32 protein-coding genes are annotated in these 44,293 nt (G+C 72.3%); 12 read left to right on the top strand and 20 right to left on the bottom strand.

What is annotated here, in order from left to right:
• The first annotated feature begins 464 nt into the window (after positions 1-464).
• Entirely contained in the window at positions 465-1,409 is a 945-nt protein-coding gene (locus tag IG64_RS32965) for an NADP-dependent oxidoreductase (protein ID WP_037863062.1), read from the top strand.
• Positions 1,410-1,879: 470 nt separating this feature from the next.
• Here IG64_RS32965 and IG64_RS32960 read toward each other — a convergent pair whose 3' ends face one another.
• The 6 genes from IG64_RS32960 to IG64_RS41335 form a co-directional block, all read right to left on the bottom strand.
• Complete coding sequence (locus tag IG64_RS32960) at positions 1,880-3,379, bottom strand: FAD-dependent monooxygenase (protein WP_037863060.1); 1,500 nt, start codon at positions 3,377-3,379, stop codon at positions 1,880-1,882.
• 936 nt (positions 3,380-4,315) lie between these two features.
• Positions 4,316-5,311 (bottom strand): hypothetical protein, encoded by a 996-nt coding sequence (locus IG64_RS32950; RefSeq protein ID WP_063758859.1) that lies wholly within the window; start codon positions 5,309-5,311, stop codon positions 4,316-4,318.
• Between the two features lie 581 nt (positions 5,312-5,892).
• Positions 5,893-7,026: a glycosyltransferase gene (locus tag IG64_RS32945; protein ID WP_037863057.1), complete on the bottom strand. Its 1,134-nt coding sequence runs from the start codon at positions 7,024-7,026 to the stop codon at positions 5,893-5,895.
• 53 nt (positions 7,027-7,079) lie between these two features.
• Entirely contained in the window at positions 7,080-7,664 is a 585-nt protein-coding gene (locus IG64_RS37760) for a TetR/AcrR family transcriptional regulator (RefSeq protein WP_051813600.1), read from the bottom strand.
• 95 nt (positions 7,665-7,759) lie between these two features.
• On the bottom strand, positions 7,760-7,906 hold the full coding sequence (locus IG64_RS41340) for a hypothetical protein (protein ID WP_158771712.1): 147 nt from the start codon (positions 7,904-7,906) through the stop codon (positions 7,760-7,762).
• 283 nt (positions 7,907-8,189) lie between these two features.
• Positions 8,190-8,603: a hypothetical protein gene (locus tag IG64_RS41335; RefSeq protein WP_158771710.1), complete on the bottom strand. Its 414-nt coding sequence runs from the start codon at positions 8,601-8,603 to the stop codon at positions 8,190-8,192.
• Positions 8,604-9,466: 863 nt separating this feature from the next.
• Between IG64_RS41335 and IG64_RS32935 the strand changes: the two genes are divergently transcribed.
• From IG64_RS32935 to IG64_RS32925, 3 genes are all read left to right on the top strand, one after another.
• Positions 9,467-10,813: an epoxide hydrolase family protein gene (locus IG64_RS32935; RefSeq protein WP_037863054.1), complete on the top strand. Its 1,347-nt coding sequence runs from the start codon at positions 9,467-9,469 to the stop codon at positions 10,811-10,813.
• Between the two features lie 496 nt (positions 10,814-11,309).
• Positions 11,310-12,365, top strand: a complete 1,056-nt coding sequence (locus IG64_RS32930; protein ID WP_037863052.1) for a class I SAM-dependent methyltransferase — start codon at positions 11,310-11,312, stop codon at positions 12,363-12,365.
• Positions 12,366-12,705: 340 nt separating this feature from the next.
• Entirely contained in the window at positions 12,706-14,088 is a 1,383-nt protein-coding gene (locus IG64_RS32925; RefSeq protein WP_037863049.1) for a chitinase, read from the top strand.
• Between the two features lie 294 nt (positions 14,089-14,382).
• Here the strand turns inward: IG64_RS32925 and IG64_RS32920 are convergent, their stop codons facing one another.
• A complete protein-coding gene (locus IG64_RS32920) occupies positions 14,383-15,486 on the bottom strand; it encodes a hypothetical protein (protein ID WP_037863046.1) in 1,104 nt (367 codons plus the stop codon).
• Positions 15,487-15,752: 266 nt separating this feature from the next.
• On the opposite strand from IG64_RS32920, the gene IG64_RS32915 reads away from it, so the two are divergent.
• The 4 genes from IG64_RS32915 to IG64_RS42580 all read left to right on the top strand — a co-directional run bounded on the left by IG64_RS32915 (position 15,753) and on the right by IG64_RS42580 (position 23,732).
• Positions 15,753-18,584, top strand: a complete 2,832-nt coding sequence (locus IG64_RS32915) for an N-acetylmuramoyl-L-alanine amidase (RefSeq protein ID WP_037863044.1) — start codon at positions 15,753-15,755, stop codon at positions 18,582-18,584.
• 280 nt (positions 18,585-18,864) lie between these two features.
• On the top strand, positions 18,865-19,587 hold the full coding sequence (locus tag IG64_RS32910) for a DUF6333 family protein (protein ID WP_037863042.1): 723 nt from the start codon (positions 18,865-18,867) through the stop codon (positions 19,585-19,587).
• Between the two features lie 258 nt (positions 19,588-19,845).
• Positions 19,846-22,200 carry a hypothetical protein gene (locus tag IG64_RS32905; RefSeq protein WP_037863041.1) on the top strand — a complete coding sequence of 785 codons (2,355 nt, stop codon included), beginning with the start codon at positions 19,846-19,848 and terminating at the stop codon, positions 22,198-22,200.
• 521 nt (positions 22,201-22,721) lie between these two features.
• Positions 22,722-23,732, top strand: a complete 1,011-nt coding sequence (locus IG64_RS42580) for an RICIN domain-containing protein (RefSeq protein WP_234438689.1) — start codon at positions 22,722-22,724, stop codon at positions 23,730-23,732.
• A 100-nt stretch (positions 23,733-23,832) separates the two neighbouring features.
• Here IG64_RS42580 and IG64_RS32895 read toward each other — a convergent pair whose 3' ends face one another.
• Together IG64_RS32895 and IG64_RS32890 are read right to left on the bottom strand one after the other, a co-directional pair.
• On the bottom strand, positions 23,833-25,464 hold the full coding sequence (locus IG64_RS32895; RefSeq protein WP_107474425.1) for an MDR family MFS transporter: 1,632 nt from the start codon (positions 25,462-25,464) through the stop codon (positions 23,833-23,835).
• The gene (locus IG64_RS32890) at positions 25,464-25,982 is read right to left on the bottom strand and encodes a MarR family winged helix-turn-helix transcriptional regulator (protein WP_037863078.1); all 519 of its coding nucleotides are present in this window, start codon (positions 25,980-25,982) and stop codon (positions 25,464-25,466) included. The genes IG64_RS32895 and IG64_RS32890 overlap by 1 nt, the downstream gene beginning before the upstream one ends.
• A 346-nt stretch (positions 25,983-26,328) precedes the next feature.
• Here IG64_RS32890 and IG64_RS32885 point away from each other — a divergent pair, with 346 nt between their 5' ends.
• Together IG64_RS32885 and IG64_RS32880 are read left to right on the top strand one after the other, a co-directional pair.
• A complete protein-coding gene (locus IG64_RS32885; protein ID WP_037863038.1) occupies positions 26,329-27,069 on the top strand; it encodes a class I SAM-dependent methyltransferase in 741 nt (246 codons plus the stop codon).
• A gap of 444 nt (positions 27,070-27,513) precedes the next feature.
• On the top strand, positions 27,514-28,122 hold the full coding sequence (locus IG64_RS32880) for a TetR/AcrR family transcriptional regulator (RefSeq protein WP_234438688.1): 609 nt from the start codon (positions 27,514-27,516) through the stop codon (positions 28,120-28,122).
• A 194-nt stretch (positions 28,123-28,316) separates the two neighbouring features.
• Here the strand turns inward: IG64_RS32880 and IG64_RS32875 are convergent, their stop codons facing one another.
• Both IG64_RS32875 and IG64_RS32870 read right to left on the bottom strand, forming a co-directional pair.
• Positions 28,317-29,117: an SDR family NAD(P)-dependent oxidoreductase gene (locus IG64_RS32875; RefSeq protein ID WP_037863075.1), complete on the bottom strand. Its 801-nt coding sequence runs from the start codon at positions 29,115-29,117 to the stop codon at positions 28,317-28,319.
• 314 nt (positions 29,118-29,431) lie between these two features.
• Positions 29,432-30,751, bottom strand: a complete 1,320-nt coding sequence (locus IG64_RS32870; RefSeq protein WP_037863037.1) for an MFS transporter — start codon at positions 30,749-30,751, stop codon at positions 29,432-29,434.
• Between the two features lie 282 nt (positions 30,752-31,033).
• Between IG64_RS32870 and IG64_RS32865 the strand changes: the two genes are divergently transcribed.
• Complete coding sequence (locus IG64_RS32865) at positions 31,034-31,540, top strand: MarR family winged helix-turn-helix transcriptional regulator (RefSeq protein ID WP_234438687.1); 507 nt, start codon at positions 31,034-31,036, stop codon at positions 31,538-31,540.
• Positions 31,541-31,690: 150 nt separating this feature from the next.
• Here the strand turns inward: IG64_RS32865 and IG64_RS32860 are convergent, their stop codons facing one another.
• Positions 31,691-32,554 (bottom strand): isocitrate lyase/PEP mutase family protein, encoded by an 864-nt coding sequence (locus IG64_RS32860; protein ID WP_037863036.1) that lies wholly within the window; start codon positions 32,552-32,554, stop codon positions 31,691-31,693.
• A gap of 418 nt (positions 32,555-32,972) precedes the next feature.
• Here IG64_RS32860 and IG64_RS32855 point away from each other — a divergent pair, with 418 nt between their 5' ends.
• The gene (locus IG64_RS32855; protein WP_037863034.1) at positions 32,973-33,899 is read left to right on the top strand and encodes an SDR family NAD(P)-dependent oxidoreductase; all 927 of its coding nucleotides are present in this window, start codon (positions 32,973-32,975) and stop codon (positions 33,897-33,899) included.
• A 150-nt stretch (positions 33,900-34,049) separates the two neighbouring features.
• Here IG64_RS32855 and IG64_RS32850 read toward each other — a convergent pair whose 3' ends face one another.
• The 8 genes from IG64_RS32850 to IG64_RS32815 all read right to left on the bottom strand — a co-directional run bounded on the left by IG64_RS32850 (position 34,050) and on the right by IG64_RS32815 (position 44,265).
• Entirely contained in the window at positions 34,050-34,829 is a 780-nt protein-coding gene (locus IG64_RS32850; RefSeq protein ID WP_051813596.1) for an SDR family NAD(P)-dependent oxidoreductase, read from the bottom strand.
• The gene (locus tag IG64_RS32845; protein WP_107474424.1) at positions 34,822-35,481 is read right to left on the bottom strand and encodes a TetR/AcrR family transcriptional regulator; all 660 of its coding nucleotides are present in this window, start codon (positions 35,479-35,481) and stop codon (positions 34,822-34,824) included. The genes IG64_RS32850 and IG64_RS32845 overlap by 8 nt, the downstream gene beginning before the upstream one ends.
• A gap of 25 nt (positions 35,482-35,506) precedes the next feature.
• Positions 35,507-36,235: an alpha/beta hydrolase gene (locus tag IG64_RS32840; protein WP_037863032.1), complete on the bottom strand. Its 729-nt coding sequence runs from the start codon at positions 36,233-36,235 to the stop codon at positions 35,507-35,509.
• Positions 36,236-36,521: 286 nt separating this feature from the next.
• Entirely contained in the window at positions 36,522-37,910 is a 1,389-nt protein-coding gene (locus IG64_RS32835; RefSeq protein ID WP_037863029.1) for an SGNH/GDSL hydrolase family protein, read from the bottom strand.
• Positions 37,907-40,327, bottom strand: coding sequence for a glycosyl hydrolase family 95 catalytic domain-containing protein (locus IG64_RS32830; protein ID WP_051813594.1), 2,421 nt, complete (start codon positions 40,325-40,327; stop codon positions 37,907-37,909). The genes IG64_RS32835 and IG64_RS32830 overlap by 4 nt, the downstream gene beginning before the upstream one ends.
• A gap of 114 nt (positions 40,328-40,441) precedes the next feature.
• A complete protein-coding gene (locus IG64_RS32825) occupies positions 40,442-42,322 on the bottom strand; it encodes an alpha-galactosidase D (protein WP_037863027.1) in 1,881 nt (626 codons plus the stop codon).
• Between the two features lie 63 nt (positions 42,323-42,385).
• Positions 42,386-43,342 (bottom strand): carbohydrate ABC transporter permease, encoded by a 957-nt coding sequence (locus IG64_RS32820; protein ID WP_037863023.1) that lies wholly within the window; start codon positions 43,340-43,342, stop codon positions 42,386-42,388.
• Positions 43,339-44,265, bottom strand: a complete 927-nt coding sequence (locus IG64_RS32815; RefSeq protein ID WP_051813592.1) for a carbohydrate ABC transporter permease — start codon at positions 44,263-44,265, stop codon at positions 43,339-43,341. Before IG64_RS32815 ends, IG64_RS32820 begins: the two co-directional genes overlap by 4 nt.
• Positions 44,266-44,293 lie beyond the last annotated feature (28 nt).

The following is a 44,293-nucleotide window of genomic DNA, read 5'->3' as shown; positions in this document are numbered from 1 at the left end:
CAGGAGGCCGTCGGCGGAGCGGGCGGTGCCGCCGTTGCGGCCTTCGCCGGTGACGTCGACGCGGGCGGTGTAGGTGACGGCCATGACGGTTCTCCCTGTACGTGGTTCGCAAGTGGATGCGTTGGGTGTGCTGGTCGGGCCTCCTTCCCCGGTGACCCTTCGACTTCAGTGTCACCCGTTCGGGCGGTGACGCAATCATGGCAGGAGTTTCCGTCACCCGTCAAGCTGGTGACGATGACGGGCGATGGAGCACCGACGGCGCCGTGCAACCGGAACTTGAGGTTCAGCGGAGAAACACACATCCACCGTCGATCGACTGAGGACGTGTGCCGGTCGGTCGCGGCACAATCGAGGACGTCAGGGCCCGGGACCATCCGGCCCACCGGGCACGTACGGGCTCAACGGCGTGCACCGCAGCGGCTGTACCCCCGCGTTCCGGCACGGCCCGTCCCTTGGAGAGAAACATGAAAGCTGTAGGCGTCACCTGCTTCGGAGGCCCCGAGGTCATCGACGTCTTCGACGTCCCCGAGCCGCACGCGGGCCCTGGACAGGTGCGGGTCAGGGTGCACGCCGCGACCGTCAACCCCGGCGACCGGTTCCTGCGCGGCGGCTTCACCGGTGCCTGTGCCCTCCGGCCGCCCTACGTGCTCGGCGCGGAGGCCGCCGGGGTCGTCGACGAGATCGGCCCGGGAACGCGCACCGGTCTGCGCGTCGGGGACCGGGTGATGGCGGTGGTGATGCCCACCAGCGCGACCGGCGGCGCCTGCGCCCAGTACGTCGCGCTGCCCGCCCGGCAGGTCGCCCTCGCTCCCGCGGGAAGCAGTCACGCCGAGGCGGCGACCCTGCCCATGAACGGGCTCACCGCCCGGCTCGCCCTGGACCTGGTCGGCCTCGCGCCGGGCCGGACGGTCGCGGTCACCGGCAGCGCCGGGGCCGTGGGCGGCTACGCGGTCCAGCTGGCCCGGGCGGACGGGCTCACGGTCGTCGCCGTCGCCTCGCCGGACGACGAGGAACTCGTGCGCTCGCTGGGCGCGCACATGGTGGTCCCGCGCGCGGGCGACATCGGCCGGAACATCCTGCGGGCGGTGCCCAGCGGCGTGGACGGGCTCGTGGACACCGTCGGCGCCGGAGCGAGCGCCTCCCTGGCCGTACGGGAGGGCGGCACGCTCTCCAGCAGCGTGGGAGTGGGGTCCTCCGAGGAACTGCGGCTCCGCGCCATCCGCAACCGCACGGCGGTGCTCACCTCGTACCTCGGCGACGTGGAGCGGCTGGACCGGTTGCGGATCCAGGTCGAACAGGGCCGGCTCACCCTGCGGGTGGCCCGCACCCTGCCCGCCGAAGAAGCCGTCGCCGCGCACCGTCTCCTGGAGCGCGGCGGGATCCGCGGACGGCTGGTGCTGGAGTTCTGACCGCCCCGGCCCGCGGCCGAGGAGGGACACCGGCCCCGGACGGGCATGCGGCGCCGGCGCCCGCGTGCCGGGCGGGGCCTGCCGAACTGCCGCCGTCGGGCCTGCGTCTGACCGTGTTCACGGCCGGCCGGGAACGGCCGCGCGCCTTTCCCGTCGAGCACCGGACCGGCGCGCCGGAGGCGGCGGTCCGGCCGCCGGACGCACCGTCCGGGGAAGAGACGGCGCGGTACGCCGTTCCCGGCGCGGTACGCCTGTCCGGCGCGGCACGCCCCGCCCGGCGCGGCACGCCCCGCCCGGCGCGGTACGCCCCGCCCGGCGGCCGGCTGTGGCCGCCGGGCACGGAGCGGCCGTGGCGCGCCGGATCCCGCCCGCTCCACGCCTCCCCCGCCGTCTGCCCCCACCCCCACCGGCCGGAGGCCCCGGCCGCCCGCGACCAGTCGGCGGGGCCGGCCGCGCGCGGGCGGCCTGCGTCAGAAGACCGCAGGAACCTCCGTGAGCGCCTTGGCGATCTCTGCCGTCAGTTGCTGTCCGGGCGGCGTCCCGGTCGCCCACCAGACGCGTCCGTCGGGCCGGACGAGGACCGCCGTGACCCCGGACCACCCGGGGCCGCCCGGGCCGGCGATGCCGCCGGCGCGGACCGCGATGCCCGCTTCGGCCGCCCGGTCGGTGACCTCGGTGTCCAGCGGTTCCTCCCCTGTGACGAGGAGGACGGCACGACCGCCGTGCAGCAGCGGGAACACTCCGTCACCCGCCGGATCGTGGACACGGGCCCCGGTGAGCGGGTGGGCGGCGGAGTCGTCGGACCGGTAGACGACGTCCACGCCGGAGAGCTTGCCGGCCAGCATCCCGGAGAAGGCGGGGTCCGTGCTGATGGCCTCGTTCAGCAGGCCACGCAGCGCGGCCGTCTCCGGCGTCGAACGGGTGATCAGCGCCCCCTGGGCCAGCGTGTGTCCGGCCAGTTCCAGGCCCACCGGGTGACGTTCGGCGTGATAAGTGTCGAGCAGTTCGGTCCCCGCTCGCCCCTGGATCACCGCGGCCAGCTTCCAGCCGAGGTTCATGGCGTCCTGGAGGCCGACGTTCAGGCCCACGCCGCCCGCCGGCCAGTGAATGTGCGCCGCGTCCCCGGCCAGCAGCACCCGGCCCGCGCGGTAGGCGGCCGCCACCTTCGTGGCGTTGCCGAACCGGGTGAGCCAGGACGGGCTGTGCATCCCGAAGTCGGTGCCCGCGATGCGCAGGGACGCGTCCCGCAGCTCCTCCATGGTCGGCGGTTCACGACGCTGGTGGACCGCGTCGTACCCGGCCAGGCGGAACCTGCCGTCGCCGAGCGGCACGACGAGGAACATCCCGTCCGCCGAGCGCGCGGCGAAGCCGGGGGAGCCGGGCGGGTCGTCGAGAACGACCTCGCCGATGAACCCGTAGGCAGAGCTCTCGGTTCCGGGGAACGCGACACCGGCTTCCCCGCGAACGGTGCTGCGCCCTCCGTCGGCGCCCACGACGTACGGGGCGCTCACCTCGTACTCGCCCTCGGGCCCGGACACCCGCAGGGTCACCGAGCTGTCGTCCTGCGTCAGCGTGGTGACGGCGCTGCCCCGCCGGACGACGACGCCCGCCTCCCGTGCGTACTGTTCCAGCAGCTCCTCGGTGGCCCGCTGCGGGTGGATGACCATGAAGGGGAACGGAGTGGGCAGCGCACTGAAGTCGACGCGGGACTCCAGCATGCCGAAGTGCCAGCCCGGACTGCGCCGGCCGGCGGCGAGCAGATCCCGGTGCCGGTCGCGCAGAGCCAGCACCTCGACCGTGCGCGGCATGATGCCCAGGGCCTTGGAGTGCGGACTGCGCACTTCGTCCCGCTCCAGCACGAGCACCTGGACGCCGGTGAGGGCCAGTTCGTGGGCGAGCCACAGCCCGACTGGTCCTGCTCCTACGATGACGGCCTCGGGAGCCGGTGAGGTGGACGGCGTCACGGACATGAGCGTGTTCTCCTGACGAGCATGGGGGGTTCCCGCGGGAACTTTGGACGGGTCCCGGCGGACCGGCGGACCGGTACCGTTCCGGGGAGTTTCAGGTCGCCCTCGAACAGGGGCGTCCGATGCGCGGTGGCCGGGGCGGCGACGGAAGGGTGCTGGTGCGCCGGCAGCACGAAGGGGTACGTCCGGCTCAGAAGTCCCGCCGCTGAGGCCGTGCCGGCCCCGCCGTGCGGACCGACACGTCCGCACATGTTCCTGGCGCGGCGCATGTGCACGCTGGTGCCGGACCGGCTTGTACGGGCCCTTCCCCGACGTGTGCGGCGGGGCCCATGGCCCCGCCCTCCCCTGATGAGGGCAGGCGGCCACTCGTTGCCGACGGGCAGAGGGCCGACCATGAATCACATGTTCGCACACAGGCACACGTATCTGATTGGGGCCGCGCTCTACCGGTGCATGTGCCGCGGAAGGCGCGATCACCGCACGGGCGAACGTTCGCCTGCCTGTACCGGGAGCCTTGCCGGGCCGGGTTGCGGTCGGGCTTCACCGGCGCACGCGCCTCCCCGTCGGTGCCGGATCGTCAGGCCGATGTCGCCGCCCCCACTGCCGGCCTGAAAAGAGAAGGGACCGCCGGCGCCCGTGACCGTGGCGGACGGTCTGCGCCGCCTCGCGTCCGCCGGACGGCGTACGGTCCCGGGCGGCGCCGGCGCCTACGACGTGGCCGCGACGGGCGGCACCGTCCGGCCGGTGCTGTGGCCGGGAAGGTTCGCCGGGAAGTCCGCGGCGCCCGGTGACGGGGGCACCACCCACGGCCTTCGGGGCGGTGGGAGGGCGTCGCAAGCCGGAACATGACCCGCGTACCGGATCTGCTCGGGTGATGCGACAACGCGGCGAGGCACCGCGCCGGACGGCACGAGCAGGTGAACCTTCCCGGTCCCGGCACTAGACCCGGTGCGCGTCCTTGAGCTGTGCGAGCTTGGCCAGAGTGCCTTCACGCTGCGCCTTGCGCCAGCCCTGCTTGGCGAACACTCCGTTGAAGAACATCTGCACGGTCTTGACCGGGGGCGCGGCGAAGCCGGACGTCGTGTGCGGGGCGTACACGACGGTGTCGCCGTCCACCTCCAGCCAGCCGGTGCAGATCCGGTTGGCCAGGCCGACCGCCTGCGGCCCGAAGGCGTGCGCGGTGAAGCCCGCCCTGCGGGCGCCCTCCGGCAGCAGTCCGGGGGCGCACTCCAGCAGCAGTCCCCGCTCGCTGTGGCCGGTGACCCGGACGGGTACGACGACCGGGTAGCCGTCGGCTCCGCGGTAGCCGATGAGCTGGTGCGTCAACTTGGTCACCTGACCGTGCAGCTTGCGCATGCCGACGCGCGGCCCCGTGCCCTTCGCGGGAGGCGGCTGAGTGTCCGGGGTACCGGGCCACGCTGCGCCGGAGACGGTCCGCTCCCCGTTGCCGGACTCGTCGGGCCAGGAGACGACACGCTGGACGGCGATGTCGATCACGATCCGGTTGTCGAAGTAGTCCCGGAGTATCCAGTCCCAGAACTTGCCGGTGGGCACCGCGCCCAGGAACCGTTCGACGCGCGGCGCGAGATCGGCGAGCACCTCGGGCGACGGCGACAGCGGCACATCGGCGCGGCCCTGCACCACGGCGAATTCCCCTGCCGTCGCGAAACCGTGCTCCCGCGTGTGGTAGGCCATCGCGACGCGCGAGTCGCGCAGTATGTTGAAGAGTTTGCCGTTGAAGGCCAGCGAGGTGGTGACACCGATCGTGCCCGCGGCTCGGTCCACGAGTCCGGTGGGGGAGACCGGGATGATCACACAGCCTCCGGCGGGAGTGCCGTAGGCGAGTGCGGTCACCAGGTCGCCCTCCATCGCGTCCTGCACCGCGTCGGACCAGGACACCGTGCCGGGATTCGGCGACGTTGGGGGTTGCGTCATGAGCGGCATCATACGTGTCTCGTCGGCACCTTTCTGACCGCACGATCGGCGCCCATATGCATAGATTTCTGCGGCACACAGCGAGAGCCCTGCCTGCGCCCGCACGGCGTTTGACAGAGTCGAAAAACGTTTGGGCAAGGCATGCCGCATCGCCGCCGGCGCACTGTCCGCGGGCAGTCGGGGAGGCTCTCTCGCGCGCGATCACAGGTACGCCGTCAGGGGGCCCGGGTGTGCGCTCTGCGAACCTCCGCACGGCGGCGATCAGCGGCTTCTTCGGAGGTGTCCTGGGCGGTCGTGGACGCCGTGCGTCAACGGCACACTCCTCGGGTTCCCTCCCGGCGGGAGACCAACGTGGTCGACCACGCCATGACCGGACCGAGGAGCCGCTTCCCGCCGGGTTCGCCGGCCTGTTGATGCACGTGCGCGACACCGGGGCGACCGGCCGGCCCTCGGCGGCGAGGGCTGACGGCCGCCGGGCCGGCGAGCGCGAAGTGGTGGACGAGGCCGGAACGCACCGTGGTGGGCGGCTCATGAAACGGCCGCCCGCCACCCATGCGTCATGCCCCGGCGAGCAATCGCATTCAGCCGACGGCCGCGGCCAACTGGTCCGCGACCTCGCCGGGCGAGGGCATGGCCTGGATCTGTTCGGCGGCGCGGCGGGCGTTGTCCCGGTACTCCACGTTCCCGAGCACCTCGGCCACGGCCCGCGCCACGGCCTCCGCACCCGCCGGCGGCATGACCGCGACACCGGTGCGCGAGCCCTCGACCGCGCCGGCCTGGATGAACTGGTCGGCGCCCTGCGGTACGACCACCAGGGGCACGCCGCGCGTCAGGGTGCCCATCGTGGTGCCGGCCCCACCGTGCGTGACGACCACGTCGATGCCGTCGAGCAACTCCGCGAGCGGCGTGAACGCGACGAACTCGACGTGGTCGAGTCCGTCACCGAAGTCCGCGGCCTCGGCGGCGAGACCGAGGGTCACGACCAGGTCGGCCTGCCCGGCGAGGGCGTCGATGACCGGACGCAGGGCCTCCGGCGTGGCGAAGTGGGTACCGAAGGACAGCAGCACCCGGGGCCGGGCGCCGTCGCCGGCGGGTATGGCGCCGGCCGTCTCGCTGGGCGTTCCGGCGCCGCGGTGGGCCTCGGGCCGCAGCGGAAGACGGCCCTGCGGCGACTCCCAGTCCGGCGCCCGCAGGATCTCGGGGCACGGGTCCAGGTACCAGGTGGGCGCGGGGACGGTCAGGCCACGCTCCTTGTAGCGGCGCTCGGCGACCGTGTCGAAGACCTCGGTGAACCTGGCGGGGATCAACGGGCCGAACGCCAGCTTGGCGTACGGCACCTGGAGCGTGGCGGCGACGAGCGGACCGACGTAGTCGGTGGCCTCGGCCACGATCAGGTCGGGCCGGAACTCACGTGCGGCGGCAACGGCCTCGTCGGCGGTGAGGTCGATGCGGGCGCCGGCGAACAGCTCGGCCGCCACGGCGGGGTCGGGTGCAGTCGGGTCGTCCACGCCCGCCAGACGGGCCGCCTCCGCGAGCAGCACGGGGATCTCCGGGCCGACGGGAAGCAGGGTGAGGCCGTCGGCCGCGAGGAGCTGACCGAAACCTGCCGAGGTGAGCACGACCACCTCGTCGCCGCGCTGACGGAAGGCACGAGCGAGGGGCAACTGCGGAAGGAGGTGCCCGTGCTGGGGGGTGCTGGAGAAGAGGATGCGCATGCGGGGAGTCTAGGGCATTGAGTAGCGACACACTTCAATCAATGGAGAAACACTCACCTCAGCAGTGCGGCACACACGGCATCACTGAGAAACGTGTGCGCATCTTCCCAGTCCCAGCCGATGCGCAGCATCCTGTGCCACGACGGCGGGGCGACGAAGTACTCCAGGATGCGCACGGCTTCTCGCCCGGTCACGCCGGGCCTGAGCGCGCCGAGGCGCCCGAGCAACTCCGCCACCTCCCCGAAGCGTGCCCGTTGGAGGTCCTCGGTTTCCCGCAGCAGGGCGGCGATGTCCTGGTCGACCGCGGCGGCGTCGAAGAGGACCGCCATGACGCGGTGGTGGTGGCGCACCAGGTCGCAGGTCTGGCGCACCACCAGACGCACGACCTCCTGACCGGTCGTGGCGCTTTGCACGGCGGCGAGCACCTCACCGATGCCGGGGTCGTCGGCGGCGCGCTCGGTCAGTGCGGAGACCAGGGCCGGTTTGGTGCCGAAGGCCGCGTAGACGGTGCCCGTGGCGACACCCGCCTGATCGGCGATCCGCTTGATGGTGACGTGGGGATAGCCGTGTTCCGCGAACAGCGCCTCGGCCGTGTCCAGGATCGCCTCTCTCGTCGCGGCGGCAGCGCTTTCACGCACGGCGGATCGGTAGGCGCGGGGTGTCATACGCCCAGTCTAGGACCGGGCGGTACTCGCTGACGGCTGAGCAGGGCCGGTCCGCCGGTCCGGTCCGGTCAGCCGTCCGAGTAGGTGTCGCACACGTTGCCGCTGACGCACGCCGGGGCTGCGCCGATCGCGTCGGACATCATGACCACGCCGGAGAAACCGAGCTGGACGAAGTGGTCGACGGGTATGCCGGTGCGCTGGTGCGCGGCGGCCACCTTGCGGGGCCGGGCCGTACCGCGGCGCAGTCGTCGATCCGGCCCCGGTGGCCGGACTCCGAGGCGCCGGCGGCGCCTGCCGTCCAGGTGCCGGCAGGTCCACCGGCCGGCACCGGCCGTGCCTCCAGGAAGCGGACCGCTCCGCCGTTCCACCGGCATAAGAGCTGCGAACAAAAGTGGGCCCCCGGCGGGCGGCGCCCCTTTTGTTCGCAGCTCTAAGACGGTTGCCGAACCGGATGGTCAAGTACGACGTGCCGTTCGACGGCACACGTTGGAGGCCGAGTCAGGAGGTCGCGGGTACGTTCCAGGGCGTACAGGCGTCGCCACCGGTGTAATTCGGTCCGCAGACCCTGAAGGTGACGACCTTTTTGGACAGGGCCGTCGAGGACGAGCCGCCTGCCGGATTGTAGAGCTTGCGCATCGTCCCTTCGCCCTGCAGGTAGTAGTCCACGTGGCCTCCTTGCTTGTTCGACCCGGCCCAGATCCAGCTCGTCAGTCCCGGAGCCGAATAGGAATTGTCGACCGTGCCCTGGTACCAGGCGTTGAACCCGACAATCTGCACGGTGGCAGTGCAGGTGACGGGACACGCCACCGGGCTGCTGGCTGCGGCCGAAGCGGGTGCGGCAAGACCCAGTCCTGCCATCAGCGCTCCGGTGACGATCATTCCTGCCCGCCGGGCCGGCACCTTCGGGATCATTACGTTCTCCTCTGCGCGGATGTGGTTGCGGTTGAAGTCAGGTGCTTGCGGCGAAGCGCCCGGTGTCCCCGGACAACGCGTCGGCTTGGCGCGACCCGGCCGACGGGATGCGGGAGGGGTGGGTGGGTCAGGCTTGGCCGGTGTTCCCCGGGCTGAGGAGAACTGGTCATGGTGTGTGGCTCCTGGCTCGCATGGACACCGAGACCCGGCAGGCGTGTGATGTGCGAGCACATACATGCATGAGTCTATAGAGAATACGTGTGTGAGGGCGTCGTTCCCGGACATCGCGGCACGGCCGTCACCGGGGCGGAGGGAGCAGCTCGGGCGCGTAGCCGCGGACCAGCGGTGCACGCCCGCCGCCTTACGGATCCTGATCGTGCGGTGCTGCGGGCGCAACCGATCCGGGGCCACGCGGATGTCCGGCCGCTCGACGGCTCGATCTCCAAGGCCGAACGGGCCCACGTCGGCCGTCGTCTCCCACGTCCTGCCGACACCGGTTCGGGGATGCGGAGCGTGACCGGGACGCCGCGGCCTCAGCGGTGACCTCGGGCTCGGCACACGCTCGCCCCTGTCGTGCCGTCCGGCGGGCGGCCCGCCTCATCCACCCGGACCTCGGCCCCGGACCTCCGCCTCGGCCCCGAGTTGCAGGCCGGACGAGCACCGGCGCCTGCCGCGCGCAGGCGGCCCCGCGCGGTGGCTCGATTCGATCGTCACCTACTTGACCGGTAACTCAAACGCGTGCCACGATCATCACCGCCTCGACCGGTGATGATCGATGGGTCCTCCCCCGGGGCGTTCTCACGACGCTCGCCCGCGGCCACCGTGCGGCGAGCTGTCACCGGCCATCGAGGAACGGATGTCTGATGGGTATGACCGACCACACCGGACGCGGCACGACCGGACGCCGCGGCTTCCTGGGCCTCGCCGCGGGTGCCGTCGCCGCCGCGCAGCTCGGACTGCCGGGCAGTGCCCAGGCGGCGCCGGGCGCCACGTCGGCGGCGGGCACCGCCGGCCCCGGCGGGAGCCGTCCGAGTGCCGCCGTCCGGCCTTTCCGCGTCAGGGTCCCGCAGAAGGAGATCAACGAACTGCGGCGGCGCGTACGCGCGACACGATGGCCGGACAAGGAGACGGTGGGCGACCGGTCCCAGGGTGCCCAGCTCGCCAGACTCCGGCCCATGGTCGAGTACTGGGGCACCGGGTACGACTGGCGCAGGGCCGAGGCGAAGATCAACGCACTGCCGCAGTTCATCACCGAGATCGACGGACTGGACATCCAGTTCGCGCACATCCGCTCCCCGCACGCGGACGCCATGCCGATGCTGATGACGCACGGCTGGCCCGGCTCGATCGTCGAGCTGCTCAAGATCGTCGCGCCCCTGACGGACCCGACGGCTCACGGCGGCCGGGCGGAGGACGCCTTCCACCTGGTCCTGCCGACCCTGCCCGGGTACGGCTTCTCGGGCAGGCCCACCACGACCGGCTGGAACCCCGCCAGGGTAGCGGTCGCGTTCGACGAGCTGATGGGCCGGCTCGGCTACCCACGGTACGTCTCCCAGGGAGGCGACCACGGCGCGATCATCTCCCAGGTGCTCGCGGCGCAGAAGCCCGAGGGGCTCCTCGGCATCCACGTCAACATGCCGGGGACCGTACCTCCGGACGTCCTGCGCCACCTGCGCAACTTCGACCCCGCGCCGGCCGGTCTCTCCGAGCGCGAGAAGCTCGCCTACGACCGTCTGCTGCACTTCTACCGCGACGGCTTCGGATACGCGGCGATGATGAACCAGACCCCGCAGACGATCGGATACGCGCTCACCGACTCGCCGGTGGCCATGGCGGCGTACTACTACGACAAGTTCGCCGAGTGGACCGACTCCGGCGGTGTGCCCGAGAAGGTCCTCACCTACGACGAGATGCTGGACGCGATCTCGCTCTACTGGCTCTCGGGCACCGCGACGTCGTCGGGCCGGTTCTACTGGGAGGGCACGCAGGCGGGCGGAGGCCCGTTCAACGCCGTCGACATCCCCACCGTCCCGGTCGCGGTGACCGTCTTCCCGGGAGAGATCTACCCCGCGCCGCGCAGTTGGGGAGAGCGCGCCTACGGCAACCTCATCCACTGGAACGAGGTCGGCAAGGGCGGCCACTTCGCGGCCTGGGAGCAGCCGCGGCTGCTGGCCGAGGAACTCCGTACCGCCTTCAGGTCACTGCGTTAGAGCTGCGAACAAAAGGGGAGTCCGATCAGCTCGCGGCGTCCGGTGCGTGCGATCGCAAGGCGCCGGAAGGTCCATGTAGCGGAGCTACCAGGGCCTTTCGGCAACGCCGCGAGCGTGCGTGCCGGACGTCTCGAGCCGGGCGCCCCTTTTGTTCGCAGCTCTTAGGCGCACCCGCACCACGCGTCGCGGCCGGACACCCCACCGGGGAGACGGCCTCGTCCGGGAGGCGTCACAACGGCTCACCGCCGCGGCCGGCGCCCCCGGGCCCGACAACCAGGACTCCCTGACGGCCGGCCCGCGGGGCCCGATGCTCCTTCAGGACCACGTGTGAACCAGAGCCGAGCCCTTCCTCGTTGGTGAAATGGCAGGTTCCGCCTCTGCCGCGCCCCACCGGTCGTCGACGGGCGCACCGCAGGGGGCCCGCCGAGGAGGCCGGGAGCACTGACCGCGGGCCTCCGGCCGACTCGGGCGAACACGCGGGTGAAAGGGTGATGACATGCCGGACGAAAAGCACGTGCGGGAGTTCCTCGAGCGGGTCGTGGCCGACAACGCCGCCGCCTTCGCCGGGGTGTCGACCTCGCTGGGCGTCCGTCTCGGACTGTACGAGGCGATGCGGGGGGCCGGGGAGCTGACCGCGCGGCAGCTGGCCGAGCGGACCGGGCTCGTCGAGCGCTACGTACGGGAGTGGCTGGCCGCGCAGGTCGCCGGCGAGTACGTACTGCACGACGCCGCCGCGGACACGTACACGCTGCCGGACGCGCACGCGGCCGTCCTGGCCGATTCCTCGGTGCCGACGTACGTCGCCGGCGGTTTCCGCATGCTGGCGGCCCTCTACGGCGCGGAGGACGCGCTGGCGCACGCCTACCGCCACGGTGGCGGGGTGAACTGGCGGGACTACGGCCCGGAGCTGGCGGAGGCCGTCGCCGCCTTCTTCAAACCCGGGTACGAGGCCGTTCTGGTCCAGGAGTGGCTGCCCGCCCTGAAAGGCGTCGAGGACAAGCTCCGGCGCGGCGCCACGGTGGCCGACGTGGGCTGCGGCTTCGGCCACTCGACGGTGCTCATGGCCAAGGCGTTCCCGCGCTCGCGCTTGCGCGGCTTCGACTTCCACGAGCCTTCGGTCGAAGCGGCCCGCAAGCTCGCCGAGTCGGAGGGAGTCGGTGACCGCGTGACGTTCGAGGTCGCCGGCGCCCACGAATTCCCGGGGGACGCCTACGACCTCGTCACCTTCTTCGACTGCCTCCACGACCTCGGTGACCCCGGTGCCGCGCTGCGCCGCACCGAGAAGGCCCTCGCGGACGACGGGAGCGTGCTCGTCGTCGAACCGAACGCGTCCGGGGAGCCCGGGGAGAACATCAACCCGATCGGCCGCTCCTTCGCCTCCACCTCCGCCGTCCTGTGCCTGCCCGCCGCCCTGGCGCAGAACGGTCCGCACGCGCTCGGCAACCACCCGGGCCAGGAGGCCCTCGCGGGCATCGCCGCCGAGGCGGGCCTGCGCAGTTGGAGGCTCGCAGTGGAAACCCCCACCAACCGCGTGTACGACGTCAAGCGGTGACGGGCATCACCCGGGGAGGGTGAGACCGGGCTGCCTGGGCCGCCGTCCGCCGGCCCGGGCAGCGGTGCCGCCGGGGAAAGGCCGACACCGTCTCACGACGAGCACAGATCACACTCCTGTACCGCGCGAGTACTTGACAGGTGTTTGCCTCACTCCTTAAATCACGAAGCGAAGTTAGGAAAGTTTACTGTCTCTCCCCCACCGACCGCGGCCGGACGAACGGTCCTGGCCCCGCCCCGCCTCCCTGTCTGTCATGCGCAGGACAGCACCGTCCCGCGCGGCCGGCCGGGCGGCGGAACGGGCCCGGACCTGCCCCGCCGCAGAACAGGACAGGGAACACATGCTCTCCACATCCCCCCGCAGACCGTTGACGCGCGGCACGCTGGCGGCAACGGCCGTGGCCGCTCTCCTCACCGGCCTGTGCGCCCTGCCCGCGCAGGCCGCCGCGCAAGCCACCGGAACCGTCACCGGCATCGGCGGAAAATGCGTGGACGTCGCGGGCGCCGGCACCGCCAACGGCACGGCCGTGCAGCTCTACGACTGCAACGGCACCGCCGCGCAGCAGTGGACCGTCGGTTCCGACGGGACCATCCGCGCGCTCGGCAAGTGCCTGGACGTCGCCTCGGGCGGCACCGCCAGCGGCACCCGCACCCAGCTGTGGGACTGCAACGGCACCGCGGCGCAGCAGTGGACGGTGACCGCCGCCCGGGACATCGTCAACCCCCAGGCCGACAAGTGCCTGGACGCGACCGGCAACAGCTCCGCCAACGGCACTCCGTTGCAGATCTGGACGTGCACGGGCGCCGCGAACCAGAAGTGGACCGCGCCGAGCGGCGGCGCGGCCCCCGGCCCCGGTGCCATGGCCGTCGCTCCCTACCTCTACAACGGGTGGGGCAACCCGCCCAGCCCGACCACCGTCATGAACGCCACCGGCGTCAAGTGGTTCACCCTGGCCTTCGTCCTCAGCAACGGCTACTGCAACCCCCAGTGGGACGGCAGCCGGCCCCTGACCGGCGGCGTCGACCAGCAGACGATCAACACCGTCCGCGCCGCGGGCGGCGACGTCATCCCGTCGTTCGGCGGCTGGAGCGGCAACAAGCTGGAGAGCTCCTGCGGCAGCGCGGGCGAACTGGCCAACGCCTACCAGAAGCTGATCAGCACCTACGGCCTCAAGGCGATCGACATCGACATCGAGGCGGCGGCGTACGACAGCCCGACCGTGCAGCAGCGCACGGTGGACGCACTGAAGACGGTCAAGGCGAACAACCCCGGCCTCAAGGTGTACGTCACCTTCGGCACCGGTCAGAACGGCCCCGACAGCAGCCTCATCAACCGGGCCGCCGCGGCCGGGCTCACGGTGGACAGCTGGACCATCATGCCGTTCGACTTCGGCGGCGCAGGCCAGAACATGGGCCAGCTCAGCGTCCAGGCGGCCGAGGGGCTGAAGACCGCGGTCAAGAACGCCTACGGGTACACCGACGACCAGGCCTACCGGCACACCGGCATCTCCTCGATGAACGGCGTCACCGACAACTCCGAGACGGTGACCGTCGCCGACTTCCGCACCATCCTCGCCTACGCCCAGCAGCGGCACCTCGCCCGGCTGACCTTCTGGTCGGTCAACCGCGACCGCCCGTGCACCGGGGGCGGCGCCGACACCTGCTCGGGCGTCTCCCAGCAGCCGTGGGACTTCACCCGCGTCTTCGCCCAGTACGCCGGCTGACCCGTACGTCCGGGCGGGCGGCCCCTCCTCCCCCGCCGGCGGCGAGGTCCGGGCACGTGCCGAGCGCGCGGACGGCCGGTCGGCGGCACGTCGCGACCGCGTCAGGCGGGGACGGCCTGCGCGGCGACGAACCGTCCCGTGACGGCGGCATCACGCGCACGTCCGACGAGGGCCCCATGCCGCCTCTCCCCTCCCGCCGGGGCGGGTGGACGGCGCTGTGCACCGCGTTCGCGGTGCCCGCGGCGTCCCCCGCGCCGGCCTTCCCGGCCGGCGCCGGGCCGGCCTCCTCCCCCGTCAGGTGGACGGGGGCCGGTAGGTCCGTACCGTGGCGGCGATCTTCCGCACGGTCGCGTCCGGTACCTCGCCGGACACGCCCTTCGCGGCGAAGAACGACCAGGAGGCCAGGTCTCCCTGGGCGTCCTTGAAGGCGAACGTCCACGCCTTGCCGTCCGTGGCGCACTTCCGGGACCTGTCCACACCCACGGACCAGGCGCTGCCGAGGCTGCCCTTGAGCCCCGAGGCGGTGGTGAACGGTTCGACGGGGCCCGACTTCACCTTGGTCCTGTCCGGCTGGGTGTACTGCCCGTACACCCAGCTCCTCGGGTCGTCGCGGGCTATGTCCCCGGTGCTCCGGGCGCCGTTGTTGCCCCGGGAGCCGGCCGCGGCCAGCGGTGCGTAGTCCGGCCTGCCGTCCCTGTCGCCGTCCGAGGCGCACCACCGCTCCTTCAGGAAGGCGGGGGCCCGCATGGCGATCAGCGGCTTGTCGTCCGGATCGTCGTTCTCGGCCACGTACGTGACCCAGTCGGTGGCCCGCAGCCCCCACTGCGGCGGCACGTCGAACGCGATGCCCGCGCTCGGGTTCACCACCACCTTCCAGCCCTTCACGGTGGCCGTACCGGTGTCCGCGGCCCGGGGGTTGTCCGGACCCGACTGCCCGGACGGGGAGGCGGTCGCGGACGTGGTGGGGGTGGGGCCGGGGGCTGCCCCGTCGTCCTTGCCGCCGCCGAGCAGGGCGTAGCCGGTCACTCCCGCGGCGATCACGACGGCCGCCGCCGCGACCACGGCGACGAGCCCGGTGCGGCCCCGGCCACCGCCCGGCGGTCCCGGGGGCGGCGGCACCCCCGGCGCACCGGGCGGCGTGGGCGGCGCGTTCCACCGGGCCGGCTGCTGGTAAGGGTTCGGCCCTTGGTGACCGGGCTGCTGGTACGGGCTCGGCCCGTGCTGACCGGGCTGCTGGTACGCGTTCGGCCCGTACTGGCCGGGCTGCTGGTACGGGCTCGGCCCGTCGTGCCCGGGCTGCCGGTACGGGTTCGGCTGCGGGTACGGGTTCGGCTGCTGCCCCGGCACCGGTTGCTCCGGATCCTGTCCGCCCCCTGGCGGCTGCTCTGCTGGCCACATGGGCGGTAACCCTATGCGAGAGCCGTTCCGGGGTGCCGACGAGGAGGTCGACGGGCTCCGCGCCGCGGTGCGCCGGGCTCCGCTGCCCGCGGGGCCCCGGCAGGCTGACGGCACGTCAAGGGCGTATCGGGCGAATGCGCCCCCGCCCCCCGCGTGGACACCGCCCCCGTGCCCGGGACCCGGGGGGCGTTGGTACCGTCCACCCCGTTGAAGGGTGAACTGCAACGACCTCACGTTGCACATCCAGCACAGACCAGGGGTGGAATTTGAGCGCGGACCATCGCAGAGGCCGCAAGAAGAAGAGACTGCTCGTCTACGCCGCGGCCTCGGCCGTCGCCGTGGCCGCCACGGCCGGCACACTGGCCGTGGCCTCCCCCGGGCTCACCGGCTCGGACGGCTCCCAGGCCGCCCGTCCCGGCGCCCGGCTGCAGGCCGAGTTCGAGAAGGCCGCGAAGGAGTTCGACGTCCCGCTGAGCGTCCTGATGGCGGTCTCGTACCGGCAGACGCTCTGGGAGGACCATGACGGGCTGCCGAGCACCACGGGCGCGTACAACGTCATGGGGCTCACGGACGTCGATCCCGGCAGCCTGGAGGACGACGCCGCGTCGCGCGCGCGGCAGCTCGACCGCATGAACCGCAGCGGCGACCCGGCCGTGGAGAAGCACTTCGACGCCACGAAGGCGCTCAAGGGCGCCGGCAGGCGGGCCGTCGACACGAGCGACCCCCGGCTGCACACGCTGGACGAGGCGGCCGGACTCATCGGCGTCCCGGCGCAGCAGGTGCGCGGCGACGCCCGGCAGAGCATCCGGGCGGGTGCCGCCCTGCTCGCCGAGTACCAGAAGGACGCGGCCGGTTCGCTGCCGAAGGACCCGGGTGCCTGGTACCCGGCCGTGGCCCGGGCCAGCCAGGCGACCGACACCAAGGGCGCGCAGCTCTTCGCGAACCGCGTGTACGACTCGATCCGCACCGGTGAGCAGCGCGTCACCGCGGACGGCGAGTACGTGACGCTCGCGGCCGACCCGGCGGTGAAGCCCGCCCGGCAGGCGGACCTCCAGCTCGCCAAGGCGACGGTCGCCACCGTCACCGCCGCGGCGACCGCGGACTGCCCGTCGACCCTGAAGTGTGACTTCAAGCCGGCCGCGTACCAGCAGAACAGCGGCCCGGACGACTGGGGCAACTACAACATCGCCAACCGGCCCGTGGCAGGCGGTGAGATCAACTCCATCGTCATCCACGACACCGAGGGCAGCTACGACGCCTCGCTGAACGTCTTCCAGAACCCGGCCTCCTACGCCAGCACCAACTACATCGTCCGTGCCTCGGACGGCCAGGTCACCCAGGTCGTCGAGAACAAGAACGAGGCCTGGCACGCGGGCAACAAGAGTGTCAACATGCACTCGATCGGGGTCGAGCACGAGGGCTACGCGATCAAGAAGGGCAGCTGGTACACCGAGCCGGAGTACGAGTCCTCCGCGACCCTGGTGAAGTACCTGGCCGCCAAGTACGGCATCCCGCTGGACCGCGAGCACATCATCGGTCACGACGAGGTGCCGGGCGTCCTGGACACCAATGTGAAGTCGCAGCACTGGGACCCGGGCCCGTTCTGGGACTGGAACCACTACATGCAGCTGCTGGGCGCCCCGACCGGCGCGAGCGGTGCGGGCGGCCTGTACAAGGCCGGCCAGGTGATCCGGGTGGTGCCGCCGTTCACCACGGCGAACCAGCCGACGCTCACCTACGGCGGCTCGGCCGTCGACAAGCAGCCGGCGAACTTCGGCTACCTGTACACCCAGCCGTCCACCAGCTCGCCGGCCCTGTCCGACCCGTACCTGGGCAGCCAGACCGCCACCGAGGGCCCGAACTGGGCCGACAAGGTGGTGGCCGGCGGCGAGTACGTCGTCGCGGAGGCGCAGCGGGACTGGACCGCGATCTGGTACGGCGGGCAGAAGGCCTGGTTCTACAACCAGGGCGGCCAGTTCGCCACCGCGGTCGGCACACCGGACACGGTCGTGGCGAAGGCGGGCACCACGTCGGTCCCCGTGTACGGGCGCACGTACCCGAAGGACACGGACTACGCCGGCACCGGCGTCTCGGTCCAGAACCAGAACAGCGCCTCGCTGACCAAGTACAGCATCCCGGCGGGCCAGAAGTACGTGCTGGCCGGTGCGGCCGTGAAGGGCTCGTACTACAACAGCGGTCTGATCGACGGCACCGGCACCGGGTCGCGCGTGATGGTCGTGGGCAGCAACACCTTCTACCCGATCCGCTACAACCACCGGCTCGCCTGGGTGCGCGCCGAGGACGTGGACCTGGTCAAGGGCACGGCGCCCGACCCGGCCACCGACCGCAACAACATCCTCGGCCGGGACGCCTCGGGTGTGCTGTGGCAGTACCAGGGCAGCGGCAGCGCCTCCGGGCCGTTCCTGCTGCGCTACCGCGTGGGCGGCGGCTGGGACACGTACGACACGCTGACGCCGTTGACCGCGCTGCGCGCGGACGGCACCGGTGACATGGTCGCCCGCGACAAGAGCGGGGTGCTCTGGTACTACAAGGGCAGCGGCAAGCCGTCGGCGCCGTTCCTGGCGCGCATCAAGGTCGGTTCGGGCTGGAACACCTACAACAGCCTGACCGGCGCCGGTGACCTCACCGGCGACGGGAAGCCGGACCTGATCGGCCGCGACAGCTCGGGCGTGCTGTGGCTGTACCAGGGCACCGGCACCTCCGCGCCGTTCGCGGCGCGGACCCGGATCGGATCCGGCTGGAACACGTACAACAACCTGACCGCCGTCGGTGACGTGACCGGTGACGGCAAGGCCGACCTGATCGCCCGGGACGGCTCGGGCGTGCTGTGGCTCTACCAGGGCACCGGCAACGCCTCCGCCCCCTACGCCACCAAGACCCGCGTCGGCCCCGGCTGGAACACGTACAACGTGCTGGTCGGGCCGGGTGACCTGGACAAGGACGGCAGGCCCGACCTCGTCGGCCGGGACAGCTCGGGCGGGCTCTGGTTCTACAAGGGCCAGGCCAGCGCCACCGCGCCGTTCGCCGCCAAGTCCAGTGTGGGCGGCGGCTGGAACACCTACAACACCATCCTCTGACGTCCGCCGCCGCACCGGCTGACCGCCGGCGCGGCGACACGTCGGACCGTCCGCCCGCGGCGCCGCGGCCGTCCCGTACTCCGGGGCGTGCCGGGGCACCGCGGGCGGACGCATGTCGCCCCGCGGCCCGGCCGCGCCCCTGGCAGCCCGGCCACGTCGTCCCGCGGCCCGGCCGCCCCCGGCCGGCCCGGCCACGCCGCTCGGTGTCCCGGTCGCGTCCCTGGTGGCGGGGACGCGGACGACCGGCCGGGGGCGGGGACCGGGCCGCTACGGTGGCCCCATGACCGACAACAGCTTCTGGGACAGCGCTCCGGACGAACCGGTGGCGCGGCACGGGGAGTTCCGTCTGACCGTCGTCCGCTCCCCCCACCCCGGACCCGAGGGGCCGCTCGCCGCCCATGACCCGGTGCGCGCCCGGGAGTTCGCCGCCGCGTTCGGCACGGTCGACGCGGTCCTCGGCGATCTCGGCACCGTCCCGGCCACCGACGCGATCCCCCTGTGGACGCGCAGCGACCTCGATCTCGTCCGGGTCGGCTGCTGGGGAGGCGTGACCGAGATCCGTGACCCGGCGCTGGCGAACATCGCCGGCACGTTCCCCGTGGACGAGCAGGCGGACGCGCTCGCCGGACGCCTGCCCGGCGCGGTCGTCGTCGCCTCCGCGGTCGTCGACCACAACTCCCCCTACGAGGCGTGGAAGTTCATCCACCCCAGCGGCGTGAACGTCTTCGCGGCGGGCTGGGGCGGCGAGGCGGACTGGACCGTCCTCGGGGACCCGGCCGAGGTCGTCACGGCCTTCGGGATCGACCCCGCGCGCCTGGCCGAGCGGGGCGTCGACCCCGGCGACGAGCCCGGCACCCTCGACTGGTCCGGCCTGGCGCGGCTGGCGCTCGCCCGTGTCGCCCCGCTCGACCGGCGCGGCCTCGCGACGTCCGTCTTCCGGGTCCGGCACACCGAGGAGGCCACCGGCGACCTGGAGGAGACCTGGCTCCAGGACCTGTCCTAGTCGTCCGGACCTGCGCCGGGCCCACGCGGTCCGGCAGGATCCCGACGGGGCACTCTGGTCGTGAGGTTCCCGTGACGGTCCGGGGCAGATGTCGTATTGACGGGAACATGCTCGGCATGCCGCCGGGCGGCAGCGCTCCGGCGCCCCTACAGTGAGGCCTCCAGCGGCGTGTTCAGACCATGGAACCGGAGCCCCCTCACGCGCCGTGCACCACCAACTCTCCTGAAGAGCACGGGGGTTCCCAGGGGGAGACACCACATGAACCGGACAGCCGGGGCACCGCGCGTGCCCCGCACCTGGCTGCGCGCGACACTCGCCGTGGCGGCCGCGACCGCCGTCACCTGCGGGGGCCTGCCGGGCTTCGAAGGCGCGGCGTACGCGGCGAAGCGGCCCAACGTGAAGACCCAGCGGTGCGACGAGAAGTGGCTCGGCCGCGCCTACCCGACCACGCCGCCGAACTCGGGACCGCCCGACACGCTGCCGTACGAGGCCTGGCCGAACGACGAGAACTACACCTACGACAACCCGGCCAAGGCGTACGACGGCCTGCCCGCGCCGACGGAGGCCCAGCGCAGGAAGGCCGGCACCAACTACCGTGCCTGGCAGCGCAAGTACGACAAGAGCGGCGACCCGGGTGACCGGGCCATGGAGATCTACGCCCGTTACAACAAGCAGTACAACGCGTCGACGGGCTACAAGGACTTCCAGCGGTTCCTGGACGTGCGCTACGTCGGCGCCCACGGCAACCCGGCCCGGGGCGACGCCTTCGAGGCCCGGATGGTCAAGAAGTACAACATGGTCGGCCCGGACTGGTGGTGCCAGGACGTCCTGGAGTACACCGACCCGGAGACCGGGGAGAAGCGCTACCGCGTGGTCGACGCCCGCAACCGGCCGCGCGACCACAACGTGGAGATGAAGTCGAACGGAGAGGTCAGGAAGGACCAGATCGACGCCGACCGGCAACTCGCCAGGGAGCGGCCGAAGTCGACGTACCGGTACCTGACCGGCGCGCGCACCGAGAAGCCCACGAAGGACGCCATCAAGCAGTTCGACGACGACCTGAAGAAGCAGCGCGGCACCAACCGTACCCAGGCGGGCGTCTACGAGCGCCGCTCGAACGCCATCGAGCGGGCCGGCAAGCCGACCGTCTACACCAGGTACGACAAGCGCTTCAACGCCGACCCGCTCAAGTCCGGTATGCGCGGACCGCTGTTCGACCAGGCGCTGCGCTCGGGCAGGACCCCGCAGGAGGCGTACGGCCTCCAGCGCGGGTACCGGCAGAGCAACAGCGGCGGCTACTTCGGCCGGGGGCCCGGCGGTATCGACTTCTCCACACTGGAGATGAACTTCGTCGGCAAGCCCGTCAAGGGCCAGGGCCTGCGCTACTCCCTGAAGGCCGACTACGCGGCCGACCCCGACAGCAAGCCGGGCTGGGGCGGCGAGGCCAAGCTCACGCTCGCCTCCGACTCGTTCTTCACGTGGCTGGCGCTCACCCCGGACAAGTTCTGGGTCAACCTCAACCCGGTGCGCCCGGACCTGATCCTGGACAAGGACTTCGCCAGGACCGACGCCGGCCGGGTGCTGCTGGAGGCGGACCTCACGCTCAAGCACGACTACGCCGACGCGATGAACCCCGACAAGTCCGAGCGGGGCGAACGCTTCTGGCAGGCACTGCCGCGCACGGCGAGCGGCCAGCCGTGCCTGCCGGTCATCCGGCAGTGGATCACCCCGAAGACCGCGCAGGTGCGCGAGCAGGACGGCGGCATCTACATCCTGGACGCCCCGCTCAAGGTCAACATGGAGGTGCCCACCGGCCCGGACGTCCCGCCGAGCGCGTGCCACATCGGCCAGGCGGAGACGAAGCGGGCCGAGGCACTGGTCCGGTCGATGATCCAGCCCGAGCTGGAGCGGCGCGTCAACGAGGACGCCGCCTACGCCGACCTGCGCCGCGTGTACTCCTCCCGGGTCGCCGCCGAGTACGTCCGCCGCCAGGACGCGGTCTCCCCGACCGACTACCACGAGATCATCGACAGCAACGACGTGAAGCGGTGGCCGCTGCGGGGCGAGAACAGGAACTGGGACAAGAAGACCGTCTACGACAAGTACCTGTACTCGTTCCAGCACGGTGACTACAAGTTCGAGCGCACCTACGACGGCAAGGTGTGGATCCTCTCGGTGGGCGGTGTCGACTTCTCCAAGGCTCCCCGCCGCAACATCAGCCGCACCCAGTTCACCACCCGGCACCCCGGCCTGGACACCACCACCAGGACGTCGCAGCAGGCCGAGGTGACCTACCGGGACAGCGACGAGGTCTACCTGGGCGGCACCACCGACGAGAACGTCCCCTCCCCCGCACCGAGCCCGACGCCCACCCACGAGCCGGCCCCGTCCCCCACGCACAGCGGTGGCGGACCGGCCCCCGCTCCGCATCCCACCCGCACACCGGGCGGCGGCACCGGCACCCCGCCCGCGGACCACACACCGGACGGCGGCCTCGCCCACACCGGCTCCGACACCCCCGTCGGGCTGATCGCCGGCGTCGCCGCGGCCCTCGCCGTGGCGGGCGCGGCGCTGGTGTGGTGGATGCGCCGCCGCAGGAGCAGCGCCGGGTGACACCGGCCCGGCTTCCCCGGTGAACGGAAGCGGCAGCCGCTCAGGTGAACCTGGGCGGCTGCCGCTTCCGTTACCGGTGTGCGGGGTCTTTGTCCGGCCGCCTGCCACCCCGGCCGGCGGCGCGGAATCGTCTCCCCGCTCCTGGCCAGACGACTCGTGCGGCGCCGGACCGGTGCCGGTGCGGTGGCCGCCCGCGCCCCGAAAGGACACCCATGAAGTCCCCGCACCCGTCGCCCCCTCCGGACCGTGAGGTCCCCCGGGGCGTCCCCGTGGCCGCGCCGCCCGACGCGCCGGCACCGGATGCCGCGTCGAGCCGTACCTCCGGCCGGCCCTCCGTGCCCGGGGCGGACCGGCGGACGGCGCGGCCGGGCACGAGCGGCGGCCTTCCCAAGCGCCGCAGGGGCGCGCTCGCGGACAGGTTCGGGAGCGGGCCCGGGAGCGGTGGCGTTCCGCCCGCCGGTGACGGCGGCGGCCGGGAGCGTGAAGGTACGGAGCCGGGTCAGGGGGGTGAGCGGGTCACCGTGCCCCGGCTGGCGCAGTTCTCGTCCCTGGGGTCCGCGGCCCGGGGCACCACCTCCTTCGGCGGCACCGGGGCGGCCGGGACCGGCCGGGACGGCACCGGCGGCGCGCCGCGTGAGCACGGCGGGGCGGGCACGACCGGGTCCGGGGCGACGCCTGCCCCGGCGGGCACGGGCCGGGGCGCGTCGCCGCGTTCGCTGCCCGGTGGCAGGCGCCGGGTGCTGCTGATCGGCGCCGCCGTCGCCGGTGTGGTCCTGATCACCGGTGCCGTGGTCGGTCTGAGCGGCTCGGACGGTGACGCCTCCGCGCGTTCGGCGGGGGGCACGGTGTACGGCTCGGGCAACCGCCCGGACGTCGATGACCTCCTGCCGGACCCGGCCGTGAGCGCCTCCGGGTCCGCGGCACCCGGCGGACCGTCCAAGGGCACGGCGTCCGCCTCGCCGGGGGCGGCGCGGAAGGACGCGTCGCCCGGGGCGGACGGCACCGGCGCGGCGCAGAAGGGCGGCGGCGCCGGGAAGGCGCCCGGTGGCACGGCGACCGGTCGCGGCCCCTCCGGTGCGACCGCGGCCGCCTCCCCTGCCGGTGGTTCGGGCGCCGGGCCGGGAAGCGGCTCCGGGGGCGCGTCGTCGGGCGTGCGCGTCTTCAGCCACGCGGCCGGCGGCCGCTGTATCGACGTGGCCGGCGGCCGGGGCAAGGACGGTTCGCCGCTGGAGATCCGGGACTGCTCCGACGCGGCCTCGCAGAAGTGGACCTTCGCCCCGGACGGGACGGTGCGGGCGATGGGCCTGTGCATGGACGCCGCCGGGGCGCAGACCTCCGACGGTACGACGGTCCAGCTCGCGAACTGCAACGGCGGCCCCGCCCAGCAGTTCCGGCTGAACGGCCGGCACGACCTGGTCAGCAAGCTCGCCGGCAAGTGCGTGGACATCCGGGACAACCAGACCGCCGACGGCAGCCGCCTGCAGCTGTGGAGCTGCGCCGGTACCCCCAACCAGAAGTGGTCCAGCGCCTGACGGCGGGTGCCGCCGCGGACAGGTCCACGGTCTCCCTCGGCGGCGATGTCCGCCTCGGACGGTTTCCGCCGCCGGCGATGTCCGCCGGCGGCGGTTCCGGCTAGGCGCCGGGTTCCTCGGTGGCCCCCGCGGCCCCGGTGGCTTCGGCCGCCTGCGCCAGGCCGCTGGTGGCACGCAGCGGGACCTCCTTGATGAACAGGGTCACCAGGAAGGCGAGCAGGGCGACCGGCGCGACGTACAGGAAGATGTCGCCGATGCCGTGTCCGTAGGCGCTCTCCAGCCAGGTGCGGACCGGCGCCGGCAGCAGGTGCAGGTCGGGCAGGGTGCCCCCGCCGGAGGCCTTGGCGGCCGCCACCTGGTCCTGCGGGCTGAGGGTGCCGATGCTCGCGCGGGCGTAGTGGCCGATCCGTGCCGTCATGACGGAGCCGAGCACCGAGACGCCCACCGCGCCGCCCAGGGACCGGAAGAAGGTCACGACGGAGGACGCGGCGCCCAGGTCGCCGGGGGCCACCTGGTTCTGGGTGCACAGCACCAGGTTCTGCAGGGTCATGCCGACGCCGAGGCCCATCAGGGCCATGCAGAGCGCGATCTGCCAGTACGGGGTGTCGTGGCGGAGCATGCCCAGCAGGGCCACGCCCGCGGTGAGCAGGACGCCGCCGGACAGCAGCCAGCCCTTCCACCTGCCGGTGCTGGTGATGACCCGTCCGGAGACCGTGGAGGAGACGAACAGGCCGCCGATGAGCGGGATCGTCATGATGCCCGAGCGGGTCGGGGAGTCACCGCGGGCCAGCTGGAAGTACTGGCTGAAGAAGACGGTGCCCGCGAAGAGCGCGATGCCGACGAGCAGCGAGGCGAGCGAGGCCAGGGCGATGGTGCGGTTGCGGAACAGGCGCAGCGGGATGATGGGTTCGGCGGCCCGGGTCTCGACGAACAGGAAGACCAGGGTGAGCAGGACCGAGCCGCCGACCATCGCGTACGTCTGCCAGGACAGCCAGGCGTACTTGTCGTCGGCGAAGGTGACCCAGACCAGCAGCAGGCAGACGGCCGCGGTGACGAAGAAGGCGCCGGCCCAGTCGACCTTCGCCTGGCGCTTGACCACCGGCAGGTTCAGCGTCTTCTGCAGCACGAACAGGGCTATGAGGGCGAAGGGGATGCCGATGAAGAGGCACCAGCGCCAGCCGAGCCAGCTGGTGTCGGTGATGACACCGCCGAGCAGCGGGCCGCCGACCGTGGCGACGGCGAAGGTCGCGCCGAGATAGCCGGAGTACCGGCCGCGCTGGCGCGGGGAGATCATCGCGGCCAGGACGACCTGGGCCAGCGCGGACAGCCCGCCGCCGCCCAGCCCCTGGATGACGCGCGCGGTGATCAGGGTGGCGGGGTTCTGCGCCAGGCCGGCCACCAGGGAGCCGGCGACGTAGACGACGAGCGCGGCCTGGACGAGGATCTTCTTGCTGAACAGGTCGGCGAGTTTGCCCCACAGCGGGGTCGACGCCGTGACCGCGAGGAGCGAGGCGGTGACCACCCAGGTGTAGGCGCTCTGGCCGCCGCCCAGGTCACCGATGATCCGGGGCAGGGCGTTGGTGACGACGGTGGAGGAGAGGATGGCGGCGAACAGACCGAGCAGCAGGCCGGACAGCGCCTCCATGATCTGCCGGTGGGACATGTTCACGGCGTCGGGGTCAGAGCCGGGTGCGGGGTGTGCCCGTACACCGTCTGGTGTGGTCGTGGTCATCAACTTCCTTGGTCTGTGTGGTGTTGCGGGAGGCACGGGCGGACGGCGGCGGGCAGGTGCGCGGACCGGGCGGCGAGCCCGGCCGGTTCGCAGGCGCCGCCGAAGCTCGTCCGCAGCCGTGCCATGAGCCGGATCAGGGCGCCGACCTCGTCGTCGGTCCAGCCGCTCAGCCGGTCGGCCAGCAGCCGGGTGGTCCGGTCGGACAGTTCGTCGAGCTGGGCCCAGCCCGCGGCGGTCAGGCGCAGGATGCGTGAGCGCCGGTCCGCCGGGTCCGGAGAGCGGTCGATCCAGCCCTGCGCGGCCATGTGCGCTGCCTGGCGGCTGATGACCGACATGTCGACGGACAGCAGTTCGGCGAGCCTCCCCATACGTATGTCGCCGTACCGGCTCAGCAGGGCGAGCACGGTGGCGGACGCGGGGGAGCAGCCTTCCGGCAGGCTCCGGCCCAGCTCACGTTTCACCGCGCCGAAGGCGCTGAACTGGCGGAGCAGCTCCTCGTACTGAGCCCTGTCGGCCACGGCGGTCTCCAATGTCATTGCTCCAAGCAACCATATTTGCTTGGTTGCCACAGGCAAGCAGATTCTGGGGTTTGTGGTGCAAAGTTTCGACAAAAACACATATCTATCAGGTACACACGTGTTCCGCACTGGCGCCGGAGTCACACGTCACCGGTGTCAACCACGCGGCCTTGCCATGTATGCCCGCTGCGTACACATTCGGCGCCGCGGGGCGTCCGACGGCTCCCAGTGCCTCTCGGTCGGATCAGGCCGGATCACGGGCCGAGCCAGTGCCGGACCGAGGCGAGGGCCGGTCAGCGCCCTAATCGTGTTGACCTCCCCCGGCAGGCGGTGCTGGAGTCGGCACGTGGACAGCATCCCCGCCAACCGGCGGCTCTGGAATCAGATCAGCAGCGCCTACCAGCACGAGCACGACCCGCAGATCGGCGCCTCACCCCGGCTGTGGGGCATGTACTCCGTCCCCGACGCGCACCTGCACGCCCTGGGCGACGTCACCGGCAAGCGCGTCCTCGAACTCGGCTGCGGCGCCGGCCAGTGGTCCAGGGCGCTCGCCGCCGAGGGCGCCACCGTGGTCGGACTCGACCTGTCCGAAGCCCAGCTCGCCGCAGCGGCCCGCGCGATGGGAGCGGCCCGCTACCCGCTGGTGCAAGGCGCCGCCGAACAACTCCCCTTCGCCGCCGCCAGCTTCGACCTGGTGTTCTGCGACTTCGGTGGGCTCAGCTGGGCGCCCCCGCACCTGGCCGTCCCGCAGGCCGCACGCGTCTTGCGCCGGGGCGGACGCCTGGTCTTCAACGTCGCCAGCCCATGGTTCGAAGCCTGCTACGACGAAGCCGCCGGCCGCGTGACCACCACGCTGCAGCAGGACTACTTCGGGCTGGACACCATCGCCGAAGGCGACGGCGCGACCAGCTATCAGCTCACCTACGGCGGCTGGGTCAAGGTGCTGCGCGGCGCGGGTCTCGTCATCGACGACCTCATCGAGCCGCGGCCCGGACCCGGAACGTCCAACGGCTACAACGAGACCGACCCGCCCGACTGGGCACACCGCTGGCCTGCGGAACTGCTCTGGGTGACCCACAAACCGTAACCGGAGGCGTGCCGGGAGGATGCTCCGCTTCGAAGGGAGAGGACCTGGCGTACGGCACCGGCTTCCCCGGCGCGGCCGGCCACGCGGTGCTCTGAGAGCTGCGAGCAAAACGGGCGCCCGGCCCGCGACGCCCGGCCCGCATGCTCACGGCGTTGCCGGAAGGCCCTGGCAGCTCCGCTGCAAGGGCCTTCCGGCGCCTTGCGATCGCACGCACCGGACACCGCCCGCTGATCGGAACCCACTTTTGTTCGCAGCTCTGAGAGTCTCGGCGCCGTGGTCCCACGCGGGACGCGAGAGCGGCGGCGCCGCGCGCCCGTGCCGCGCCGAGCCGGCCGGCCGCCTCGCGCGTCCACGCGGGGTGTGAGGCGGCATCGCATGGCCTTGGCCGCGACGGCCCAGCAGCCGATCCGATCCCGTGGTGGCGGTCCCCGTATGCTCCTGCGCATGAGTACTCAGCAGGCCGGTCGCAAGCGGGACGGCGCCCTGACCAGGGAGGCGATTCTCCAGGCGGCGGTGGTGGAGTTCACCGAACACGGTTACGCGAGGGCCGGGGTCCGGCAGATCGCCGAGCGGGCCGGGGTGACGGCGATGATGATCAATCGCTACTTCGGTTCCAAGGACCGTCTGTTCGCGGAGGCGGTGGACCGGGCCTTCAAGCCGCCGACCGTGGTCGGCGACGAGCGGCAGGGGCTGGCGCGGACCCTCGCGCACACCCTGGCCGAGGGCACCGGGCCCGGCGCCGAGGGGCTCGATCCGTTCTTGCTGATGCTGCGTTCGGCGCCGGACCCGGAGGCGGCCGAAGCGCTGCGCAAAGGCATCGAGGCGCATGTGGGTGCCCGGCTGGCCGGGCTGCTGGAAGGGCCCCGCGCGGAGGTCCGGGCCCAGCTCGGACTGGCTCTGGTCGCCGGGACCTGGCTGATGCGGACCGTCGTGGGTACGACCGCGCTCGCCGACGCCGATGACGACGAGGTCGCCGAGCTGCTGACGGCGATGCTCCGGCCGCTGACCGGGGAATCCGGGGAGGGCACGGAGGGCTCCGGCACTCAGAGCTGAGGACAGAAGGGGGCCCCGGCGGGCGGCGCCCGGCACGCGCCCTCGCCGCGTTGCCGGAAGGTCCTGGCAGCTCCGCCACGAAGACCTTCCGGCGCCTTGCGATCGCACGCACCGGAGCCCGTTTCGGCGGACGGACGTGGCGGTGCGAGTACCTTCCGGTACTCGCACCGCCACGTCCGTCCGCCCGCGGGGGCTCAGAAGGCGGAGCGGATGAGTCCGCCGTCGACGCGGATGGTCGCGCCGCTGACGTACTGGGCGTAGTCGCTGCACAGGTAGGCGACGGCCGCGGCGATCTCGTCGGGCTCGCCGAAGCGTTCCTGGTCGTTGGGGATCAGGGCTTCGACGGCGTTGGGCCGGATCTCTTCCCAGGTGTCGCCCCAGCCGCGGGCCGGGCCGATGTGAGTGACCAGCTCCTTGGTGGCCTCGACGAGGATGGCGCCGGGAGAGACGACGTTGGAGGTGACGCCCGTTCCCTTCAGGTCGCGGGCCAGGGAGACGGCGAGGTTGTGCCGGGCGGCCAGGGTGGCGTTGTACTGGGGGTGGGTGTTCATCGGCTGGGAGGCGAGGCCGCCGCCGATGGTGACGACCCGGCCCCAGCCCCGCTCGCGCATCGCCGGGACGAGGTGCTGGATCATCCGCACGCCGGAGACGACGTTGACGTTGTAGGTGTCACGCCACTCATCGGGAGTGGCCTCGGCCCAGGACAGGTGCCGGTAGAAGCCGGCGTTGTTCACGAGGATGTCGACCGGGCCGCCGGCGAGGGCGTCACGGGCCACCTCGGCGGCGCCGGCGTCGTCGGCCAGGTCGCCCAGGACCGTGGTGGCGGTGCCACCGGCCTCGCGGATCTCCCGGGCGACGCGTTCCGTCCGCTCCTTGTCCCGGCCGTGGATCACGAGCGCGGCGCCCTCGGCCGCCAGCAGCTTCGCGGTGGCCTCGCCGAGACCGAGACTCGAACCGGTGACGAGCGCGCGCTTTCCGGTCAGATTGAGGTTCATGTCCACGTCTTTCTCTTTGCTCCCCGGTCTTGTGCCGACCGGGTAAGTGTTCCGATGCATCAAGTATACACCAGTAGACTTTTGAACCGGCCGACGGTGCCGCACGTGGTGGCGGGCTCATCAGTTCACCGAGCGGACGGTTCCGCCGTTCCACGCGCGGAGCGGTGCGGCTGATCCAGCCCGCGAGTGGGCCGGCGAGGTGGACGACCGCCCGTCGGACGAACATGTATGTCGAAGCGGCCCCGAGCCGAAGGCTTTGCCGGCGATCGGCGGGAGCGCGTCGCCGGGAAGGCCCGCCGGCGTGCGCGGGGCGGTCAGGACGCCTTCAGGTTCCGGGCGCCCGACGGAGTGATCACCAGCAGCAGGACACCGAGGCCGAGCAGGGCGAAGATGATGGTGTGCAGGCCGCTGTCCGTCGCCCGGTCGCCGTAGGACAGGCTGATCAGGCTGGAGGACAGGACGGCGCCCAGGTAGGTGAAGGTGCGCATGAGCCCGGCCGCGACACCCACCGCTTCGGCGGGTGCCTGCCGGTACAGCGCGGCCTGGTTCCCGATCACTCCGAGGCCCGAGACAACCCCGAACACCAGGGTGACCAGGACCAGGGCCCAGACCGGGGTGGTCGAGGTGAACAGGAGCAGTCCGGCCGGACCGACGACCGCCGCGACGGCGGTGCAGTACAGGGCGGGACGGACCAGGTCGCGGCGGGCGAAGGGGACGGAGACCAGCGCGGCGAACACGGACATCGGGAGGATCAGCAGGCCCACGCCGATCGCGGACAGACCCCGCGTCTCCTGGAGCCACTGGGTGAGGCCGTACAGGATGCAGTAGTTGAGCAGGAAGGTGAGGCAGACACGCAGGTAGGTGGCGCTGAGCGCCTTGTTCCTGGCGAGCATCCGCACATCGACGAACGGATCGGCCGTCCTGCGCTCCCACAGCACCAGGGCGACGAGCAGGACCACCAGGAGCGTGCAGAGCCACCACCGCGGGTGGTGCAGGTCGTTCAGGAAGAACAGCAGGGACGCGATGGTGCCGGCGAAGAGGATCATGCCGGGGGCGTCCAGGCGGCTCCCGGGCACGCCCTGTGCGGCCCGCTCGGCGCGGGGCGGGTCGCGGGGCACCCAGAGGAGGGTCATCACCACGCCGATCACGACCAGCGGGACGTTGACGAGGAAGGTGACGCGCCAGCCGGCGGCCGCCGCCAGCAGGCCGCCGAGCGGAAGTCCCAGGGCCGAGGTGACCTGGGCCGCGACGGCCAGCGCGCCGAGGGTTCCGCCGGTCTGCGCCGATTCGTGCTCGGCGGCCCACCGCCGCACGATGACCATCGCCGTGGGGTAGCCGGCCGATGTGCCCACGCCGATGACGACGCGGGCGGCGATCAGGGTCGGCAGGTTCGCCGCCACGGTGCCCAGCGCGCCGCCGATGCCGACCAGGATCAGGCCCGTCACGAAGACGCGGCGCGGGCCGAGGCGCTGAGCCAGGCGCCCCATGGTGGGCTGGCCGATCGCGCTGGCCAGGTAGAGGGTCGACACCAGCCAGATGGTGGACGCCGCCCCGGCGTGGAAGGTGTGCCCGATGGCGATCAGCGTCGTGGCGATGATCGAGCTGTTGATCGGGTTGAGGGACGAACCGAGCATGAGGGGGACGGTGAACCGCCAGCCGGGAGACGCGGCTTCCCCGGCTCGGCCCCGCCACCCCTCCGCTCTTCCGGCCGCATCGCGGCCCGTCGTTGCTTCGCGCTGTTCCATGACGAAAACTGTACAGGCAACCTGAACAGGTTGCCTTAACACTTTGAGTGGAGGTGAGGTGTGTCACCGCTGGGCGAACGGGCGGGCGCCCCAAGGCGGTCGTCGCCGGAAAACACGGCTCTCACGCCTGCCCTGCCGCCGAGTCCTTCAGGTAACCTGTATGGTTTTCGGGTGGAAGCCGAAGAACCCCTGACATCAGATCTGGCGCTGCAGCTCGTGCGCTCCATGGATCGGCTGCGTGCCCGTATCCGCTCGGAGACGGGTATGAACACGGGCCCCTGGAGCCGCAGCCAGCTCGCCGCGCTGTACCGCGTGGTGACCGGGCCGCCCGCGACCACGAGCGATCTCGCGGCGGCCGAATACATGAAGCCTCAGTCGATGGCTCAGACCCTGGCCGCGCTGGAGAAGAACGGCCTGGTCACACGCGCTCCGGATCCCACTGACGGCCGACGGGTGCTCTTCTCGGCGACACGGCGGGGCCGGGAGGAGGCGGACCGCTGGCTCCGGGCCCGCGAGAGCTGGCTCGCCTCCGCCATCGAGGTGGCCCTCACCCGGGATGAGCGCTCGGACCTCACCGCTCTCGTGCGGATGCTGGAGCGGCTGGCCGACTCCGACACCGGGCCGTCGCCCCGCCGTGACCCCGGGAGCGCGGCGGGCGAGACCCGTCACAGGCCCTGACGCCAACTCCCCCATGGACATGGCAGGCTTCGGGGACGTCCGAGCGGCGCCGTGAACGCGGGAGGCTCACTCCGGGCCTCGGAAGGTGTGCGTGCACGCGACCGGAGGGGTCCGCCGGCCGCCGCCGGAGGCGCCGTGCCTCCGTACCGCTCAGGTGCCGGGCTCGGTGGTGGCCCGCTCGATGTCGTACAGCTCCTCGAAACCGGCGAGTTGCTGCAACCCCTCGTAGACGGCGAAGGACTCGGCCGCCGGGCGGGGGCTCGGCAGTCCCGCGCGCTGCGCCTCGTAGGCCTCGCGCAACGCGGTGAAGGCGGCCGCCTGTCCGGTGACGGGATCGATGACCATCGCGTACCCGAGCTCGGCCCACTCCTCGGGCGTGTGGAGGTCGAAGGAGGTCAGAAGAGCCACCGGACCGGACAGCAGGCGGGGCGCGGCGGCCCGCTGCCCGTCGGTCTCCGGCAGGAGCATGACGGCGTCGGCGCCGGCGGAGAAGTACGCCTCGCAGCGCTCGACGGCCGCGTCGAAACTCTCGTTCCGCACCGCCCCGGTACGGGCGATGAGCAGCAGGTCCGGGTCGCGCCGGGCCGCCACCGCGGCACGCAGTTTGCCCGTCATCTCCTCCAACGGGACCAGGTGCTCCACGTGGCGGTGGTGGCTGGCCCGCTTGGGAGCGACCTGGTCCTCCAGCTCGATGGCGTGGACACCCGCGGCCTCCAGCTCCCACACCATGCGGGTCGTGTGCACGGCGTCGCCGAAGCCCACTCCGCCGTCCACGACGAGGGGCAGGGCGGAACGTCTGCGGATCGCGGCCGCCGCCCGGGCGAGTTCCGTGACCGAGAGGAGTGCCTCGGAGATCGCGAGCGACAGGCCGAGGCCACCGCCACCGAGGTATCCCCCGTCGAAGCCGAGCTGTTCACACAGGCGCGCGGTCAGGGCGTCCGGACAGTGCGGGATCATCAGCGGCCCCCCGGTCTCCACCCGTCGTCTGAACTCCGCACGTGCCAAGTCGTTCATTCTTCTCTCCCGTTCTCTTCCCGCGTCCTGTCCGCCCGGGCCGGGGACCCGGCGGTTCCCGGCCGGGTTCTCCTTCGGTCAGGCACCCGCTTCACATGTATACAACTGTAGACTTGTCTCGCGGGTTTGACTACACTCGTGGCCAGGAAGAGCGTTCCGTCCCATCGAGGCCCTCGACACGGATGTCGATGACCTCACCGCTGGGCCCGTAAGGACGCCGACCGGCCCGCTGGAGGCCTCACGCCGTGGGAGCCGGCCCCGTCGGGGGCACCGACCGGCGGCATCCGCGAGCGAGGCCCGCAGCACGCCGCGGCACCACCAGCTCCCGGTCCAGGCAGGCGGTGGCGGTGCACCGCGAACGCCACGGGCCGAAGACCTCGGAAGTCTCGCGCCCCACCATCTCTGCGAGGAGCAAGCCATGACGGATCAACGACCGCTCGACGGCCGGGTGGCCATCGTGACCGGCGCCGGCCGGGGCATCGGCCGCGGCGAGGCCGTCGCGCTGGCGGCCGCCGGCGCGAAGGTCGTCGTCAACGACGTCGGCAACGGCGCCGACGGACAGGGAGCCTCCCCGGGTCCCGCCGACGAGGTCGTCGGGCACATCCGCTCCCAGGGCGGCGAGGCCGTGGCCTGCTACGAGTCGGTGGCGGACTGGGAGGGCGCGGCCCGGGTGGTCGCCACCGCCGTCGAACACTTCGGCCGCCTGGACGTCCTGGTGAACAACGCCGGCATCGTCCGGCAGCACAAGATCGAGGAGGTGACGGAGGAGGACTTCGACCTGACCGTCGACGTCAACCTCAAGGGCACGTTCGCGATGTGCCGCGCCGCGGTCCCCGTGATGCGGGAGCACGGCGGTGGACGCGTCATCAACACCTGTTCCAACCAGTGGGCGGCGCCGATCGGCAACCCCGAGTACGCCGCGTCGAAGGGAGGCGTCGTCAGCCTCACCTACGAACTGGCGTGGGAGCTCGACGACGACGGCATCACCGTCAACGCCATCGCCCCGTTCGCCCTGACCCGGATGACGCGGGACGCCCAGCAGCGGGATGCCGCGCTCGTGGCCGCCGGCGCGGTGAGCGAGCGCCGGATGAAGGCGAAGGAGGCACGGGCCGACGCCGGTATGGTCGCGCCGATCGTCGTCTACCTGGCCTCCGACGCCGCCGCCGAGGTGACCGGTTGCGTCTTCCGCGCCGGCGGGGGCAAGGTCGGGCTCTACAGCCACCCGGTCGAGACACGGACGGTCTTCCGTGACGAGCACGACGGCCCGTGGTCGTTCGGCGAACTCGCCGACCTGCTTCCGCGGACCGTCCTCTCCCAGGGCACCAAGGCCCCGCACATCCTCTGACGCCGCCTCTCCGGCGTCTCCCACGAGAGGTGCCGCCGATCACCCAGCGCAGGCGTCGCCCCCCCTCGCGTCGCCGGTTCGCTCACCGGACGCGCAAGGGCCGGCACCCTGCCACTGGCCGGGTGCCGGCCCTCAGACGGCTGCGGCTGCTCAGACCTGCGCGGCGAGCCACCCGCCGTCGACGCTGAGGATCTGCCCGGTGACGAAGGAACTCGCCGGCGAGGCGAAGAAGAGCACGGCCTGGGCGACGTCGTCCGGGCGCCCCATCCGGCCGAGCGCGTACTGACCGGTCAGGACCTTCTCCAGGCCCGGGTCGGCGAAGATGCCCGCCGACATGTCGGTGTCGGTCACCGCCGGGCGCACGGCGTTGACCCGTACGCCCCTGCCGCCCCATTCGGCGGCCAGTGAGCGGGTGACGGCGTCGACGGCGCCCTTGGTCGCCGCGTACAGGCTCTGGTTCGGCATGCTGCGCACGCTGCCGATGTCGGAGGAGACGTTGACGATGCTGCCGCCGCCGCGGGAGGCCATGTGCGCGGCGGCCAGGCCGCCCAGCAGCAGCGGGGTGCGGGCGTTGAGCGCCCACAGGCCGTCGGCCTCGGCGGGCGTCAGTTCGTGGCTGGCGGTGAAGTTCTCCGCGGCGGCGTTGTTGACGAGGACGTCCACCCGGCCGAAGCGGCCGAGGACGCTCTCCATCACCTGTCCCGGGGCCTCCGGCAGACTCAGGTCCGCCACCACGACCTCGGTCTCCGAGGGGAGTTCACGGGCGGTGCGCGCCAGGGTCTCCTCGGTACGGCCGACCAGCGCGAGCCGGGCTCCGGCGCGGGCCAGCAGTGCGGCGACGGCGGCTCCGATGCCCCGTCCGCCGCCGGTCACGATCGCCACCGTGCCGTCGAGCGGACGGGCGGGCAGGCCCTGGGGCTGTTCACTCATGAGGTGTCTCGTCCTTCTGTGCGGTGTGTGGCGGGCGCCGGTAGGCGCCGTACCACCAGATCTGTCCCAGCTCGCGGGCGAAGGCGGCGTCACCGCCGCCGTCGTCCACGCGGATGTGGTGGGCGATCGCCTGCGCGCCGCCCCACACGATGACGCGGCTCGCCGCCGCGGGGTCGAGTCCGGGCGTCGTCGCCCGCGCCCGCTGCTGCCCGGCGAGCGTGTCGTACACGGCCTGTTCGAACTCCTCCAGGTCCGCGGTGTAGAAGTCGTTGACGGCCGCGTCGTACGCCGCCAGCTCCCGCAGCGCCGACAGGACCGCGTAGTGGTCCCGGTGGATCGCGATGACGTCGCGGAAGAACCGCGCGAACCGCTCCGCGCCGTCCTCGCCTGCGGCCGGGTCCCAGCCCCGGGCCAGCTCCAGCAGGCGCCGGCGCAGCCCGTCGGTCAGGGCGATCAGCAGCTCCGACTTGTCGCCGAAGCACGTGTAGAAGGTGGCGCGGGCGACGCCGGCCTCCTCGATGATCTCCCGGACGCTGATCTCGGTGAAGACCCGTCCCGCCCGCAGGAGCCGTTCCAGCGCCTCGGTGAGCTGCCGTGCGGCCGGGGGCCTGCTGCCGGGCCCGGCGCGGCGCGGCCGGGTGATGGACGCCATGGCGGTACTCCTCTCCCGGCCCGTCTCAGCGGACGGTGGACTGTTCGCCGATCTCCATGAGCACGCGCGCGAACTCCCGCGGGTGGGAGTGGAAGGGCGCGTGGTGGCCGGGGACCCGGCGGACGAAGTCGGCGCGGGCGGCCATCCGCTCCGCGACCGTCGCGGTGAGGGAGACGTCGTTCTCCGGAACGACGTAGGTGGTGGGGACGGTGCGCCAGCCGGCCCGGGTGACGGTCTCGAAGTCGGCGCGCACCGTCTGCGGCACCAGGCGCGCCACGGCCTCCTTGGTCTCCGGGCTGTCCGGGTCGCCGTCGTAGAAGGCGGCGGGGAGGTTGAGGTCCGGGTTCTCCGGGGGCCGCAGGCCCGCGAGGGAGTCCGGCACCGGCACGCCGTGGCTCTGGAACATGCCCTCGCCCACGTCGAGCAGGTAGGCCGCCACGTAGACGGCGTGCACCACGCCGGACGCGTCGGCCAGTGCCTCGGTGAGCGGGACGCCGCCGTAGGAGTGGGCGACGGCGATCACCGGACCGGGTGTGCCGGCGAGGGCCTCTCGGATCACCTCGGCGTCGTCGTACATGCCCGGCAGCGGCTCGGCCGGGGCGCTCTGCTCCACGGCGCTGCGCAGGCTCACCGTGCGGCTGCGCCATCCGTGCGCGTCGAGGACCGCGCGGAGCCGGTCGTAGACCCAGGGGCCGTGGTGGCCGCCGGGTACGAGGAGGAAGGTGGGACGGGACTGGTCGGCCGGCTCGGGCAAGGCAACTCCTGACTTCACCGCACTCGCGTGCCGGCGCACATGCCGGGCGAGGCTGGACGGCGCCCTCGGCGCCCTGGGGACATCCGGCCCGTTCCGGGCCGTCCACGGAAGCATACATGTGTTCTGGACACCTTGTCTGAACACCATGTGTGGACACCCCGCGTGCAGACTGTGTCTGGATGCGGGTGCACGTGCTTCAGACCGGCCCCTCCGGAAACGTCCGAGCGCCCTCACACATGGCAGGACATGTGTGAGGGCGCTCAGGTCCCCGGCCCCAGGTCTCGTGTCAGCGGGCGGAGTGCGGACCGCCGGTGCAGTCCAGGGCGGTGAGGTCCACCGCGTCGGCCATCGCCTGCATCCCCTTGTCGTTGGGGTGCAGATGGTCGCCGCCGTCGAGGAAGGGCAGGATGCGCTCGGGGTCGTACGGACTGCGCAGGACGCGGTCGAAGTCGGTCACCGCGTCGAAGTCGCCGCTGTCGCGGAGGAAGGCGTTGACCTCCTGACGTACCGACTCCGCGGCCTGGTCCCACTCGCCCCAGCCCTTGAACGGCCCGACGGTCGCACCGACCACGCACTTCCCGGCGGCGTGCGCCCGCGCGGCGATCTCGCGGTACCCGGCGATCATGTCGGCGGCCGTGACCCCGGTGTGCGCCTTGATGTCGTTGACGCCCTCGAAGAGGAAGACGGTCCGCACCCCCGGCTGGGACAGCACGTCACGGTCCAGCCGGTTGCGGGCGCTCTGCCCGGCCCCGTCGGCCAGCACCTTGTTGCCGGAGATGCCCTCGTTTGCCACCCCCTGGACTCCGGTGTGCGCCTGCCCCAGGCGGCGGGCGAGGTAGTCGGGCCAGCGGCGGTTCAGGTCGGTGCTCGAGTGCCAGCCGTCGGTGATGGAGTCGCCGAGCGCGACGACCGCGGCGGTGCGCGGAGCGGTCCGTACGGAGACGGAGTCCAGGTAGAACCAGGAACCGGTGGTGCTCGTCCAGTGGCCGGCGCCCTCCTCGGCGGTGTGGTCGCCCTGCGTGGTGTACGAGGTCTGCATCGCCATGCCGTGCCCGGTGGCCGGACCGGCCGCGTCCGGGCTGTGCAGGCTGACGACCAGGTCGGTGCCGGCGGGCAGCCGGCCGGGCAGCGGGTCGCTGAGCACGGTCCGCCCGGCCGGGACGGTGACCGTGGCCGCGCCGCCGAAGGCCAGCCTGCGGTTGCTGCCGGGGCGCAGGGCGGCGCCCGACTCCTGGACACCGGCCCAGACGCTGTCGAAGGTCAGCGGACGGTCGCCGAAGGCGTTGCTCAGCCGGATCCGCGGGGCGCTCCCGGCCACGCTGGTGTGCACGACGAGCCGGTACGCGCGGTCGGGCACACCGCTGCCGAGACGGTCGGCGCTCGCTCCCCAGGTCACCACCTCGTGCGACCGCGCACCGGACGCGGCCCGGACGGAGACGGCGTGCCCGGAGGCGGCTCGCAAGGACTCCGCCTGCCCGGGGGCCCGCTGCGCGCCGGTGCTCTGCGCGAGCACGGGCCGTACGGAGGCGGCGCGCGCGGCGGCGCCCGCGGGCGCGGCGGCGTCGAAGGCCCTGGGCGGCGCGGCGGTCGTGCCGTTCGTGGCGGTGGCGGTGGCGGCCGCCGCGGTCAGGAGTACGGCGGCCAGGGCGGCCGCCCGGGTGAGCTGGTCCCTCATCGGTCGAATCCCTTCAGCGTGACGGACCTTCCCGGTTCCAGGGCGACCGCGCGCAAGGTGCCGCCGTGGGCCACCGTAGTGGCGTGGCCCCCGGTGCTGTGGATCCGCACCGACACCGGCGTGCCGTCCTTCCAGCGCAGGTCGACGGTGAACCCGCCGCGCACGGGAACGCCGGTGACCTCGCCGGAGGCCGCCCACGCGGCGGGCAGCGCCGGGAGCAGCTCGATGTGACCGGGGCGCGCGTACAGCAGCATCTCGACGACCGCCGCCGGGGTGCCGAAGTTGGCGTCGATCTGGAAGATGCCCCGGCCCGGCCCGGTCTCGTAGATGTCGAAGAGGTTGAAGGCCGTGCCGTTGCCGCCGCCGGTGGAGGGGCGAAGGTTGTTGACGACCAGCCGGTAGGCCTTCTCGGCGTTCTTCAGCCGGGCCCAGCACAGGGCCCGCCAGGCGTTGGCCCAGCCGAAGCTCTCCGTGCCGCGCGCGGTGAGCAGGGCACTCGCTCCGTCGACGATGTCCTTCGGGGTGGAGCCGTCGGGGCGGATCCGGTCGCCGGGGAAGAGGCCGACGAGCGGGGACAGGTGGCGGTGGGTGGTCTCGCCGAGGTTGTCCGGCGACATCCACTCCTCCAGCCAGCCCGTCTTCGGGCTCACCCGGGGCAGGTACAGCCGCTCGCGCAGCGCGCCGATCCGCTCCGCGTGGGCGGTGTCCTTCTTCAGCTCGGCGCAGGCGGTCTGGTAGTTGCCGAAGAGCGCCCACACCAGTTCCTGGGCGTAGGTGATGCCCTTGGCGTCCAGCGGGCCGTGCTCGGGCGACCAGTCGCTGTCGGCGACGAGCACGTCCTCGGTGGAGCCGGGCAGGGTGGTGGTGACCAGCCGGGCCTCCCAGAACTCGCAGGCGCCCTTGAGCAGCGGGTGGATCTTCTCCAGGTGGGCGCGGGAGAGGGTGTACTCGTAGTGCTCGAAGAGGCTGTTGCACAGCCAGGCGTTGCCCGCCGGGTGCCACCACCAGCCGCCCCCGCCGTACGGGTTGGTGGAGATGGCGACGGTCCATCCCGCGTTCTTGCCGCTGGAGTTGCGGTACCGGTTGCGCGGGTCGCCGAAGAGCCGGCGGGTCAGGTCGGTCCACGCCGGGAGCTGGGCGAGGCAGTAGTCGGTGAGGGCGTCGAAGCAGGGGGACAGGGCGGTCCGGTCGGCCATCCAGTAGTTCATCTGGAGGTTGATGTCGGTGTGGTAGTCGCCCATCCAGTCCGGGTCGTTGCCGTCGAGCCACAGGCCCTGCAGGCCCAGCGGGAGGCTGCCCCGGGACCCGGAGATCATCAGGTAGCGGCCGAACTGGACGTAGGCCGCCTCCAGTTCGGGATCGGGGACGCCGCTCTGCGCGCGGTGGCGGACGCGCTCCCAGGTGTCGAGGGAGCGCTGCTGCGCGGTGGAGGTGCCGAGGTCGAGGGCGAAGGCGTCGTACAGGGCGCGGTGGTCGGCGGTGTGGGTGCGGCGCAGGACGGCGGCCGGGTGCGAGGCGGCCGCGCGCACCTTCGTCCGGGCGAGCTGTTCGGGGTCGAGGGAGGGGTCGCGGTACGCGGTCCGGGCGTCGGGGGTGTAGTTGGTACCGCCGCTGAGCACGACGGTGAGGTCGGGGCAGCCGGTGAAGTCGACGCGGTCGCCGTGCACGCGTACCCGGCCGCCGCCGCTCGTGTACGCGGTGACGGCCGCGCCGTAGCGCAGTCCGTTGGGGAAGGCACCGCCGAAGGAGACCGCCGGGGCCTCGCCGTGGGTGCCTTCCAGGGTGACGGTGCCGGTGTGGTGGCCGCCCCCGCTCTGGGTGAGGTGCACGACGATCACGTCGTCGGGACGGCTGGCGAAGACCTCCCGGCGGTAGGTGACGCCCGAGCGTACGTAGGAGGTGGTGATCAGTCCCTGGGCGAGGTCGAGGGTGCGGCGGTAGCCGTGGACGGCGGAGAGGTCGTGGCCGGGGAGGGCGACGGTGAGGCGGGCGAGGAGGGTGAGGGAGCCGAAGTCGTCGCGGCCGTAGGGGAACTGGCCGTCGGCGTCGAGGCTGTCGTTGAGGCCGCCGGTCCACATCGTGGCGTCGGTGACGAGGAGCAGTTCACGGGCCGGGTCGTTGCCCGCGAGGGCGCCGAGCCGTCCGTTGCCGACGGGCAGGCCCTGTCCGATCATCGAGTGCTCGTCGGCGGGAGCCTGCCACCAGAGGGTGTGCCGCGCGTCCCCGGGGGCGCCGGACGTCTCCGCGGTGGCGGGCGGGCGCCGGGGGGCCGCCGAGGCGGTGAAGGCGGGCAGGGCACCGAGGGCGGCTCCGGCGAGGGAGGCGGTCGCGGCGGCGGACAGGAAGGCTCTTCTGCTGGGGGCGGAGGCTGCGCGCGCTCGGGGTGACTCGGGCGGGCGGGGCTGGGCGGGGGGCATGGCGGCTCCTGGGTCGGGGCGGGTCCCGGCCGGGACGGGGTCCGGCCGGGGCCTACGGGGTTCGCCGGGACGCGGTGCGGCTGGAACCGGGGTTCGGCAGGGACCGCGACCGCGTCAGGGCGACTTCGGTACGTCGATCCGGTCGATGTCCGGGGCGTAGTCGGAACCGCTGTCGAAGGTGAGGGTGTTGGTGCCGGCCTTCAGCACCACGGGGACGGTGACGGTGGCGACGGTGCCCCAGTCGCCGGTGGCGGGGAACGTGTGGCGGACGGCGCCGCCGTCGTTCGCCAGGACGGAGGCGGAGCGGGCGTCGCCGCTGACGTAGGCGACCTTCACCTGGTAGGTGCCCGCCTTGCCGACGACGACGTCGTTGACGGTGAGCTTGCCGCCCAGGTAGAGGTTGCCGACCTTCTTGCCGCCGGAGCAGGCGGAGCAGTCGGCGACGGAGGCGCTGCCGCTCAGGGTGTTCGTGCTCGCCTCGGCCTCGTGAGCGGTGTAGGTGACGGGGGTGGTGCCGCGCGGGGTGAGGGTGAACAGCCGGGAGCCGTGCGCGGGCAGGGCCTCGGTCACCTTGTCGCGGTGGGTGCCGAGGTTCTCGTGGTTCCACAGGTCGCGCACGGCGGCCCGGCCGGTGAAGCCGAGGGCGGAGAAGTCGGCGGTGACGGCGGCGGGGGCGTCGGCCAGGTTGAACAGGGCGACGGTGTAGGTGCCGTCGGGGTTCTCGGCCGCCCAGACCTGCTGCGGGTCGGCGGGGGTGACGGGGTGTGCGGGCGGGGCGCTGCTCTGGTCGACGGCGATGACCTCGCGGTTGGTGAGCAGGGACAGGCCGTAGGAGTCGAGGCGGGTGAGGTCGTCGCCGGTGTAGAGGGGGGACTTGGCGATGGCCCACAGGGTGGCGTAGGTCTGCCGTTCGGCGTCGGTCAGGCCGTCCATGCGGCCGTTGCCGACGTCGAGGGAGTCGAGGTCGTTCCAGCCGCCGGGCCCGGCGTGGCGGGTCCAGGCGGGGGTGTCGGCGAAGCGGTCGTCGACGGAGTTCTCCCAGCTGACCAGGGTGTTGCAGTAGCACTCGACGTCGGTGTCGATGCGCCAGCCGTTGGAGTACTTCTTCCAGTCGGCGGCGTGTCCGATGTCCAGGGACCAGGAGATCTCCAGGTGGACCGGGCGTCCGGTGGCGGCGATGGCCTGGTGCCAGGCGGCCACGTCGGCGACGTTGTCGTACTGGTCGCCGCCCTTGCCGGAGCCGGGGCCCACGCCGTCCAGCTTGAGGAAGTCGTAGCCCCAGTCGGCGAGCAGCCGGGCCTGGGAGTCGACGTACTTCTGGGTGCAGGGGCGGGAGAAGTCGAGCTTGTAGGCGCTGTCCCAGCCGTTGGTGGTGCGCAGGTCGCCGTAGACGATGTCGGCGGTGGTGCAGCCGTCGGCGTGCCAGATCGGGGACTTCCCGCCGTTGTAGGCCTCCTTCTCCAGGCCGGCGGGCAGGTAGATGCCTGCCTTGAGGCCCTTGGCGTGGATGGCGTCGGCGACGGCCTTCATGCCGTGCGGGAAGCGGACCGGGTCGGCCTGCTGGCGGGCGTACCGGTCGAACCCGGGTTTCCAGGTGTTGTCGCGCCACCAGCCGGCGTCGATGTTGACGTGGTCGTAGCCGTACTTCTTCAGCTTGGCGGCCAGGGCGCCGGTCTGTTTGAGGACGTTGGCCTCGGTGAGGTAGCTGTAGTCGCCGTCGGGGTTGAGGCCGGGGTACTTCGAGGACTGCATGCTCCAGCTGGACCAGCCCATGTAGGGCTTGGCGGCCAGGGCGGGGGCGGTGGCGCTGTCGGTGTGCGCGGCCGGGGTGGCGTGTGCGGGTGCGGCCGGGGCGGTGGTGTGCGCGTGTGCCGTCTGGGAGCCGGTGTGCGCGTGTGCCGCCTGGGTGGTCGTCGCCAGGCCCGCGGCGAGGGCCAGGACGACCACGGCTCTCAGGCCGCGTGCGGGCAGGGCGGGGTACGAGGATGACCGCATGGGTCGTGCCTCCTGAAGGGGATCGGGGGGGACTCGGTGGTGTCCTTGGGTGCCCGGGGCGGCTCAGCCCTTGCCCGAGCCGATGGTGAGTCCGCTGATGAACTGGCGCTGGAGCGCGAAGTACACCAGCAGCGTGGGGATCGCGGTCATCAGCGCGCCCGCCGCGATCAGGTTGGGGTTGGTGAAGTACTGGCCCTGGAGGTTGGCCAGCGCCGAGGTGACGGGGCGCTTGTCACCGGTCTCGATGAGGGTGAGCGGCCAGAAGAAGTCGTTGTAGATCCAGATGGACTCGAGCGTGGCGAGCGCGGCGAACGCCGGCCGGCACAGCGGGAGGATGATCTGGAAGAACTGCCGCCACACGGGCGCGCCGTCGACGAGGGCGGCCTCGGAGATCTCCTTGGGGATCGTCTTCATGTAGTTGCTGAGGACGAAGGTGCAGAAGCCGCACTGGTAGGCGATGTGGATGACGACGATGCCCCAGACGGAGTTGTACAGCAGCAGCGAGTCGCTCATCCACGCGGGCAGCGGGATCTGGAGGTAGAGCCGGTACAGCGGGGTGATGAGGACCTGGGCGGGCAGCAGGTTGCCCGCGGTGAACAGCATCAGCAGCGCGAGGTTGAGCCGGAAGTCGAAGCGGGTGACGAAGAAGGCGACGGCGGCGGAGAAGAGCAGCGTGCCGAGGACGGCGGGGACGGTGATGAGGACGGAGTTGAGGAAGAAGTGCGGCATGCCGGACTGGGTCCAGGCGTCGGTGAAGTTGCCCGGACCGAAGCTGTGCGGCAGCGAGAAGTAGCCGTGGCGCGCGGTGTCGTCGTAGGAGCGCAGCGAGGTGTACACGGCCCACAGCAGCGGGACGAGCCACAGCACGGAGACGGTGCCGAGCAGGAGGTGGCGGCCGGTGTCGCGGGGCGGGCGGGTGCGGGCGCCGGGCGGGCCGGTCCGCCGGGCCGGACGGTTGCGGGTGCCGGTGCGCGTGCGGGTCCGGGTGTGCGCGTGTGGGCCGGGGGCGGTCGTCGTCATGTGTCCTCCTTGCGGAAGGTCTGCACGAGGAACGCGCCGATCGCGGCCAGGGAGACCAGCAGCAGTACGACGGCGAGCGCGGAGCCGTAGCCGACGTGGCCGGACTCGCCGATGATGTTGTCGGTGATGAGCAGGGACAGCAGTTCCATGCCCGGCTTGCTGCCGGTGCCGCCGCCGAGGACGTAGACGATGTCGAAGGCGCGCAGCGACTCCATGACGGTGACGACGACGATGATGACGTTGACCGGCTTGAGCGCGGGCAGCACGATGCGGAAGAAGGTCTGCCGGCCGCTCGCGCCGTCGAGGGCGGCGGCCTCCTTGAGGGCCGGGTCGAAGCTCTTCAGGCCGGCCAGGTAGAGGATCATGATGTAGCCGGTGTGCCGCCAGGCGGAGGCGACGAGCACGGCCCACAGGTTGAGGCCGGGGTCGCCGAGCCAGTCGATGTGGTGGGAGGAACCGGCCGCGCCCAGGAGGCTGTTGAGCAGCCCGGTGTCCGGGTTGTAGATGATCTCCCAGATGAAGCCGACGACGGCCAGGGAGAGCACCATCGGCAGGAAGATCGCGGTCTGGTAGAAGCGGGTGAACCGTATCTTCTTGTCGAGCTGGTAGGCGAGGAAGACCCCGAAGGGTGTGGGCAGCAGCGCCGTGAAGAGCAGCCAGAGCACGTTGTGCTCGACGGCGGGCCAGAAGGGCGGGTAGTTGGTGAGGATCTCGGTGTAGTTGCCGAGGCCGGTCCAGTGGATGCCGGACAGGTCGAGGCCGTCCCACGTGGTGAAGGACAGGGCGACGGAGGCGAGCGCGGGCAGCCAGACGAAGACCAGGAGGGCGGCGAGCGGCAGGCCGATGACGGCCGCCAGGAAGAGGCGGTCACCGCGGCCGAGGCGGGAGGAGGGGGCGGAGCGGGAGCTGTCTCTTATACACATCTGACGCTGCCGACGACCCCTTACGTGT

The sequence above is a fragment of the Streptomyces sp. NRRL S-340 genome (assembly GCF_000720185.1).
In the GTDB taxonomy this organism is placed as follows: Bacteria; Actinomycetota; Actinomycetes; order Streptomycetales; family Streptomycetaceae; genus Streptomyces.
The sequence above is the reverse complement of the archived record's forward strand: the minus strand, read 5'-3'. Positions and strand labels throughout refer to the sequence as shown.

Excerpts from the sequence above, each read along its gene's own strand:
- IG64_RS32880 (WP_234438688.1), top strand. The coding sequence starts at position 27,514 with ATGAGTACTCAGCAGGCCGGTCGCAAGCGGGACGGCGCCCTGACCAGG.
- IG64_RS32870 (WP_037863037.1), bottom strand. The coding sequence starts at position 30,751 with ATGCTCGGTTCGTCCCTCAACCCGATCAACAGCTCGATCATCGCCACG.
- IG64_RS32830 (WP_051813594.1), bottom strand. The coding sequence starts at position 40,327 with ATGCCCCCCGCCCAGCCCCGCCCGCCCGAGTCACCCCGAGCGCGCGCA.
- IG64_RS32910 (WP_037863042.1), top strand. The coding sequence starts at position 18,865 with ATGACCGACAACAGCTTCTGGGACAGCGCTCCGGACGAACCGGTGGCG.
- IG64_RS32895 (WP_107474425.1), bottom strand. The coding sequence starts at position 25,464 with ATGACCACGACCACACCAGACGGTGTACGGGCACACCCCGCACCCGGC.
- IG64_RS32935 (WP_037863054.1), top strand. The coding sequence starts at position 9,467 with ATGGGTATGACCGACCACACCGGACGCGGCACGACCGGACGCCGCGGC.
- IG64_RS32930 (WP_037863052.1), top strand. The coding sequence starts at position 11,310 with ATGCCGGACGAAAAGCACGTGCGGGAGTTCCTCGAGCGGGTCGTGGCC.
- IG64_RS32965 (WP_037863062.1), top strand. The coding sequence starts at position 465 with ATGAAAGCTGTAGGCGTCACCTGCTTCGGAGGCCCCGAGGTCATCGAC.
- IG64_RS32925 (WP_037863049.1), top strand. The coding sequence starts at position 12,706 with ATGCTCTCCACATCCCCCCGCAGACCGTTGACGCGCGGCACGCTGGCG.
- IG64_RS32820 (WP_037863023.1), bottom strand. The coding sequence starts at position 43,342 with ATGACGACGACCGCCCCCGGCCCACACGCGCACACCCGGACCCGCACG.
- IG64_RS32845 (WP_107474424.1), bottom strand. The coding sequence starts at position 35,481 with ATGGCGTCCATCACCCGGCCGCGCCGCGCCGGGCCCGGCAGCAGGCCC.
- IG64_RS32860 (WP_037863036.1), bottom strand. The coding sequence starts at position 32,554 with ATGAACGACTTGGCACGTGCGGAGTTCAGACGACGGGTGGAGACCGGG.
- IG64_RS32855 (WP_037863034.1), top strand. The coding sequence starts at position 32,973 with ATGACGGATCAACGACCGCTCGACGGCCGGGTGGCCATCGTGACCGGC.
- IG64_RS32850 (WP_051813596.1), bottom strand. The coding sequence starts at position 34,829 with ATGAGTGAACAGCCCCAGGGCCTGCCCGCCCGTCCGCTCGACGGCACG.
- IG64_RS32875 (WP_037863075.1), bottom strand. The coding sequence starts at position 29,117 with ATGAACCTCAATCTGACCGGAAAGCGCGCGCTCGTCACCGGTTCGAGT.
- IG64_RS32835 (WP_037863029.1), bottom strand. The coding sequence starts at position 37,910 with ATGAGGGACCAGCTCACCCGGGCGGCCGCCCTGGCCGCCGTACTCCTG.
- IG64_RS32950 (WP_063758859.1), bottom strand. The coding sequence starts at position 5,311 with ATGACGCAACCCCCAACGTCGCCGAATCCCGGCACGGTGTCCTGGTCC.
- IG64_RS32825 (WP_037863027.1), bottom strand. The coding sequence starts at position 42,322 with ATGCGGTCATCCTCGTACCCCGCCCTGCCCGCACGCGGCCTGAGAGCC.
- IG64_RS32905 (WP_037863041.1), top strand. The coding sequence starts at position 19,846 with ATGAACCGGACAGCCGGGGCACCGCGCGTGCCCCGCACCTGGCTGCGC.
- IG64_RS32815 (WP_051813592.1), bottom strand. The coding sequence starts at position 44,265 with ATGTGTATAAGAGACAGCTCCCGCTCCGCCCCCTCCTCCCGCCTCGGC.
- IG64_RS32920 (WP_037863046.1), bottom strand. The coding sequence starts at position 15,486 with ATGTGGCCAGCAGAGCAGCCGCCAGGGGGCGGACAGGATCCGGAGCAA.
- IG64_RS41335 (WP_158771710.1), bottom strand. The coding sequence starts at position 8,603 with ATGATCCCGAAGGTGCCGGCCCGGCGGGCAGGAATGATCGTCACCGGA.
- IG64_RS32945 (WP_037863057.1), bottom strand. The coding sequence starts at position 7,026 with ATGCGCATCCTCTTCTCCAGCACCCCCCAGCACGGGCACCTCCTTCCG.
- IG64_RS32960 (WP_037863060.1), bottom strand. The coding sequence starts at position 3,379 with ATGTCCGTGACGCCGTCCACCTCACCGGCTCCCGAGGCCGTCATCGTA.